General features: G+C 45.5%; 38 protein-coding genes. 15 read left to right on the top strand and 23 right to left on the bottom strand.

Features of this window, described 5'->3' with window-relative positions:
• The first annotated feature begins 216 nt into the window (after positions 1-216).
• The 4 genes from QUA56_RS27635 to QUA56_RS27650 all read left to right on the top strand — a co-directional run bounded on the left by QUA56_RS27635 (position 217) and on the right by QUA56_RS27650 (position 11087).
• A complete protein-coding gene (locus QUA56_RS27635; protein ID WP_333364466.1) occupies positions 217-360 on the top strand; it encodes a hypothetical protein in 144 nt (47 codons plus the stop codon).
• Between the two features lie 524 nt (positions 361-884).
• Positions 885-1091 carry a hypothetical protein gene (locus QUA56_RS27640; RefSeq protein WP_333364469.1) on the top strand — a complete coding sequence of 69 codons (207 nt, stop codon included), beginning with the start codon at positions 885-887 and terminating at the stop codon, positions 1089-1091.
• A gap of 233 nt (positions 1092-1324) precedes the next feature.
• A complete protein-coding gene (locus QUA56_RS27645; protein ID WP_333364472.1) occupies positions 1325-5545 on the top strand; it encodes a chemotaxis protein CheB in 4221 nt (1406 codons plus the stop codon).
• A gap of 1339 nt (positions 5546-6884) precedes the next feature.
• Positions 6885-11087 (top strand): chemotaxis protein CheB, encoded by a 4203-nt coding sequence (locus tag QUA56_RS27650; protein ID WP_333364475.1) that lies wholly within the window; start codon positions 6885-6887, stop codon positions 11085-11087.
• 48 nt (positions 11088-11135) lie between these two features.
• On the opposite strand, the gene QUA56_RS27655 is transcribed toward QUA56_RS27650, so the two are convergent.
• Together QUA56_RS27655 and QUA56_RS27660 are read right to left on the bottom strand one after the other, a co-directional pair.
• The gene (locus tag QUA56_RS27655) at positions 11136-11327 is read right to left on the bottom strand and encodes a hypothetical protein (protein ID WP_333364477.1); all 192 of its coding nucleotides are present in this window, start codon (positions 11325-11327) and stop codon (positions 11136-11138) included.
• A 552-nt stretch (positions 11328-11879) separates the two neighbouring features.
• A complete protein-coding gene (locus QUA56_RS27660) occupies positions 11880-12731 on the bottom strand; it encodes a M48 family metallopeptidase (RefSeq protein WP_333364480.1) in 852 nt (283 codons plus the stop codon).
• A 520-nt stretch (positions 12732-13251) separates the two neighbouring features.
• Here QUA56_RS27660 and QUA56_RS27665 point away from each other — a divergent pair.
• Positions 13252-13776, top strand: a complete 525-nt coding sequence (locus QUA56_RS27665; protein ID WP_333364484.1) for a DUF4330 domain-containing protein — start codon at positions 13252-13254, stop codon at positions 13774-13776.
• A 210-nt stretch (positions 13777-13986) separates the two neighbouring features.
• Here QUA56_RS27665 and QUA56_RS27670 read toward each other — a convergent pair whose 3' ends face one another.
• Positions 13987-14892 (bottom strand): alpha/beta hydrolase, encoded by a 906-nt coding sequence (locus QUA56_RS27670; protein WP_333364487.1) that lies wholly within the window; start codon positions 14890-14892, stop codon positions 13987-13989.
• A gap of 528 nt (positions 14893-15420) precedes the next feature.
• On the opposite strand from QUA56_RS27670, the gene QUA56_RS27675 reads away from it, so the two are divergent.
• Positions 15421-16035: a hypothetical protein gene (locus QUA56_RS27675; RefSeq protein WP_333364489.1), complete on the top strand. Its 615-nt coding sequence runs from the start codon at positions 15421-15423 to the stop codon at positions 16033-16035.
• Here QUA56_RS27675 and QUA56_RS27680 read toward each other — a convergent pair.
• Positions 16003-16932, bottom strand: coding sequence for a hypothetical protein (locus QUA56_RS27680; protein ID WP_333364492.1), 930 nt, complete (start codon positions 16930-16932; stop codon positions 16003-16005). The two genes, QUA56_RS27675 and QUA56_RS27680, sit on opposite strands and share 33 nt — an antisense overlap.
• A 1049-nt stretch (positions 16933-17981) precedes the next feature.
• Here QUA56_RS27680 and QUA56_RS27685 point away from each other — a divergent pair.
• From QUA56_RS27685 to QUA56_RS27695, 3 genes are all read left to right on the top strand, one after another.
• Positions 17982-18893, top strand: a complete 912-nt coding sequence (locus QUA56_RS27685) for an MBL fold metallo-hydrolase (RefSeq protein ID WP_333364494.1) — start codon at positions 17982-17984, stop codon at positions 18891-18893.
• 238 nt (positions 18894-19131) lie between these two features.
• The gene (locus tag QUA56_RS27690) at positions 19132-20346 is read left to right on the top strand and encodes a bifunctional riboflavin kinase/FAD synthetase (protein ID WP_333364497.1); all 1215 of its coding nucleotides are present in this window, start codon (positions 19132-19134) and stop codon (positions 20344-20346) included.
• Between the two features lie 335 nt (positions 20347-20681).
• Positions 20682-21590 carry a MoxR family ATPase gene (locus QUA56_RS27695; protein ID WP_333301243.1) on the top strand — a complete coding sequence of 303 codons (909 nt, stop codon included), beginning with the start codon at positions 20682-20684 and terminating at the stop codon, positions 21588-21590.
• 392 nt (positions 21591-21982) lie between these two features.
• On the opposite strand, the gene QUA56_RS27700 is transcribed toward QUA56_RS27695, so the two are convergent.
• Positions 21983-23182: a glycosyltransferase gene (locus tag QUA56_RS27700; RefSeq protein WP_333364500.1), complete on the bottom strand. Its 1200-nt coding sequence runs from the start codon at positions 23180-23182 to the stop codon at positions 21983-21985.
• A 103-nt stretch (positions 23183-23285) separates the two neighbouring features.
• Between QUA56_RS27700 and QUA56_RS27705 the strand changes: the two genes are divergently transcribed.
• Positions 23286-23735, top strand: coding sequence for a hypothetical protein (locus tag QUA56_RS27705; RefSeq protein WP_333364503.1), 450 nt, complete (start codon positions 23286-23288; stop codon positions 23733-23735).
• Positions 23736-23952: 217 nt separating this feature from the next.
• Here QUA56_RS27705 and QUA56_RS27710 read toward each other — a convergent pair whose 3' ends face one another.
• Positions 23953-25392, bottom strand: a complete 1440-nt coding sequence (locus QUA56_RS27710; RefSeq protein WP_333364506.1) for an MFS transporter — start codon at positions 25390-25392, stop codon at positions 23953-23955.
• 762 nt (positions 25393-26154) lie between these two features.
• The gene (locus tag QUA56_RS27715; RefSeq protein WP_333364509.1) at positions 26155-26583 is read right to left on the bottom strand and encodes a hypothetical protein; all 429 of its coding nucleotides are present in this window, start codon (positions 26581-26583) and stop codon (positions 26155-26157) included.
• Between the two features lie 442 nt (positions 26584-27025).
• Between QUA56_RS27715 and cbiD the strand changes: the two genes are divergently transcribed.
• The gene (cbiD, locus tag QUA56_RS27720) at positions 27026-28183 is read left to right on the top strand and encodes a cobalt-precorrin-5B (C(1))-methyltransferase CbiD (RefSeq protein ID WP_333364512.1); all 1158 of its coding nucleotides are present in this window, start codon (positions 27026-27028) and stop codon (positions 28181-28183) included.
• A 347-nt stretch (positions 28184-28530) separates the two neighbouring features.
• Entirely contained in the window at positions 28531-30132 is a 1602-nt protein-coding gene (gene guaA, locus QUA56_RS27725) for a glutamine-hydrolyzing GMP synthase (protein WP_445242955.1), read from the top strand.
• Positions 30133-30408: 276 nt separating this feature from the next.
• Here guaA and QUA56_RS27730 read toward each other — a convergent pair whose 3' ends face one another.
• Positions 30409-30618, bottom strand: a complete 210-nt coding sequence (locus QUA56_RS27730) for a hypothetical protein (protein ID WP_333364518.1) — start codon at positions 30616-30618, stop codon at positions 30409-30411.
• Between the two features lie 180 nt (positions 30619-30798).
• On the opposite strand from QUA56_RS27730, the gene QUA56_RS27735 reads away from it, so the two are divergent.
• Positions 30799-31032 (top strand): hypothetical protein, encoded by a 234-nt coding sequence (locus tag QUA56_RS27735; RefSeq protein WP_333364521.1) that lies wholly within the window; start codon positions 30799-30801, stop codon positions 31030-31032.
• A 127-nt stretch (positions 31033-31159) separates the two neighbouring features.
• Here QUA56_RS27735 and QUA56_RS27740 read toward each other — a convergent pair whose 3' ends face one another.
• The 14 genes from QUA56_RS27740 to QUA56_RS27805 all read right to left on the bottom strand — a co-directional run bounded on the left by QUA56_RS27740 (position 31160) and on the right by QUA56_RS27805 (position 44285).
• On the bottom strand, positions 31160-31786 hold the full coding sequence (locus QUA56_RS27740; protein WP_333364524.1) for a hypothetical protein: 627 nt from the start codon (positions 31784-31786) through the stop codon (positions 31160-31162).
• Between the two features lie 69 nt (positions 31787-31855).
• Positions 31856-32482, bottom strand: coding sequence for a hypothetical protein (locus tag QUA56_RS27745; protein ID WP_333364526.1), 627 nt, complete (start codon positions 32480-32482; stop codon positions 31856-31858).
• A 167-nt stretch (positions 32483-32649) separates the two neighbouring features.
• Positions 32650-33036: a helix-turn-helix transcriptional regulator gene (locus tag QUA56_RS27750; protein ID WP_333364529.1), complete on the bottom strand. Its 387-nt coding sequence runs from the start codon at positions 33034-33036 to the stop codon at positions 32650-32652.
• 20 nt (positions 33037-33056) lie between these two features.
• Positions 33057-33431, bottom strand: coding sequence for a hypothetical protein (locus QUA56_RS27755; RefSeq protein WP_333364531.1), 375 nt, complete (start codon positions 33429-33431; stop codon positions 33057-33059).
• 81 nt (positions 33432-33512) lie between these two features.
• The gene (locus tag QUA56_RS27760) at positions 33513-33641 is read right to left on the bottom strand and encodes a hypothetical protein (RefSeq protein ID WP_333364534.1); all 129 of its coding nucleotides are present in this window, start codon (positions 33639-33641) and stop codon (positions 33513-33515) included.
• A gap of 91 nt (positions 33642-33732) precedes the next feature.
• Positions 33733-34044, bottom strand: coding sequence for a helix-turn-helix domain-containing protein (locus QUA56_RS27765; RefSeq protein ID WP_333364537.1), 312 nt, complete (start codon positions 34042-34044; stop codon positions 33733-33735).
• 158 nt (positions 34045-34202) lie between these two features.
• Positions 34203-34700: a helix-turn-helix transcriptional regulator gene (locus tag QUA56_RS27770; protein ID WP_333364540.1), complete on the bottom strand. Its 498-nt coding sequence runs from the start codon at positions 34698-34700 to the stop codon at positions 34203-34205.
• Positions 34701-34917: 217 nt separating this feature from the next.
• Entirely contained in the window at positions 34918-37008 is a 2091-nt protein-coding gene (locus tag QUA56_RS27775) for a TIGR03986 family type III CRISPR-associated RAMP protein (RefSeq protein ID WP_333364543.1), read from the bottom strand.
• The gene (gene csx19, locus QUA56_RS27780; RefSeq protein WP_333364548.1) at positions 37005-37592 is read right to left on the bottom strand and encodes a type III-D CRISPR-associated protein Csx19; all 588 of its coding nucleotides are present in this window, start codon (positions 37590-37592) and stop codon (positions 37005-37007) included. The genes QUA56_RS27775 and csx19 overlap by 4 nt, the downstream gene beginning before the upstream one ends.
• Before the next feature lie 2 nt (positions 37593-37594).
• Positions 37595-39073, bottom strand: coding sequence for an RAMP superfamily CRISPR-associated protein (locus QUA56_RS27785; protein WP_333364550.1), 1479 nt, complete (start codon positions 39071-39073; stop codon positions 37595-37597).
• Positions 39070-40665: a CRISPR-associated protein Csx10 gene (locus QUA56_RS27790; protein ID WP_333364553.1), complete on the bottom strand. Its 1596-nt coding sequence runs from the start codon at positions 40663-40665 to the stop codon at positions 39070-39072. The genes QUA56_RS27785 and QUA56_RS27790 overlap by 4 nt, the downstream gene beginning before the upstream one ends.
• Complete coding sequence (locus tag QUA56_RS27795) at positions 40662-41330, bottom strand: RAMP superfamily CRISPR-associated protein (RefSeq protein ID WP_333364556.1); 669 nt, start codon at positions 41328-41330, stop codon at positions 40662-40664. The genes QUA56_RS27790 and QUA56_RS27795 overlap by 4 nt, the downstream gene beginning before the upstream one ends.
• Positions 41293-42987 carry a Cas10/Cmr2 second palm domain-containing protein gene (locus tag QUA56_RS27800; protein WP_333364558.1) on the bottom strand — a complete coding sequence of 565 codons (1695 nt, stop codon included), beginning with the start codon at positions 42985-42987 and terminating at the stop codon, positions 41293-41295. Before QUA56_RS27800 ends, QUA56_RS27795 begins: the two co-directional genes overlap by 38 nt.
• A complete protein-coding gene (locus QUA56_RS27805) occupies positions 42984-44285 on the bottom strand; it encodes a Card1-like endonuclease domain-containing protein (RefSeq protein ID WP_445242954.1) in 1302 nt (433 codons plus the stop codon). The genes QUA56_RS27800 and QUA56_RS27805 overlap by 4 nt, the downstream gene beginning before the upstream one ends.
• A gap of 115 nt (positions 44286-44400) precedes the next feature.
• Here QUA56_RS27805 and QUA56_RS27810 point away from each other — a divergent pair, with 115 nt between their 5' ends.
• Positions 44401-45822 (top strand): TIGR03985 family CRISPR-associated protein, encoded by a 1422-nt coding sequence (locus tag QUA56_RS27810; protein WP_333364564.1) that lies wholly within the window; start codon positions 44401-44403, stop codon positions 45820-45822.
• A 204-nt stretch (positions 45823-46026) separates the two neighbouring features.
• Here the strand turns inward: QUA56_RS27810 and QUA56_RS27815 are convergent, their stop codons facing one another.
• Complete coding sequence (locus QUA56_RS27815) at positions 46027-46986, bottom strand: cation diffusion facilitator family transporter (protein ID WP_333364567.1); 960 nt, start codon at positions 46984-46986, stop codon at positions 46027-46029.
• Between the two features lie 241 nt (positions 46987-47227).
• Between QUA56_RS27815 and QUA56_RS27820 the strand changes: the two genes are divergently transcribed.
• Complete coding sequence (locus QUA56_RS27820) at positions 47228-47575, top strand: hypothetical protein (RefSeq protein WP_015174783.1); 348 nt, start codon at positions 47228-47230, stop codon at positions 47573-47575.
• Positions 47576-47773: the final 198 nt, after the last annotated feature.

Genomic DNA, 47773 nt, shown 5'->3' on the forward strand with positions numbered 1-47773 from the left:
CTTTGAATTATGGGGTTGATTGGCATCTCCTTAAACTTGCCGGGTTTGCTAGATTTAAAAATTGTCTAAACTTTCTATAATACCACAAAATTATTTTGCAAGAGGTCTATTATATAACCACTTAAACGTATAGGGCTGAAGCCCAACTACGTACCTCATCTTTCTGAGAACGGCTATAATACAAGTTGCCGCTATGCCTAAATAAACATCGCCTTGATGCTGCTTGAAATTTTCTTTGAGTCGATCGAGAAATTTGGCGGTAAAGTCATTAAAACTATCGGCGATGCCGTCATGGCTGCCTCGATCGGCAACGAACAAGCAATTATGACCAAGAATTTCTTGATGGTACCCGCCACGTGATTTATCCGTGGAATCAATCTAAAATCGAAAATCTAAAATCCTCAAGCCCCCGCATTTATCCGTGGGGTCAATCTAAAATCTAAAATCGAAAATCTAAAATCGATTGACGGCCGCCGGTGCTGTGGCTAGTTTCAGGAAATACAACTCAACTCGCCAAAAAGTAGAGTGGATTCAAGTCAGAATTGGTATTCACCGAGGGACGGATTTATATCAAATCCGGTAGCATCGGAATTATATAGTGCGAGCGTCCATAGCGAACGACATAGATCGTTCGCTATGGACAACGTGAGCGCTGATACGCTCCAAATATATAGCCTTTCTCAAAAAGATGAGGTATGACTGACAGCTTACATAACCACTTAAACTAAGAGGGCTGAAGCCCAACTACGTACCTCATCTTTCTGAGAACCGCTATATGATTCCGATGCAACCGGAAACGATATTACTGATAAATCTGAATAGTTCGATCGACTATTTTGGTTCCTCAGTCAACAAAGCCGCCCAGATTCAAAATCTTGCTAAAAGTGACGAAGTTTCGTTTTCCGAAGATGTTTATTCATGACCAAGCATTTTTGACAGCATTAAAAGCTGCTGGAGTGTCCGAAATTCACAAACGAGTTGAAGATTTAAAGGGAATACCAGGCGCACAAGTCGCTTTTACTGCTAGAATTAATACTGAATCAGTAATCGTTGTCTGCTACACCGATCGCTCAAAGAAGCTAAGTAGGTAAGCGAATATACCTGGTTATTGGCAGCCTCTCCTGGCGATCGCCCCAACAGCAGATAGATATAGTATAGTTCTCAGAGCTTGCTCATCTAATAGCTTCAAAGCTAGACCTCATCCTTAAGCTACGGGTCTTCTGGTGGCAACTTAACCTTTAATAAAAATAGTCCGAATTACTTAGTCACAGGGGCTTACCAGATACTTTTGCTGCTAAGTAATTGCTATATAGGACTTTGTACCATGACTTCTAATCAATTCTCTCCAGAAAATACACCCGAATCGATCGCACCGGTCGCCCTCGACAGCCAACAATTAGCCGAAACTGAAGCCCCCTTTCCCATCGTTGGGATTGCCGCCTCAGCAGGAGGGTTGGAAGCCTTCACCGACTTACTCAGCCATTTACCGGTAGATACGGGTATGGCGTTTGTGCTGATTCAGCATTTAGCGCCCGATCACAAAAGTCTGCTAACCGATATTCTCGCCAGACAGACGCAAATGCCTGTTAGTGAGGTACAAAACGGCGTAGCTGTAAAGCCCAACCAAGTCTACATCATTCCGCCCAACACCAAAATGGTGCTGTGTAAAGGCGTGCTGCAACTATCACCCCGCGAGAAGATTTATGGCAAATATATGCCGGGAGATGCGTTTTTTACATCATTGGCGATCGATCGCGGACACAAAGCGATCGCCGTAGTATTATCCGGGGGAGACGGAGACGGTTCACTGGGGCTGATGGCAATCAAAGCAGCCGGAGGCATGACTTTTGCTCAATGTCAAGACACAGCAAAATTCGATAGTATGCCGAATACCGCTGTTGCTACAGGAAATGTCGATTTTGTTCTGCCACCGGAAAAAATTGCCGAGGAACTGGCAAAATACAGTCGCAGTCGCCTTCTAACTTCCACAATTTCCCTAGCAAAAGTTGAAGAATCGCCCGCACCGGGAGATGCCCTGGCAACTATTTTTGCGCTGCTGAAATCGACCGCAGGCGTTGATTTTAGCCACTACAAACCCACAACGATCGCTCGACGCATCCAGCGGCGGATGGTATTGTACAAGCTAGAGAGCTTGAATGATTACGCCGCATACCTTCGACACCATTCGGCTGAAGTCACAGCTTTGTATGAAGAAATCCTGATCCACGTTACCAGTTTCTTCCGCGATCCCGAAGCCTTTAAAAAGTTAAAAAAGCTGGTTTTTCCCACCATTACCCAAAATAAATCGGCAAATGCTCCCATTCGGATTTGGGTGGCGGGATGTTCCACAGGTGAAGAAGTTTATTCGATCGCCATTTGCTTGTTAGAGTTTTTGGGCGATCGAATTATCCCGCCGCCGATCCAGATTTTTGCCACGGATATCAGCGACGCGGCGATCGGCAAAGCAAGGTCTGGTTTCTACTTAGAAAACCAGATGGTAGACGTTTCACCAGAACGGCGTAATCGCTTCTTTATTCGCGCGGCAGAAGGAGGTAGTTATACAATCTGCAAGACAGTCCGCGAACTGTGTGTATTTGCCCGACAAGACTTAGGCAGCGACCCGCCTTTTTCCAATCTCGATTTAGTTAGCTGTCGCAATGTGCTGATCTACTTAGCAGAGTCATTGCAAAAAAAAGTGATGCCGATTTTTCATTACAGTCTTAACCCAACAGGCTTTCTCCTGTTAGGCACTTCTGAGAGTACCGGAAAATTTTCATCATTATTTACTTCAGTGGATAAAAAGTCTAAAATTTATGCCAAAAAGTTAACTGCGACTCGTCCCACTTTTTCATTTACGCCGAGTTCCTATCCCGTCGCTAAAGCTGCTCAACAACAGGGAATGAATGAAGAAAATTTGATAAATAACTTTGACTTACAGCGAGAAACTGACCAACTGATTTTGAATCGCTATGCCCCAGCCAGCCTGCTTGTCAACGAGGAGATGAAAATCCTGCAAGTGCGGGGAGACCTCGATCCTTACTTTAGAGTGACAGCCGGAACGCCGGACTTAAACTTGCTGACAATGGCAAGGGCAGGCTTGCTTGTTGAGCTTCGCACCGCGATGTCTCAGGCACAAACGCAGAACGTGACAGTTAGGAAAGAAAGGGTAGTGGTTGAATCGGGCGGACGATCGACTACCGTCAATATGGAAGTGATGCCGTTCCAGTCGCACACCGTCGCAGCACGCTATTTTTTGGTGCTATTTGAAGAAGTTTTACCCCAGGCGATCGACTTCTCCACCGTCACTGCTGAAAGCTGCGAGCCAGGTGATTTAGATCCTGAAAATCAGCGGCTGAGGCAGGCACTTGCCGCCGCTAACCAAGAAAAAATTGCGGCTCAAGCGCACCTGCAATCGCTAATCCAAGAGCAGGAAAATCTCAACCAAGACCTCAAAATTGCCAACGAAGAAATCCTATCGAGCAACGAAGAGTTGCAAAGCAGCAACGAGGAGCTAGAAACTGCCAAAGAAGAGATTCAAGCCACTAACGAGGAACTCACCACCACTAACGAGGAACTTCGCAGCCGATATTTTGAACAAAGCCAGCTCAATAACGATCTGACAAACTTGCTTGCTAGTATCAATATCCCAGTCTTAATGCTGGCAAACGATTTACAGATTCGACGCTTTACGCCAACCGCGCAGGAAATTTTTAATCTAATTCCCACAGATATTGGACGACCCTTTAGCGACATCCGATCGACTCTTGAGGTTCCTGACTTGGAACAGATGATTTTGGAGGTGATTGATACTCTCCAGACGCAAGAACGAGAAGTTCAAACTTTATCGGGATATTGGTACAACCTCCGCATTCGTCCTTACCGCACAACGGAAAACCAGATTGACGGTGTGGTGATGGTTTTGATCGATATTGATGCTCTTAAACGCAGTACCAGAACCTTGGAGGAAGCCCGAAACTACGCTGAAACCATCGTGGAAACTGTGCAAACACCTTTAGTCGCGCTAGATGCTGATTTCCGAGTGCACAAAGCAAATAGATCGTTCTATGAAACGTTTCAGGTTTCTGCCTCAGAAACAGCGCAATCTTCGCTGTTTGACCTAGGGAACGGGCAGTGGAATATCCCTCAATTGCGATGGATATTGGAAGATATTCTGGTTACTGATATTCAGCTTGAAAACTTTGAGTTGGATCGCGTATTTGAGCAGATCGGGCACAAAACTATGCTGCTGAATGCTTGTAAACTTGAACGAGAAGACCGAGCTGTAATGATTCTGCTGTCGATCGAAGATATCACCGAGCGCAAGCAGTTTGAGACGCTGCGATCGCTGTTATTGCAGCACGAACAGTTGGCCCGCCAACAAGCAGAAAGTGCTAACCGAGCTAAAGATGAATTTCTGGCGAATCTATCCCACGAGCTCCGCAATCCCCTGACTCCGATCCTGGCGTGGGCACAAATGCTGCGTACTGGCAAGCTGAAGGAAGCAGACGCTAATCGCGCTCTAGAGGTGATCGAGCGCAGCGCGAGGGCGCAATCTCAGTTAATCGAAGATATTCTCGATATTTCTCGGATTACGAGCGGCAAGCTTCAACTGGTAACCCGTTCGATCGATCTGCGGTTAGTGGTGCAAGCTGCGCTGGAGGGGGTTCAATTATCAGCCGAAGCAAAAAACATTCAAATTGTTTCGGATTTGAGTTGTGCAACTGTCTCAGGCGATATCAATCGCTTGCAGCAAGTTGTGTGGAATATCCTGTCTAATGCGATTAAGTTTACTCCGGCGGAGGGACGAGTCGAAATCATGTTATCGGCGATCGAGAATCATGCTGAATTTCGAGTCAGCGATACGGGAAAAGGCATTCGGGCAGAATTTTTGTCTCATATTTTCGATCGTTTCCATCAAGGCGATGCCAGCAGCACTAAAGCGAATCAAGGGCTGGGATTGGGTTTGTCGATCGTGCGTCACCTGGTAAAATTGCACGGGGGAACGGTGCAAGCCGAAAGCCCGGGTGAGGAACAAGGAACTACAATCGTTGTGAGATTGCCGCTACTAGCCTTGTCTGAAGAGTTGACACCGGCGATCGATTTAAACACAACTGCTTTGGCTGCGCTTTTGAATGCCTCTACCGATATTGTCCCCTCTCTCAAAGGCTTGCACATCTTAGCCGTAGACGATCGGATCGATACGCGCGATCTCTTAAAATTTGTGCTCGAAAGCTACGGCGCTGAGGTTTTGACGGTGGAATCTGCCAGAAGTGCGATCGCTGCTTTGACTGAGAATCCCGGCAGATATGACGTGCTAATCTCCGATATCGGAATGCCCGAGGAAGATGGGTATTTCTTAATTCGAGAAGTGCGAACTCTTGCTGCTGAAGCAGGAGGACAAATCCCAGCGGTTGCGCTGACTGCGTATGCGAGCGATCGAGAACGCGAAATGGCGATCGAAGCTGGTTTTCAAAGGCATATAGCTAAGCCTGTGAAGCCGATTGTACTAGGATTAATGGTTGCCAATTTAGTAGGACGATTTTAATTGTTTTTTTGTAGAAACACAAGAATGTTGTGTCCTTATATAGCCTTTCTCAGAAAGATGAGGTACGTAGTTGGGCTTCAGCCCTCTCAGTTTAAGTGGTTATATAATCTGTCAATCATACCTCATCTTTTTGAGAAAGGCTATAGCAAATTCGCGGGGAGCATCCCATTTTTGCTTTCAGATCGTGGACGGTTGCATCAGAATAATATATTTGGATCGTATTCAGTGCGAGCGTCTCGCTCGCGATTTAGCCGCTCGCGAGACGCTCGCACTCGTAAAAAACGCTTTTTACCAAATTGGGATGCTCCCAATTCGCGTTAAAAACCCCCGATATGCCGCTCGCGAGACGCTCGCACTCGTAAAAAACGCTTTTTACCAAATTGGGATGCTCCCAATTCGCGTTAAAAACCCCCGATCGGACTCGGCGTTTGAAACCGCTTCTTGTCACGCGAAGTCCGAGCCGAGGCGGACTGAAGAATCAAGTATTATGGAATGAGAATTAAATAACTTATAGCCTTTCTCAAAAAGATGAGGTATGACTGACAGCTTACATAACCAGCCAGACGCTTGAGGGCCCAAGCCCAACAACGTACCTCATCTTTCTGAGAACCGCTATACATAAGTTTGTGGGGTGGGCGTCCCGCCCGTCCAAAAAGGGCGGGCGAGACGCCCATCCCACCATAACAATTAAAATTGTAAGTTATTTAATTCGCGATCCTATTTTGTACGGAAACAACATTGTGGTGTCCTAATCTTGTAGGGAAACAACATTGTGCATTGGTATCAACTTAAGCCGATCGCCCCATGTCACAAAACGTCAGGCGATCGCCATCTTGGCGATTGCTTTGCCGATCCGAACAATGAGATAAAATTTAGCAATTACAGAAAAATTATTTTTTTTAAAAAAATAATTTTTCTGTCGCGAACCAGTTATGTAGGGTGCGTCGCTGCTGATGTTTAATGGAACTTGCAGATTGACTGGTGGCGACGCACCTTACTTACGACCCTTGTTGTGTGTACCGCATATATAGCCTTTCTCAAAAAGATGAGGTATGACTGACAGCTTACATAACCACCCAAACTAAGAGGGCTGAAGCCCAACTACGTACCTCATCTTTCGCTCGAACCGCTATACATGGAATATGCTGTAAAACCGATTTTTTTCATTATTTTTATTTTTTCCCCTTAAAGTTTTGAATCGCTACAATACTGTACTTAATCCTTCAGGCAGTTGCGTAAACTCAGCCAAATAAAGTCCTATTAGGATAGGGGATATTAGTAAATCCCAGGCTGACAACATTAGCTAGCTGCTAATCTGCCGTATTTAAAATTAATTTTTATGAACTTATCTGATGACAGTACATTCCCACCGATCGACCCTAGCGCGATCGATCTAGATTCCGAAGCCAAAACCGACGCCCCCTTTCCCGTCGTCGGGATTGCGGCTTCTGCAGGAGGGTTGGAAGCATTCATGCAGTTGCTGAGTCACTTACCCGCAGATACCGGCATGGCATTTGTGCTGATCCAGCACTTATCGCCCAATCGCAAAAGCCTGCTGACCGAGATTCTCGCCAGAACCACGCAAATGCCCGTGCTTGAGGTGGAAGACGGGATGACTGTAGAGCCGAACCGTGTCTACGTCATTCCGCCGAATACCAAGCTGCTGGTGGAAGGGGTGTTCAGACTGCTCCCCCGGGAGAAGATTGATGGCAAATATATGCCCGCCGATGCGTTTTTTACCTCATTGGCGCTCAATCGCGGCAACAAATCCATCGGCATAGTTTTATCGGGAGCCGATGGAGACGGCGCCGCGGGGCTGATGGCAATCAAAGCAGCCGGAGGCGTGACTTTTGCTCAATGCGAACAAACAGCAAAATTCGACAGTATGCCGAATACCGCCGTCGCTACAGGTAATGTAGACTTCGTTTTGCCGCCTCAAGAAATTGGGCGGCAACTGGGAAATCTCAGCAGCCATGCCTTCCTAGCTGGGCAGCCACCCGTCACAATCCCTGAAGAATTGCCCGCACCGGGATCGGCCCTGGCGACTATTTTTGCGCTGCTAAAATCGAGCACAGGCGTTGACTTCACCCACTACAAACCGGCCACCCTGAACCGGCGAATGCAGCGGCGGATGCTGCTGTACAAGATAGAAAAATTGGAAGATTACGCCCAACATCTGCTCCAAAATCCGGCGGAAGTCACAGCTTTGTATGAAGAAATTCTGATCCACGTCACGAGTTTTTTCCGTGACTTAGAAGCTTTTCAACGCTTAAAAGAGTACGTTTTCCCCGCCGTTACCCAAAACAAATCGGCAGAATTTCCGGTTCGGATTTGGGTGGCGGGATGTTCGACAGGGGAAGAGGTTTACTCGATCGCCATTTGCTTGTTAGAGTTTTTAGACGATCGAGACCTGAAGCTGCCGATTCAGATTTTTGCCACGGATATCAGCGAGACGGCGATCGCCAAAGCCCGGTCTGGTTTCTACTTAGAAAACCTGATGTTAGGCGTTTCCGAAGAGCGGCGCCACCGCTTCTTTGTCCGTACTGAAGAAGGCGGATATCGCATCTCCAAAACAGTCCGGGAACTGTGCGTATTCGCCAGACAAAACTTAGGCATCGACCCGCCTTTTTCTAATCTCGATCTGATTAGCTGCCGCAATGTACTGATTTACTTGGCCGAACCTTTGCAAAAACGAGTTTTATCGATTTTTCATTACAGTCTCAACCAAACTGGCTTCCTGATGCTCGGCACTTCCGAAAGTACGGGCAAATCCTTGGACTTATTTAGTTTAGTGGACGGGCTATCGAAAATTTATGCCAAAAAGTTAACAGCAAGTCGTCCCACATTTTCCTTTGCGACGAGTTTCCCTCTCCCAACCCAAGTAGATAATCCGCAGCGAATGAATGCAAATTTTGCGAATAACTTTGATTTACAGCGCCAAACAGACCAATTGATTTTAAATAGCTACAATCCTGTTGGTGCGGTGGTCAACGACCAGATGGAGATTTTGCAACTGCGGGGAGACACCAATCGGTACTTGAGACTAACACCGGGAACGCCGAGTTTAAATTTGTTCGCAATGGCGGTACCAGGATTGTCTGTCGAGCTTCGCACCGCAATTTATCAAGCGCAAACTCAGAATGCGACGGTGAGAAAAGAACGGGTGAGCTTGGCAGAGGGCGATCGCACAAATTTTGTGAATTTTGAGGTGATTCCGTTCCAACTTGCAAATGTGGAAACGCGCTATTTTTTGGTGCTGTTTAAAGAATTTTCACCCGCTGCGATCGACCCAGAAAACTTCACTTTTGACAGCTTAGAACCAAAAGATTTAGAGCGGGAAATATTGCGGTTGAGACAGGAACTTGCCAAGTCTGACGATGAGAAAATTATGGCTCAATCGCACCTGAAAGCGGTGGTAGAGGAGCAAGAAAATCTCAACCAAGACCTCAGAGTTGCCAACGAAGAAATTATTTCGAGCAACGAGGAGCTACAAAGCATCAACGAGGAACTAGAAACGGCTAAAGAAGAAATTCAAGCTGCCAATGAAGAACTGATTACCACTGTCGAGGAACTTAGCACTCGAAATCTCGATTTGCAGCACGTTAATAACGACGTAACAAATTTGCTAGCCAGTATCAATATTCCTATTTTAATGCTGGAAAACGATTTGCGGATTCGCAGCTTTACGCCAATGGCACAGCGGCTGTTCAATCTGATTTATACGGATATCGGACGCCCCTTTAGCGACATCCGCTCCAATTTGGAGCTTCCCAACTTGGAAGCGATGATTTGGGAGGTGATCGATTCTCTCAACACCAAAGAAGAAGAAGTGCAAACAGAATCGGGATATTGGTACGCCCTCCGCATTCGTCCTTACCGGACGAGCGAAAACCAGATTGAGGGTGTGGTAATAGTTTTGATCGATATTGATGCTCTCAAACGCAGTGTGGCCACCGTAGAAACAGCCCGCAACTATGCCGAAACAATTGTGGAAAGCGTGCCGACGCCTTTAATCGTGCTGGATGCAGATTTGCAAGTGAACACCGCCAATCGAGCGTTATACGAAACGTTTCAAGTTTCATCTTCAGAAACCGCCCCAACTTCCTGGTTTGATGTAGCTAGCGAGCAGGGGAATACCCCGGAATTGCGGTTGCTTTTGGAAGATATTCTGATTAATAATGTTGAGATTACCAACTTGGAGATCGAGCTGGTTTTTGCTCGGCTCGGCCAGAAAACTCTGCTGCTCAATGCTTGTAAAGTTGAACCAGAACACAATGTTTCAATGATTCTGCTGTCGATCGAAGATATCACCGATCGCAAGCAGTTTGAGACGGAGCGATCGCAGTTATTGGAGCAGGAAAAGTTGGCCCGCCAACAAGCAGAAAGTGCTAACCGAACTAAAGACGAATTTCTGGCGAATCTCTCCCACGAGCTCCGCAATCCCCTGACTCCAATTCTGGCGTGGTCACAAATGCTGCGTACTGGGAAATTGAAGGAAGAAGCCGCTATTCGCGCTCTAGAGGTGATCGAGCGGAGCGCGAGGGCGCAAGCTCAGCTAATTGAAGATCTGCTCGATGTTTCTCGGATTACCAGCGGCAAGCTTAAACTGGTCACCCGTTCGATCGATCTGCGGTTAGTGGTGCAAGCTGCGCGGGAGGGTATTCAATTATCAGCCGAAGCAAAAAACATTCAAATTGTTTTGGATTTGATTTCTGCAACTGTGTTAGGGGATATCGATCGCTTGCAGCAAGTTATGTGGAATATTCTATCTAATTCGATTAAGTTTACTCCGGCGGGGGGACGAGTGGAAATCGTGATGGAGGTGAGCGAGAATTATGCTAAAGTTCGAGTCACGGACACCGGAAAAGGAATTGCGCCTGAGTTGTTACCGTATATTTTCGATCGCTTCCGCCAAGGAGATTCCAGCACGACTAAGAAGAATCAAGGGCTGGGATTGGGCTTGTCGATCGTGTATCATCTTGTCCAACTGCACGGGGGAACGGTGCAAGCCGAAAGTCTCGGGGAGGGACAAGGAACTACAATCGTTGTGAGATTGCCGCTACTGGCCTCCCCTGGAGAGTTGACACCGCCAAACCCCGCAGATTCGGCTGCATTGCGAGATTTGACCGAAGAGTCGATCGAGCGCGTTCCTTCTTTGGAAAATTTGCAGGTTTTAGTTGTTGATGATGAGGTTGATACCCGCGATCTCTTAAAATTTGTGCTGGAAAACTACGGCGCTGAGGTTTTGACGGTGGAATCAGCCAGAAGTGCGATCGCTGCTTTGACTGAGAATCCCGGCAGATATGACGTGCTCATCTCCGATATCGGAATGCCCGAGGAAGATGGGTATTTCTTAATACGAGAAGTGCGAGCTCTTGCTGCAGATGCCGGAGGACAAATCCCAGCCGCCGCGCTGACTGCGTATGCGAGCGATCGAGAACGCGAAAGGGCGATCGAAGCTGGTTTTCAAACGCATATTGCCAAACCTGTCAAGCCCGTTCAACTAGCATTAATAGTTGCCAATTTAGTAGGACGATTTTAAGTGTTTTTTTGAAAATATAGCGTATCATACGACTTATATCAATTCCGGTTACACCGTCCGTGATGGTTGACTGTTGACTGTTGACTGTTGACTGTTGACTGTTGACTGTTGACTGTTAAAAATCTCAAATCTCAAATCGGTTGACTGTTGACTGTTGACTGTTGACTGTTGACTGTTAAAAATCTCAAATCTCAAATCGGTTGACTGTTGACCAAGAATTTCAAAGGTGGTACCCGCCACGCGATTTATCCGTGGAATCAATCCAAAATCTAAAATCTAAAATCCTCAAGCCCCCGAATTTAGGATCGTGGATTAAATAACTTCCGTAGGTTGGGTTGAGGAACGAAACCCAACAATCAAGCGTGGCGTTGGGTTTCGTTCCTCAACCCAACCTACAAAAAATGCAAGTTATTTAATTCTCATTCCTTATCCGTGGGGTCAATCCAAAATCCAAAATCTAAAATCTAAAATCGAATGACGGGCGGGTCGAAAAACTGAATAGTTGAGTGTTAACTGTTGACTCGATTTTATGATTCCGATGTAACCGGAAACGATATTATATCAATTCCGGCTGCGCCGGAATGACAAGCGAGGACACGGCAGTGCCGTTTCCCTACCACAATTAATTGTAGGGACACGGCACTGCCGTGTCCTGATTTCGGGTAATATTAATTCCGATGCAACCGGAAACGATATTACGCAAGGAATCATTTTTTACACTCACTATTTCTAGCGGTAAGGTGCGGTGTACATCGTCCTGCAGGTAGAGTCTGTGCGTAAGTCCTGACAATTTTACGAACCTAAAAGTCTGCGGATTTCTAGCCTGTAATCCTCATTATTCAAACCTTCACCGCTAGCAAGATCCGGATCTATAGCCTGCGAAATAGCAGCAATTCGATCGGCAGTAGCCGGGTGAGTGCTCAAAATGCTCGGCGGCGAAGGTTTGTTGAGCAACTTTTTCATAAAATCAACCATCCCTGATTGAGCGTAGCCCGATCGCCCCATAGTTTGCAATCCCAACCGATCGGCTTCATATTCAGCTTGGCGGCTGTGGGGACGGCGCAAAGCCAGTTCTACCCCAATCTGAACCGCCTGAGATCGATCGAGCCCTGTCGCCGAAGCCAAACCAGAGGCGATCGCCATTTGACGCATTTGTTGAATCGCGTGGCGAGCACTAATGTGACCGATTTCGTGGCCGATCACACTTGCCAATTCGGCCTCATTGTCCGCCGCCGCCATCAAACCTTTATTCACATAAACAAAACCGCCCATTGTCGCAAAAGCATTAATATTGTCGTCGTCAATCACTTGAAAAGTATAAGGAATATTCGGGCGAGTGCTTTCTTGAGCGAGTCGCTGACCGATGCGGTTGACATATAATGTAGTGGCGCGATCGCGGTCAATCTTCAACTCGCTGTTGGCCAACTGCTGATTAATTTGGCGGCCAATAGTCACCTCTTGGCTATCGGACATATTCGATAATTGAATAACTTGAATGCCCCGAAAAATCAGTTCAGGCAAAGAAAATGCTTGAGTCGGTTCCGGGGAAATTACCCAGATCCCGGCAACCACAATCAGCGACAGAAACAGGTAAATCCCCCGGCCGCAGGTACGCCGGCAAGTCAACCAAAAACTTTTTAACATGAGTGATACGTGCGAGAAGTTAGATAAACTTTTAGGAAAAGCGGGAAAAGTCACTAAATAGGCAGACGCAATTTGAGGCTGCTTAGTTGCTATTCTAGCTTTTTGCCAATTTTTGACCGAGAATTTCAAAGGTGGTACCCGCCACGCGATTTATCCGTGGAATCAATCGAAAATCTCAAATCGAAAATCCTCAAGCCCCCGCATTTATCTCGCGCAAGTCAATCTAAAATCTAAAATCTAAAATCTAAAATCGATTAACCCCGCCGCGAGTTACGGGCGATGGCCCTGCGGTCAACCAACCGCCCTCAACTGCCTTCTGCCTTCTGGTTTAAGTGCCCAAGTGATGCGGATTTTGGGCGATCGTTGTGGTAATATCTTTTAGCTTCAGGACTTACGCATCAATAAAGTATGTCATTGCCAGCGGTAGCTCAGCAATAGCAGCATCTGTTTTTCATCGATGTCTGCGTAAGTCCTGAGCTTGTAAACATACTCCTGTCGCTATCAGTATAATAGGCGATTTATGAAAATTTTGGATTCTCAAGGCCGGCTGTTCGGCAAACTCAGCATTCTAGACGTAGGTGCCGCTCTCATCGTACTGCTAGTTGCAGTCGGAATCTTCTTCTTTCCCGGCACTTCTGGCGGTTCCGTCGCCCAAGTCGGCAGCAGTGTCAAACCTGTAGAGATGGATGCAATTGCGATCGGTCTCAAAGGAACAAACGTTCAAGATTTGTTCAAACCAGGCGATAAAATCAATGTGGTGATCCGCAATCAACCCTCCGGTCAGATTACCATCAAATCTGTCAAAACTCTCACCAGAACCCTAGCAGTTCCTCAGCCCAACGGCACTCTGAAAGCTCTCCCCGATCCCAGAGAAGAAGAAGCCTTCAGCAAAAATATGATGTTTACCTTAGAGGGAAAAGGTCAACTTACTGAAAATGGCCCGGTTTTAGGTAATACGAAAGTCAAAATTGGCACTACGCTAGAGCTTGAAGGCAACAAGTACATTTTCAACGCCAGCGTCATCGACGTGCGAGTGAAAGAATAGTCAGTAGTCAGTAGTCAGTAGTCAGTAGTCAGTAGTCAGTAGTCAGTAGTCAGTAGTCAGTAGTCATTAGTCATTAGTCATTAGTCAGTAGTCAGTAGTCATTAGTCAGTAGTCATTAGTCATTGCTAATGGGGAAGGGGGAAGAGAGAATATAAATTCCTTCTTCCTTCTTCCTTCTTCCTTCTTCCTTCTTCCTTCCTTTTTCCTTCTTCACCCTTGGGAAAGCACTTTTAAATATTGCCGAATTAAGCCAATAGTGACAGCCGGAAGTTCTAACTGCGGAGTCAAACCTACGTTTTCCAGAGATTGAAAAACTTTGATAGCTTCGGGGTTGAGGTTGGCCAACCGCTGACCGATATCCGGGCCGGTAAACTGCGATTGTTCTCCCCAAATAATCGCTGTCGGCGTTGTTAGCTGAGTGATGTACAGCGACAAATCAAAGCACAAATCTCCCCGTACAAAAGACAGGGCAGCATATTCTGCATTTGGTTCCAAAGCAGATTTGAGGTAAGCATCAACAATTTCTTGGTATACGCGGCTCGGATCTGCAAATTGGCGCTGTTCTAGGAAGCTGCGGATGCCGCCTTCTGTGGCGATTCCGGTACTGTAGAGCAATTTGTCTAAAATCGGGGTGCCCACTAGCTTAGCGAAGAAACTGCTGCCGTAATCTTGTCCGAAGTCTGACAAACCGCTGGGTATCGTCAAAATTAGGGATTTGAAGAGATCCGGCCGCGCGATCGCAGCTCGAATCGCGATCGCCCCCGTTAGCGAAGAAGCGATCGCATCTGTCGGACTGTCGCAAGTTTTTTCGACAAATTCAATCAAAGTTGTGATATAATCTTCAACTTGATAATTTCTTGCCGGATGTTCCGATCGTCCCCAACCGATTAAATCAGGTGCTAAAATTCGATATTCGGCCGCAAAAGCCGGATAAACTTTCGACCATTCGTAGGCACTCGATCCGCCACCAAAACCGTGAAAAAATACTAAATTCGGTTTATTTTCCGCAGTAGAGGTCGGCAACCCGATCCAAGGCATTTTTTCAGCCGTGTAGTAAACCATTCTGCCGAGAGAAGTAACTATCGATCGCTGACCGAATCCGAGGGGCACAAGCATAAACTAACCTCAATCGCTGTGATATTTTAGATTTTTCTCCGCCGCCCCGTCTCTGTATAAAAAAATTGCGAAGCAGGGGCAGCTTTTGTAAAGATTGAGTAATGATTTAAATCTATTTTAGTACAGGTGAAGCGTGAAGCTACGGACAGCAAGTAAGTTTTGCGATTTGGGCCGATCGGCTGTGTAGTTATCCTCACCCTTGCAAACTACCCCCGATCGGAGATAATAACAAAATGATGGGTAAGACCCCTCAACAGAAAAGAGTCTGTTCGCCGACCCGGTATGTAGGCGCTCGGAAAGCAGGAGTATTTAAATCTGGCTTTCAAACAGACGGCAGATTTGCAGCCGCGAGCCAATCGCGAATAATTAAATCACCATATTTTGCGGAGCAGTGGCTTTTGAGGTCGAAAGTCTTTGTTGGAGGGCGGGCGATCGGTTGTCGATAATTGCAGGTTTGGCAATCACGGGCACCGCCGTTATAAATTCCCAAACACAAGAAACAACTAATCTCAGGGAGGTCTACTAAAAATGCAACTGCTCAGGAAACGGGATCGCGAGGGTTTTATGGTTGACGCAAAAAGTCTTCAATCGGACGGGTTTGCAGAATTTGATACTGCCTGTCGAAGCATGGATTTAAACGGCAAAAAGTCTTTAGTCGCCACTCCAGAACGATCGGGCGCAGGGTCAGAGGTGCGATCGCGCGCCACCGTACCGGCGATCGTCCGCCTAGCTTTAGAAGACTTGAAATGCTTTGAAGTAGTAGAAAACCAGTTTGCACATTGGGGGGTGACTTTTATCAATGCCGTCGCCATCCAACCTTCAAACCCTGCATTTTTCACGGGTTCTGGGTCAAAAGTGTTAATGGGAGCCCCAAAAAGCGGACTGATAGAAGTAACTTTCAAGTATCCTGTTCGTTGCGTGTCAGGACTTGTCACCAGTTCGCGGCGAACTGTTTTATCTGCTTGCGACATCGACGGCCACGCAATTGTTCAGGATGAAATGCCGGCGCCCAATCTGGCAGGGTCTAACTCTCCGATCGCCCCTAGCGCTCCCCTGCGCGTAAAAGCTCCGAATATTCATCGAATTACTTTTTACGCTTTTGACGGTCAGCTAGTAGTCGAGGACTTGGTTTTTGGATTTTAAAGCCATGCCATAAGTAGCGTCCCAAGTCTGCAAACCTTCGAGCAGGGCATTGCGAACTAAAGCTTCGGGTTCCCGACTCAGCATCAGGCGAAAGCACTCGGCGGCGCGGGAACGGGCGGTCGAACTTTTGACTGAACTCACAGAACCAAAACCACCCTGATTCACCAAATCGGTCATTTGCCGTACTGCAATCAAACGCTTCACGGGGTCAGCATCAGTCAAATCCGCCAGGATGCGATCGAGCGCCACTTCATCTTTTGAGGCTCCCAGACTCAACGCTTGCCGCAGCAACAGTCCTGCAATCGCGATCGTGCCCACATTCTGCAAAATCAGGCTCAAAGCCATCCAGTGGCTCTCGGAGTCCGCCCAAATCGCCAAACTCATGTAAGCGCCCAAGGTAGCAATGCCGCCGGTGCCTACCGCTAAAACAAACCGGCGGTTCGGGCCTTCCCAAAATTGCTCGCCTTTCGATCGGAGCAATTGCCAGTCCCACGACTGCCCTCGGTAAACCAGCATCATCGCTGCTATCCCCAAGCCTGTCGAAAACAGTAACTGACTGTTCCACCACCCCCAAACTGCTGTCAGGGTGACAACTGCCAGCCAACCTTTCGATCGAGTCAAATGCTCTAGCAACCACTTGAGAAAGGCGGTAGAAACCGCAGGGGATCGATCCCAGGAAGTCTTGCCATCTACCCTCCGGCGCTTTGTTGTGGCAGTCCGACCTGTCGCTGCTGGGTTTCCCGGCGGGCGATCGCGACTAAATTCTTTCAAAGCTCGGGGATCGGTCATTTCTAAAGACAGGTCGCTCAAGGGGAGATTACCGAGTTCCAATGTGCGATCGGACACTTTCACTGGCGATCGATTCAGATTGGTTGTAGTTTTTTTAACTTGATTCATACTGACTTTTTTGAAAAATAACTTAAAGTTATCCAGGCTTTTTTAGCACTGATTTAGATTTTCGGCAAACAAGACTCTAAGCTTCTATGATACCGGAAATTCAACTCCGTGGCGAGTACAGCAACTGCGATCAATTCCGAGAAATCCTTACCAAAAATAGAGCAATTGAAGATTGTCGAGAAAATCACGATAGGTTAACAGCGAATATTTCTGCATCGCTCTTGAGACAGAATGGCGATCGGAGTTAGTATCGCGCCAAAAACCAGAAAAATTTAAAATTTCAGAAATTTGGGGAATTTTGAGTGCTGGGAGAAGTCCGCCGAGAAATGTGCGACAAAAATTTAGCTTTTTGCCCGCAGGTGGATCTCGCTGCTACCCCCAGTGTCAGATGAGGCTGGGTTCAGCTTGACAAGCGAATTTCAAAGGTGGTACCCGCCACGCGATCCGTGGAATCAATCGAAAGCATCTCAAATCTAAAATCCTCAAGCCCCCGAATTTATCTCGCGCAAGTCAATCCAAAATCCAAAATCTAAAATCTAAAATCGAATGACCGCTAGCTGGACAAAGCGCAGCCTCCGGGCGGGCCGAGAATCCAGACACTACTGTTGGATAATTAGCAGGAGCATTCCTAAACTGCTAAGATTTTTGAATTAATGGGAGTTGAGGAAGCCCATCATCCGGGTTCAAACCGGTAAAGCAGCAAGCACAACAACCCACCGCGCGATCGTGTTTGGCAAGTGCGGAGGCTGGAGAAACAGCGGCTTGTGACCAAACTCAGACAGAACTGATGCCCCAAAGTGTGTCTGCGGAGGTTAGGCTAGTGAAGAGAGGAAAACAATAGTTACGATCGAGACTTGATTAGTCTACCTTGTAATTTATGGCTCAGTTGTCAAGCCCAAAAGTTTTGCATTGTCTGGCAAGCGAGACTCTTGGCACTTCCAACAAGTGGGGAACTCGACCGTCAAAGAGCTTGGGTTTGATGGTAAAGCCCTTACTACTATGTAAACACCTTACCGATGGCTCGCCGGAACAATCTTGCAGGAAAACCCATGTCTAGTATGCAAAACCAATTCACGGTTCACTTCTGGGGCGTTAGAGGTAGCATAGCGTCTCCCGGGGCAGAAACAGTACGTTACGGGGGCAACACGCCCTGTATAGAAATGAGAGTGGGTGAGAGCCGCCTAATTTTCGATGGCGGTACTGGATTGCGGGTTTTAGGACAAACTCTCCTGTCCCAGATGCCCGTAGAAGCTCATATGTTTTTTACTCACTCTCACTGGGATCACATTCAAGGATTCCCATTTTTTGTCCCAGCTTTTATTAAGGGCAATTGTTTTCACATCTATGGGGCAGTTGCTCCTTCTCCTAATAATGCTACTATCCAGCAGCGGCTCAACGACCAGATGCTCCACCCGAATTTTCCGGTGCCCCTACAAATTATGGGGGCAGACCTGAAATTTAACGATATAGAAGTGGGCAAACCGCTGGAAATCGGAGATATTAAGGTCGAAACTGCTTTGTTGAACCATCCCGGGGAAGCTATAGGCTACCGCGTGAACTGGCGGGGGTATTCGGCTGCTTACGTGACTGATACCGAACATTTGCCCGATCGTTTGGACGAAAATGTGCTGTATTTGGCTCGGGATGCTGAGGTGCTGATCTACGATGCTACTTATACCGATGAGGAGTATTATGCGGAGAAAACCAGCAAGGTCGGCTGGGGACATTCGACTTGGCAGGAGGCGGTGAAGGTGGCAAAGGCTGCTAATGTCAAAAAGTTGGTGATTTTTCACCACGATCCGCTGCACAATGACGACTTTTTAGACAAGGTGGGAGAGCAAGTGGCTCAAAGGTTCCCGAACAGTTTGATGGCGCGGGAAGGTTTGTCCTTACAGTTGCTGCCTCCTACTAATAACAATTTATCTGAAGCGTCGGTGCAAGGGCCTAAAGTGCCTGTCTGATGGATTTGAGGTTGCCAGATGGTTCTGAACTCTTGAGTTCTGAAATCGGAAATTTAATTTAGGGCTGACCTCACTCAAACACGGATACAAGCCCCGGGCTTAAGTCGTGGAAAACCAAAAAGTTTAGACCAAAGTTCAATCTCCCAGATTTATCTGTGGAGTCAATCTAAAATCTAAAATCTAAAATCTAAAATCGACTGGCGATCGCAATCTGGCTAAGTATGTCAAAATCTTAAGCGTGTGGGTAACTTCTTCTTGTACCGCTGCTCTGACTCCAACTTCTGTTGCCTTGGGAAACTTTGACGGTTTGCACCTAGGGCATCGACAAGTCGTGCAGCCAATTTTAAATCGATCGCCCGGGCCAAATTCTGGGACGGTTTTTGCGTCGGGGCAAAATTTGCGCTCCAACGCTGGCAGAGATCAAAATTTGGAAAGCGAACATCCGGCGACCTGCGACAATGACTCAGCAGCACTGCCCGATCGAGCCGACAGCCGCCATAATTTCGATGGTTCGATCGGGCAAAAGGCAGAGGGCAACAGCCTCTCCGATCGCGATGCTGATGGGGTCGATCGACTTTACAGCACCGTGGTGACATTCGATCCCCACCCGCAAGAATTCTTTACGGGTCAACCGAAAAAACTGCTGACGCCCCTGGCAGAAAAGGTAGAATTGCTCGCAGCAATGGGCGTCGAGCAACTTGTGCTGCTGCCGTTCGATCGAGAATTGGCGGCTTTGACTGCTTCTGAGTTTGTCGAGGAAATTCTGGTGCGCCAACTAAAAGCGAGTCGAATTAGTGTGGGGGTTGATTTTCGGTTTGGACGGGGACGCGCTGGGACGGCTGCGGATTTGCAGTCGATCGCCTCGGGTTACGGTATTGATGTTGGTCTTGTACCCCTGCACAATTGCGGTGAGGGCGATCGGATCAGCAGTTCTGCAATCCGCGAAGGTCTGACATCGGGCGACCTCACAAGAGCGAATCAGTTGCTGGGGCGACCTTACAGTTTAGTCGGGACTGTGGTTGGGGGACAGCGGCTGGGCAGGACGATCGGATTTCCTACTGCTAATATCGAACTGCCGCCGGAAAAATTTTTGCCGCGTTTTGGCGTGTACGCGGTGCGAGTTTCGGTGAAGCATGGATGGGAAAATCTCAAAGATCGAAGTTCTTCCGATCGGCGGGAAAATCCCAAATCTGTAATCCCCGACAAAGCATCAAATTTATCTTTTGTCAATGGCGTGATGAATGTTGGTTGCCGCCCGACGGTAGACGGCCTGCAACCCACTGTGGAAGTTCACCTGTTAGATTGGTCTGGGGATTTGTACGGTCAAACCTTGAGCGCGAGTTTGGTAGAGTTTTTGCGACCCGAACAAAAATTCGCTTCTCTGGATGCTCTCAAAACTCAAATTCAGGCAGATTGCGATATTGCTAGAAGCCTCTTAACTGCTAAAGTCTAATAATTACAGCATATTCCATATATATGCGGTACACACAATAAGAGTCGTAAGTAAGGTGCGTCGCCACGCATCAATCTGCAAGTTCCATTGAACCTGCTCCGCAGCGACGCACCCTACATAACACGTACCGCACAATATAGCTTTATAGTGTACTTCACGAACCACCGAATATGCTGTATGTGATCTAGAACGGGCGATCGGTTTTAAAAATAGTGCAAGATGAGTCAGACTAAATTCTAGTTGTACAAATCCGCAGTCCCCAAGACAAAGACTCAAGATTTGAGCAATTTGATGTTCGATCCACAATTAGCAATTAGCAATTAGCAATCAGGGATATGAGACAACATATTGAGCGGCTCAAACAAAATCTAGGCAAGACTATTGTTGGCAAAGCCGATGCTATTCGCTTGGTGCTGGTAGCCGTGCTTTCGGGCGGACACGCGCTGCTGGAAGACGTGCCGGGTGTGGGGAAAACGCTGCTGGCGAAGTCTTTGGCGCGATCGATCGATGGGAAGTTTCAGCGGATTCAGTGCACTCCCGATTTGTTACCGACGGATATCACCGGTACTAATATTTGGAATCCGCGCAGCGGAGAGTTTGAGTTTTTGCCCGGGCCAGTTTTTGCTAATGTTTTGCTTGCCGATGAAATCAATCGGGCGACGCCGCGAACTCAGTCAGCTTTGCTGGAAGTGATGGAAGAAAAGCAGGTGACAGTAGATGGAGTTTCTCGGAATGTTCCCGCGCCGTTTTTTGTGATTGCGACTCAGAACCCGATCGAATATCAAGGCACTTTTCCGCTACCGGAAGCGCAGATGGATCGGTTTACTTTGTCTTTGACTTTGGGCTATCCCGCTGCGTTGGAAGAGTTGCAAATGTTGGAACGGCTTTCTGATACTTTTACAGTTGAAGATTTGCAGCCCTGTATTTCTTTGGAAGAAGTGCAGGAATTGCGCCGTTTGTGCGCTGCTGTGAAGGTGGAAGGCTCTTTGAAACAGTATATTGTAGATTTGGTGCGATCGACGCGGGAGGATGAGGAGATTACTCTGGGGGTGAGTCCCCGGGGTGCGGTGGCTTTGCACCGGGCGTCGCAGGCTTTGGCATTTATTTCTGGGCGGGATTTTGCTACCCCGGATGATGTGAAGGATTTGGCGCCGCACGTACTTTCTCACCGGTTGATTCCGGCGGGGGGAAGGAGGGCTAAGACGATTGTCGATCGATTGTTGCGGTCTGTTCCTATTCCTTAAAAAGTTTGTAAGGAATGAGAATTAAATAACTTGCATTTTTTGTAGGTTGGGTTGAGGAACGAACCCTCCGTTTCACTCCACCCAACCCCCACGCTTGATTGTTGGGTTTCGTGCCTCAACCCAACCTACGGAAGTTATTTAATCCACGCTCCTAAGTAAGTTGTTTTATTTAAAGGGAACAGGCAAGATGCCTGTTCCACAAACACTTAATTTTCCTGTGGGGTGGGCAGGATATCCGTTCTACAAACAATTACAGCTTATTTAAAGGAACAGGCAAGATGCCTGTTCCACAAACAATTAATTTTCCTGTGGGTTGGGCATCCTGCCCGCCCTTGAAAGACTTATTAATAATGGTGCAAGATGTCAGTTAATCAATAGGTTTTGCACCATTCTCAAGCACTCTCAAACAGCGCGACTAATTTTTTTGCCTCTAAATCGACATTGTGTTGTTGAGCAACCCGTTCTGCTCCTGTTTTCCCCATTTGTTCTAGTTTTTCTACAGGTGCTTCCAATACCGCGCGCATCGCTACGGCTAATGCTTCTGCGGAACCGGGAGGAACTAACCAACCGCAAACACCGGGTTCTACAAGTTCCGGGATGCCAGCAACATAAGTGCTAATTACGGGCCGATTGAGAGCGAGGGCTTCCATAATTACGACGGGCAAACCTTCAGCAAAACTAGGCAATACCATTGCGCGCGAAGCTAAAATCTCTTGCTGAACTCGATCGCCGCTGGCCCAGCCGGTAATTTCTATATGATTTTGCAGGCCGAGTTGCAAAATCTGCTGTTCAATATCCGATCGCAGCGGCCCGTCTCCTACGAGTACCAACTTAAACTCTAAGCCTTGAACTGCTAGCAAGTTAGCAGATTCTAGCAATAACAAATGACCTTTTTGTTCGCTGAGCCTCCCAATGCAAGCTAAGCGGGGCGCTGCGGGTACGGGGACGTATGGTGCAGCTAAAAATGCAGCATCTACGCCGCAGTGTATGACGTGAATTTTTGACCAAAAAGTGCGATCGCACCACCGAAAAAGCTGACTTTTACCGAAGGAACTAACCGCTGCTACAAAGGTCGATCGTTTAATTTTTTCGTCTAAGGAAAGAAGTGTGGCTTTATCAAATTCTTCAGGGCCGTGAACGGTGAAACTGTAAGTCGGGCCGCCAAGCACGCGGCACAACATTGCAACTGTTGTGGAATTTGTGCCGAAGTGAGCGTGAACGTGTGCGATACCCGATTCTGCAAACCAATTTAAAAGAATGCAAGCTTCTGCTAAATAAGCTAGATGCAGCAAAATCCCCCGTTCCGAGTGCCAGCCAACTTTGAACATTAACCGCACAGCTTCGATGAATCGAATTGGTCTAGTTGCGGCAACGCGGAGCAAACCCCACGCTAACCCCTGTACGCCAACTCCTAAGATTACTTTAGTCAATTCTTGCTCTATTTTGTCTGCCGCGTCAACGAGTTCTGACTCGCAGGATCGGATCGAAAAACGTGCGACTTTCATGCCGCATTTTTCGACTGCTAGCACTTCTCTGCGGACAAAGCTGTGGCTGACTTTGGGATATTGGTTAACTAAATAAGCGATGTTCATGAACGGGGAGAAAATTTTATGGTAAAACTTAGATTAGTTTAGCCTTTAGCTGCATTCCCTAGCCAACAAATTTAGCTGATTTGTTGAGCTTATTTGAGCATGGGTGGAGGGCGATCGCTTTTGGCGGAACCGGGATGTGACAGCGGGGCGATCGCCTCAATGTTTTAAACTTCTCCAAAAAAGAAACTTGGTGCGATCGCTCGCAAGCTATAACATGATTTTACCCGAAATTTACCAGAGTCAAATCCGAGCGCATATCGAAAAAAATCCTGAAGACGCAACTAGATTAGTCGGGGTTAACGAACGACAACTAATGTCGCTAATTGCTCGCGTATCCAATCTGCACAACTGCCATCTTGAAATTCAAGAAATCAACACAACCCGCATCATTAAAGGTGGCGGTTGTCAGTCGTGTAAATTAGCAATTGCCGACCAAATTCTGCTAACATTAGTATACTTGCATCACCTAAGCTGTTCGGCATTTAAACCATTAACGATCCAGGTAAGGTGCGTCATTCGCGAACACTTACTATACATGGGAAACGCTTATTGACTGACGCACCCTACTATCCTCCTTTAAATGCCGAACAGCTTACCCATATTTCCGATGTTGGGAGTTCAATTTAAAGTGAGCGAGTCAACAGCTAAGTAGGTGCTGTAAAATGCAACTATGTAAACGATTGTAAAATATCTAAAGTCCCTAAGAGGATATTTGAAAAGTTAGAAGGCCTTTTCTGGTTTGTCGATCGGTAAATTTGAACGAACAGCTACTACCCCCGATTAAATGGGACAAGTAGAAAGGTCGGCAGGAACTCGCGCAGCGACTGGCTGCGGGGTTCTCGCACCAAAACCAAAGGCAGAAGGGCAATCAATCGCACACCAGCCGAGAGGGCAAACAGCGATCCCAAACTCATGCCGGGAAGTTCGGCTAGAAAGCCGCCGGCGGTAGTTCCCAAAGCCCCAGCTAATCCCGAAACTGCTGCGGCGATCGCAAAATAACTCGAAGGTTGCTCGATCGACGCTATCTCCATTTGAATATTGTTAGTACACAAGCCGATCGCCCCTAAAGTCGTTCCCCCCAACAAGTGCAGCAGGGGCAGCCACACCCACACCGCAAACGGATAATTGCCCGTACCCAACCACAGCAAAGGCGTTACCGCCACCACCAGCCCAACAGCAATTAGCAGGGGGCGATTTCCGCAGCGATCGGCCAACTTGCCCCAAAACAGCAGCAGCAGCAGATTTGCCCCGGAACTCAAGCTGGTGTAAATCGTTACCAAACTCACATCCAAGCTTAAATCTTTCAGCAGGTAGATATTAAAAAAAGGCGCGCAGAGATTAAGTGCAAATGTCCACACGCTGAAGTAAAGCATAAACATTAAAAAATTAGAATCTTTCAGCACAGAAGGGACAAAATCTGTTATTTGCTTGGCTTTTTTCTCTGTAAGTCGATCGCTCTGTGCATCTTTTTTGTATGCCTGCGGATTCACATCTACCATGAAGAATTGACACCCCAAACTAATCATTCCCGCAAAAACACCCACCAATAAAACAACACCGTAGCCCAAAATTGGATCTGCGCCCCAAGTTGACACGGACAATCCCATGAGCGGCACTCCCAGCAAACTAATCAAGCTCGTAGCACTGTTGCGAAAGCCAAAATAGCGTCCCCGCAAACGGTGAGGAACCACGGCGGCGAGCCAACTAAACCAGTTAGCACTGGCAAAAGCTCCTAGCACGCTAGCTGCTAGGACGGTTGCCAGCGTCCACAGCAGCAGTTGGTGGGGGTCTGCGTGCTGGGAACCCCAAACAATTGCCACCGCGAGCACCAGCCACAGCAGCCGCGACACTCCGAATATCCCTATGTTGTAGGAGTAGCGACTGGTTGTGCGGTCTGCCATGTAGGCTCCTAATGGTTGCAGGAGATTTACCACCATCGGAATAGCCGAGAATATACCTATTTCCACGCTGCTGGCGCCGAGTTGCAGCAAGAAGTTGCTCAGCAGGACGCCGGCGGTCGCCGACTCGAAGACATTTGCAAAAATGCCGTCTAGAATTGAGGCTTTGAGAGTCGATCGAATGTCTTGTTTAGAAATTTTGAGAGCTGTTTTTGGAGGTAGAACGAGCTGAGATATTTTATTATCTAGTATTTCTGGAGTCTGGAAAGATAGAGGTTGATTTAACTCTGCAACTGGTTCAACCATAGTCATAAGATTTTAGATTGCGAAAGACTTACTTAACTTAGGACTTACCTAGACTTCGATTGGAAACCTGGTTTCTTCGTGTAAGTAGATAGACACAAATAAATTTGACCGTGTAACAGCATCTAAAGCTATCACAACAAGAGCGATTGCTTAGTTTTGTTCGCAATGACATACTTACAGCAGATTCCACATTTATGAAGGACTAGATCGATCCCCACCGTAGGGACACGGCATTGCCGTGTCCCTACTTCATAAACCTGGAATACGCTGTATGTATTTTCCCGTTCATCTACTTATTTATGGTTGCTCTACTCAGTATTTTTCCTATAAATCGGATTTCTAACCTTCATGGAAAAGACTTACTTTACTGATATAGCAACTGCGCCGGACGCTTAGGACTTTCTTAATGTCCCAAACCCCTGCGGTCGATTGCTTATTCCTTCTCTCCTCGATCGCTAAAGCCTTCTTCCTTCTACTATAAATCAGGAGGCTTTAAATCCAGGCAACAAGTTTGTTTTTCTCCACGATGATTAAAATCAGGAGCTTGTATTCGGAGACAGGTTTTGACCGATAAAATTTAATATTTCTAGGGTGAATTGCTGAGCTAGCATGGTAAGATAAAGCCAGCCGCGCCTTCAAGATGTTAGGTTGAAAGCGAGACTGGCATTTCCGGGTAATTCATATCAATATAGACGCCAAGCGATCGCTAGGACATCAACCGCTTGGGAGATATAAATTTGCTAATTGTAAAAAAGTAGGTTTTAGGGCTTAACAAGGAAGCGATCGCAGCATTTCGCCTGCCAAAAATTGCTCGAATTCCCCGTCAAATAAGTCGCCCCAAGGGCCAAAACAAATTTCGCGCGAGATCCTCCACTCCGCTCTCAAACGTTTACGGCTAGCTAAATCTATAGAATGAAGGACGATCGACTTGCCGAGTATAGCTGCTAACTCCAGCCCTCGGGCGAGCGCGGCAATTCCCTCTGGGGCGACAGCATCCACTTGCAGCAGATCCACGACAACTCCAAGGGCTGCCCTTTCCAAAGCTTGCTCCAAATTAATTTGGAAATCTAAGACAGCGATGCCGTCGAGACAGCCCTTGGGTTGCAAAACAACGGTGTTGGATGCGGTGGTTTCTGCATCGAGTTGAGCAGTTGAACCCGAAACAACTGACTGGATGAGGGTAGTGGGGGTCTTCATATTTCTTCCCCCAGGAAGGCCCTTACCATAGCTGTACTCAGCACGGGATAGATGCGAGGAAAAAGGGTGCAAGGTATGTGGAAGATAGCTATAACCATCTTTTTTTTGAACTTGTTTACAGTATTTGTACTTAATTTCTGGAATCAGTTTGTTACTTCAAGCGCTGGCGATCGAGATTCCACGTTTTTTATGAAAATCTCCCGCAGGTGCCCGTAAGACTTCGGAGTCGGTTGTTGCCGATCCTCTACGAGGGCTCCGCTAACGCACCTCAAAAAAAGTGTGGCTGCGATCGGCAACTGGCAGGACAAAATTATTACTTGACAAAAATCACGCTAACTGCTGATAATAGCAAACCTTAGAATGAAACTTAAATGTTTGAGGGGTATCACTGCTACTGCGTGATATCGATCGCCGGCAAATTTACGGATTTCTGCATTAGATTGTGACAAAAACTCAACCTTTATCCGGGTATACACTGCCAGTATTTGCCTGTGCGGCAGCACTTGCAGCTTTGCGGTGCTTGCGTGAGGGTATTCAGTCTCTAGAGAGCGTATCAGTAAATTTACTGGAACCGCAAATAACGGCAGAAATTCCGATCGAGCAGGCATCTGTACTCAAAACTGGTACGGCTTTAGCCATCACTCGCTCCGATCCGGGGGACAATCTCGATCTGACTCGCAATACCCCCGTTTGGGCAATGGTGGAATTGGGGGGAGTGGGAGAGGGGGAAAGCGGGAGAGAGGGAGAGAATCGGGGAGTAGGAGAGCAGATTGTCATTGTTGGGGGCGAGGGAATTGGACATCACAAAGCAGGTGGAGGAGCGGCAATCTATGATTACGCAATGCGGCTGCTGCGATCGAATCTGAGCCGAGAACTCGCACCGTCTGAAAAAATTACTGTCACCCTAATTCTGCCGTCAGGGCGTCAACTAGCCACTCGCACTTCTAACGAAGCTTTCGGCGTGGTAGAAGGACTTTCGCTGCTGGGAACAACTGGCATTTCTCAACCGCTGAGCGCCCCGGGACAGTTGGAAGTTTACCGCGAACAACTGCAACAAAAAGCCGAACTGTTTGACACTTTAGTGTTCTGCATCGGCGAAAACGGCTTGGATTTGGCGCGACAACTGGGGATTAATCCCGATCGGCTCGTCAAAACCGCTAACTGGCTGGGCCCGCTGCTTGTAGAAGCAGGATGTCAGGGCGTGCGATCGATTTTGCTGTTTGGCTATCACGGGAAACTGATGAAATTGGCGGCGGGGATTTTTCACACTCACCACCACCTCGCTGACGGGCGCAGGGAAATTCTCACAGCTTACTGTGCTAAAGCTGGAATGCCCGCTGATGCGTGTTCCGCAATTTTTGCCGCAGCGACAGCCGAAGACGCTCTCGGGCAACTGCGGGCTTTGGACGCTCAAACTGGCAGCAATTGGGTCGATCGAATTTACGGCGACATCGCCCGACAAATAGACTTGCGCTCATCGGATTGCATTTTTACTCACACCAACCTGAGAATCCCGGTGGGATCGGTGATGTTCGGGCGCGATCGCAAAATTATTGTTAAAAGTGACATAGGAGATACATTTTTGACCCAAATTTGTTAATGTAGTGTGAATATCCCTGAATTATGTTTAAAACATCGGTCAGGGATAATATTTAACAAGTAATAATTCTCTGTCCCTAGACCTTAATTATACTAGGTTGCTTCGGGACGCAATTTTTGACGCAATAGTTCAATTAATTAGGGTAAGGATCGAAGTAAATCTATGCTTGCCCTCGACTCTATTAATCGACTAAGATCGCTGACAGCAATCTAGTATAAATAAGATTTATTCCTAGCGACTAATGCTTGCTCGCCTTCCTCAGTCTTGTACTGAAGCCGCGACAAATACCTCCGCTACGTTATGCCCAATCAGCAATTAGCAATTACGCAATAACCGTGACTACTCAAATAGAAACTGAATCAGTCCTAACAAACTCTTCTCTGGGGAAAATAGATCGCCAGACGATCGTGATTCTCGACTTCGGTTCGCAATATTCCGAACTGATTGCTCGCCGCATTCGCGAAACTCAAGTATATTCAGAAGTTATTTCTTACCGCACTACGGCAGAACAGTTAAAAGCTATCAATCCTAAAGGAATTATTCTGTCAGGAGGCCCGAGTTCTGTATACGATGAAAGAGCTCCCCAATGCGACCCAGAAATTTGGAATTTGGGAATACCGGTGTTGGGAGTGTGTTATGGGATGCAGTTGATGGTAAAGCAGCTCGGAGGAACGGTTGAGCGGGCTAAGTTAGCCGAATACGGCAAGGCATCGCTATTTATTGACGATCCTACGGATTTGCTGACAAATGTCGAAGAAGGCAGCACGATGTGGATGAGCCACGGAGACTCCTGTTCCGAGTTGCCGTCGGGTTTTGAGATCCTCGCTCACACGGACAATACTCCGTCTGCTGCTGTTGCTCACCACGAAAAAAATTTGTACGGCGTTCAGTTCCATCCAGAAGTAGTTCACTCGATCGGGGGAATAGCTTTAATTCGCAATTTTGTTTACCACATTTGCGAGTGCGAACCGACTTGGACGACTGCTACTTTTGTGGAGGAATCGATTCGCGAAATTCGCGCGCAAGTGGGGGATAAACGAGTTTTGCTGGCTCTCTCCGGCGGCGTAGATTCTTCTACTTTGGCTTTCTTGCTGCACAAGGCGATCGGCGACAAACTGACCTGTATGTTTATCGACCAAGGGTTTATGCGGAAGTATGAACCGGAACGGTTGGTGAAATTATTTAAAGAGCAATTCCACATTGATGTTGAGTATGTTAATGCTCGCGAACGCTTTTTAGCTCAACTTGAAGGGATTACCGATCCGGAAGTAAAACGCAAGCGGATCGGTCACGAATTTATCAACGTATTTGAAGAAGAATCGAAGCGTCTCGGCCCCTTCGACTACCTGGCACAAGGTACTCTTTATCCTGATGTGATTGAGTCGGCTGACACTAATGCAGACCCGAAAAGCGGCGAGCGAGTTGCTGTTAAAATTAAAAGCCACCACAACGTCGGCGGTTTGCCGAAAGATTTGCGATTTAAGCTGATCGAACCGCTGCGAAAACTGTTTAAGGATGAAGTGCGAAAAGTGGGCCGGTCGATCGGGCTTCCCGAAGAAATCGTGAACCGACAACCTTTCCCCGGCCCGGGATTGGCGATTCGGATTATAGGAGAAGTTACCGCAGAGAGACTAAATATTTTGCGAGATGCTGACTTCATTGTTCGTCAAGAAATTAACCGCCACGGATTGTACGGCGAACTTTGGCAAGCTTTTGCAGTTTTGCTACCGATTCGCAGTGTAGGCGTGATGGGGGACAAGCGCACTTATGCTTACCCGATCGTTCTGCGATTTATTAAGAGTGAAGACGGGATGACGGCTGATTGGGCGCGGGTTCCTTACGATTTGTTGGAACTGATATCGAACCGGATTGTGAATGAGGTTAAGGGGGTGAATCGGGTGGTTTACGATATTACTTCTAAGCCGCCGGGAACGATCGAGTGGGAGTAATAGGCAAAATGTTTTTTGGCGTTGCTGATTAACGGTATGAACCAACTTTTCTCAGAAGTTACAAAACTCACCATACTTGGCTGATGGCAATTGAGAACTCTTCAATTCATACCTGTATTAAGCAACGCCGTTTTGTTAACCGCAGATGTAGGCGATCGAGCCTTCCGGAAGGGTACGCAGATAAACACAGATAAAATCCCATCGGCGTTCATCTGTGTTCATCGGCTGATATCTGCGGTTAACAAATCTAAATCTAACTAATAAAGAAAGAAGGAATTAATCATTGCTTGATTCCTCTGTTTGCGGTGAAATTTGCTGCTGGGTACTTTGGGCTAACTTTTCTTCATAAGATTCCAGCCCTTTGGTAACTAGGATTCGCAACACCGACGACAGGGCGCGATCGGCTAACTCTGGCAAAGCCGAAACAGCCGTAATTCTTTCGCGCAATCCTTTTATGTCTACTGTTGTTCTGTCGGGTTTAGTCATCTTTTCAGTGTATCGCATTACATCAGCCCGAACAATAATGATTAAGATTGATGGGTTTTGATGCAACTTGATGCAAGACTGTTATAGTAGCCTCAGACAACAAAAACCAAACCCCCACCGCTTCTGACTCCAATCTAGATACGGCAGGGGTTTGGACTCCCAAATTCAGGAGGAGACTCTATGATATCAACTTCCAAGTCAGTCCCGGAACTGCTGCGAGAAAAGATTCCCGATGTCCCTGTTAACAAGCAACCCGTCCGCTTGCTTGCCTGCGGCCTTCCCAAAGGCGTAGACAGCATGATTCACCAGTTGCACGTCAAAGGTGTTGCAGAAATTTGGGAGTGGAGCCCGCCGATACCCTCACCTGTGCGCGGTGAAGTAATTCGGATTTTGATTCGCTATTTTGCCGAGTGATAGTTTGGGGGCGATCGCATTTTTTCTGTTGCGTGCGATCGCCCCTTAACCGATCGGTTAATCTAAAGTTAATGCGAACAAAAGTTAGATTTATCGATCGAACGTGGATGGGGTGCGATCGCAATGTTTAATTGCGATCGGCAATTTCAGCATCCAGCAGCAATTCGCACTGTTGAAACACGTAATTGATCGCAGCAAAGAGTTTGTCTAATTCTTGAATCGTATAAAACGTTTGATTGCGAGTAAAAACATTCCCTTTAATTTTACCAAATTCCCATAATTTTCCATTAGAAGCAATTCCAAGTACCTCTTGTTCGGGTTTTTCATTCAGCTTTTGCGCTGCAATCATCTCCACCATACACTGCGCCCATCCCGCCTCAAAATTATCCAATTTTGCTTCAACCAACAAAAAGTAAGGTTTGTCAAACACAACATTTCCCAACGGAGACTTTTGAGCAAGTATATACTCTGGAAATCCTGAAAGCTTTTCGTCATAAGTTAAGGATTTGTGACTCCACAATATAAATTTTTGCCTATATTGCTTCCAAACTTCTTTTAAAACAGGATAAATCAGATTTTCACAAATGGCATATTCCGAACAGTCGGCTGCACCATCTTGCATGACGATTTCCAAGTCTTCTCGAAAGTAATCGGGGATATTGAATTCAGTTTCAATAATAAAGTTAGATTGGGTGTAGGTAATCTGAAATTCTTTGACAACGGCATCGACAGTTTTGTAAGCGCTGAATGGCATAACAAACTCCTAAATTTAGGTTGCGTATTTTATTGAGCTAATTTTAGCATGGGTAAAGGGCGAGCGTGTTTAATTGCGATCGCCAGTTTCAGCATCCAGCAGCAATTCGCACTGTTGAAACACGTAATTGATTGCGGCAAATAGTCGATTTAATTCTTGAATTGTATAAAACATTTGATTGCGAGTAAAAACATTAGATTTGAGTTTGCCTAACTGCCAGACTCCCCCATTTGATACAATCCCAAAAACATCTTGCTCTGAGTTTTCATTCAGTCGCTGTGCGGCAATCATTTCAGCCAAACACTGCGCCCATCCATTTTCAAAGTTATCTTGTTTCGCTTCAACTAACAAAAAGTAAGGTTGTTCAAAGACGACTTTTCCTAATGAAGAACGTTTAGCTAAAATATATTCAGGAAATCCAGAAAGATATTGATCGTAAGTGAGAGATTGATGGCTCCACAAAACAAACCCGCTGTAATAGCGCTTCCAAACTTCTTTGAGCACTGGATAAATCAAATTTTCGCAAATTGCAAATTCAGAATTGTCAACTACTCCCTCTCGCATTGTAAATTCTAAATCTTCTCGAAAGTAGTCAGAGACATGAAACTCTGTTTCTACTATGAAATTAGATTCGGTGTAGGTAATCTGAAATTCTTTGAGGACTGAACTGACGGTTTTATAAGCGCTGAATGGCATAATCGCTTACCAGATTTAGGTTGCGTATTTTATTGAGCTGATTTTAGAATGGGGAAAGGGCGATCGCTTCTTTAGGAGACGCTACGCGAACCGTAAGCTGCGCGAGATATTGTAGGGAAAAAAGCGATCGCCTCTAATTCAACTTAGGAGTTAAGCATTGTTATTGTTTACGACAGTGGAATGGGAGCAAAAAGAGCTGGTTCGCGATCGTTTCGCGGAACGAGAGCAATTTGGACATCATAGCCTAACTCATTTGCATATTGCGCCAGAGTTTTCAATTCTATGCGATCGCGTGTTCCCTCAATTTGAGATATTCTGCCAGGACTTTTTTGCACTTCGCGCGCCATTTCTCTAACAGTTAATCCGCGATCGCTGCGAATTTTCTGAAGGAGTTCTCCCAAACTATCTAAAATGAGAAAATATTCCAATTTTTGTTGTAATTCCTCTGCCGTAGTCGGATTGAGAGTTTCAGGAGGATCGATCTCTACCATTGCTTCAGGTTCGCCTAGGATTGCCGCCAATAAACCGCTGACTTTGCCGTCAATTTTCTTCATATTTTTTTGCCTCGATTAAATTATACTAGCACTTGTAGTCCATTCCGTGCTGCTTGGATGACTTCGGCTGTCCAATTTAGTAATGCAGCACTAGCCGCATCTTCTGTTTTGCACTCAGCGCGACATAGGGCAAATTCTGTTTGATAAATTTGGAAAAAATAAACTCGTGCACCACCTTCTTCTGCTCTAGATTTTAGTTCGTAAATAGGTCCACCTAAATGCTTTTTGTATCTGGAATTCATGCCGTTAGCTTGTAAATCTGCAATCATTTCGATCGCTTTTTTCAAACAGCTATGCTTGCTGAGTTTCGCTAACTCCAGCAAGTCTGTCAGAATTTGGGGTCGTATTCCTGGTGGATCGTTGGGATGGATGGTGTTGTAAGTTTTACAGGACATTTGTTTAGTTTAAGCTAAACAGTGCGTTTAGTCAAGGCTAAACAAAATTAATTTTAGGGTAGATGATGAACAGTATGGGATTCATCTAACCTGACTGCGATCGCCCTTGATGAAATGGGGGAGTGGGAAGGGCGATCGCTTTTCGCTTCTTAGTTTCAATTCTGACTTCACTACGTCAGCATCTAGCAGCAATTCGCACTGTTGAAACACGTATTTTTGTAATGGATTGTTTCAGCTTAATTATAGCGGGGCTAAATTAAAGCCACCTGACAAAGTAGGTGGCTGACAAGAAAACGCAATATTACGAATTGGGTAAGCAAAGTTGCTGCCAAAGTTCTGGGGGAATGGCTTCAAAATGCTCTAACAGAAAATTCATCAAGGCGAGGTGACGCAAGTCGTGGGGTTGAGGATGGCGGTGCTTGCCTCCTCTGGCAAACCAGCGACGCACAGTAGAAACCGATCGACAGCAAATGAGAGCTAGAGCTTCTTGCGGGACATCCCATTTGGCGTAGAACTGCTGCGGAGTCATCGCCAGTTCGCAATCAGCGTAAAGCAGAATGATTCGTTTTTCTCGCTCGGTAATCGGGCGAGGTGTCAAGGAATGGTGTATCATAGAGGTAATGTTTTTATTTTGAACCAGCCAGTGCCTTCTTTGTGGCGCTGGCTTTTGTTTTTGGGCGCTTTGTTTTTTTGGCGCGATCGCGCTTGACAATCGCCCAACTAAGCCTTACTCTAACACTATACAACTTAAAGTTGTAAAATGTCAATAACTTAATCTGTGTTTTTAGATTCTTCCCTGAAGCTGAAACCAGCTACTTCGGCGACTAAATTCAGATGTTTTAGCGTGGAACGAGCAGGTGACTGTCCGTTCTCCCACTTACTGACAGTCCTCTGGTCAACGCCCAACCGTTCTGCAAATTCTGCTTGTGTCAACCCCATATGGAGACGTAATGCCTCGATCAGTTCGCCATTCCACTGCACCCGATCGCCCGCGTGCCGAACCTGAATTTTCTGGATTAACTTGCGAAATGTTACCCGTTGCGCGTCAATATCGACAGTTTCCACCCGATATCCTGCCTCCATCCAAGCGGTAGCTTGCAGAGCGCCCTTTTTGCGGTTGCTCCACCAAGCTTGCTGACTGCGTGCTGAAGCGGGGAGTGGGCCGTTTAGCAATGCCTCAATTTCGGCGAAGTTGAGGGTTACTTCGTCGAGATGGCGATTTTCGCGCAGATAATCTAGGAGCGGCTGGTACTTGCTGCCCTCCTTCATGTGCTGTTTTGTTAGATTTTAGGTTTTCAGATATAGAATGCCACAAATCGGGGGATGACGGGGAGCGGATGGGGGTGCGATCGCACTTTATGAGATGGATGGGGGAGTGGGAGGGTGCGATCGCTATTATGGGGAAAGCGAATCAATGCACACATTTTACACTTTTAATACTCCCATCTTCTTTGAGGGCAGTAATCTTTATGTACCATATTTTTATTCATTTTGGTCGTTGCCAAGCCGCAGAATTACCACCTGCTGAAGATTGTGGAGAACCTGGATATTTCTTTTTTTGAGCATCTTTCATCACTTGAGAGGGAGTTGGTAAAACTGGGCGAGTTTTATATTCGTTAGCCTTACCATTTTTTCCTAAATTGCCAATACAAGGTTGTTGCTTACGCTCAATTTCCATATATCTGCTTGAATTTTCTACAACACCAGTCCAACACAGCATTGTCAAAAGGCTTTTGATGCGTGGCACATCCTTTAAATACTTAGATTGTGCCTCAGTATGTTTTAGAACATAATCCTCAAACTTCTGTAAACAATTTTTTTTGATTTCATTAGTATCAACTTTAAAATTATCACCTGTTTCCCAGCCACACTCTTGGAACAAATGAATATAACGATGGTGACGGATACTTAATGAAAGTTCGGATATAATCTGGATTGCTCCCATTCCCAGAGGTTTGCCCATGCCTAGGGATAAGCGATAATTTTTGTCGGCAGCTATATCTAACACCCACAAAAAAGCACCTAACTCAACTTCGCTTAAATTCTCAAAGCCGATAGTAAATTCAAAAGATACATCTTTTTTGATTGGTTTTATATCTGTGTACTGAGAGCGTTTTTCTTCAATTTTATTGCTGCTACTTTCTTCAATCTGACTTTGCTCAACACTTCCCTTATGCCAATAAAGCTTGTGACCTCGAATGACTGTTTCGTTATTAGGCTGATTTTCATAGTGCTTTAGTTCACTTTCAACAGCACTATTCTGCACCAAATAGTGCTGAAATGTAGTAGGGTTTGGACTAGCTAATATCTTAGGTGTTATTGAGTTGGTAATATCACCTTTAAGCCAGATGTCCCCAGCACTAGAACTTTGACACTTAGCATCACTGATAAATACTCGTCCAGCTTGCGTTTGGTTTTCTTTTTGTTTGGTATCCCTAACAAACCCAAAGATAGCCTCTGTTATATCGAGAGTTGGAGCATTGTATGGATAATCTGGAAGAAACTTATAGTTAGGTTCGGGAATAAACTTTTTAATTGATTCCTTGTACGGCAAGCGAAACATCATTGTGTGTCCGAAGAATACAAGCTTGCCTTCCTCTATTAGATAGAAAACAGGGTGCATATGTTTTAAAACACCATCTTTACCTAGTAACTTTTTTTGCTCTTTTGTTAGCTGCTCTTGATAATCCTGAATCATTGAGTCTGGATTATCTGGAATTGAGATTAGTGTGGCTTGATCATCGGGTAAACCAATTACACACTCCATTTTTTTCTTTCCTGGCATTCCGCCTGTTTCTACCAAGACTCCTTGACATCGAGAGTTAGATCCAGATGGTGGAATGGCTTTAGCATAGTACAGTTCAATAAATCCTCCTTTATGAGGATGCCAAGTCATTAACTCAACATGAATATTTACTTTACTAGCGTGTTTGATGTCGTACCAACGAGATTTCACTAAATTCTTAATTTGCGATATATCTATTTTGGCAAAAGATGCTCCTTCAACAAGATTCTTTGCTGGTTGAATTGCCCAGCCAGAACCTTGTTGAGTTTTAATCAAATAACCAGCTTGCATGAGAAACGAATACTGACGTTCTCCCTCTTGTTGAAGTAACCGATCGCGGTAAAATTCACCTAAAGATGTAGTGTCAGCAAAAGCTCGATAAATTAACTGCTTATCAGCAACTTTGTCAATTTTGCTATAGCTGATAATTTCTACTAGCGTTCGTAACATACCGCGCAGACTGCTACCTGGTATGGTGGGATATTGATTGGCAGGATTCTCGAAAAAAGGAGCAAAAGTTTTACGCTTTTGATTTTTTTCCTCATCAGTTAAATCTTCATCTAATTTACCGTCAAACTTAGCAAAGTCAGTTGAGGACATACCACAGCGAATGTACAACGGTGATGAAGTAGTCAACGTACACTTGATTTTGCCAGTGTGACGGTTGTCATGGTAGCAGTTATGTGTTGGTATTGGCTCTGCTGGAACTATTTTTTCAGGGAGTTCGACAAAGTTATAAGGTGCAACAGCACGGCGATTATCTGGTACATTCTCTAAATGTTTTAGATTCATGACTTAATCTCCTGTTTAGTAGTTAGATCGACAAGACGGCTGAGATAGATACGAGCTAAACCCGTTCCTTCTTCATATCTGATGTAGTGATGTACGAGCAAACGTACTGGTTTAACTAAGCGATCGCCATTCAACTCGATATCACCAAATGGTACAGCGTGTTTAAGTCCCTGAGATCCATCCCAAAGTAGGGTAAAATTATCTCGCTTGATGCCATTTGTTCCCCAAAGAATCTGACTTTCTGGAATTTTATCTTCATTTGGATTCCCGATGAAACGCCATTTAAACTTTGTCTCGCTAAGCCGCCAAAGTAGAATTTCGCCATTTCGACCAAATATGCGACATTGTTGCAGTGTGAGTAACCGCAATTTAGGTAAATCAACTTTAAAATCAGGCTTGTGAAATATCTTTTCAGCAGTTGTTAACTTTTGATTATCAAACCTTCCCCAAATTATCCCATCTTCACCATGAGCCAATAGGTAAGGTGTTTGTGCGGATACAGATGGTGCTTGAGATTTTAACCAACTGCGTAAGTCATCATCATCTTTAAAACTTATTATTGGCGGCTCTCTATCTTCACTCATATTTACACCTCCTTACCTAATTCTTTTAACAAAGCCTTGACAAATTGTTCTAAGTCATATTTAACTAAAGTTTCTGACTTGCTTGAATCCGATATATCCTCAATTTGCAAATTTCCATTAATTTGTCTAATTTGCCATTGTTTCGGATTTTGGGGATGAAGTCGGATTAAGTCTGCGTTGATTCCTTTCAAACGTCCTCGTCCAATGCTGCTTTCACCCCCCACAGGTAAATCGCTCGTCCACAAATCTTTCAGCAAGAGCAACAGCAATCCAATTTCATAATCTTTTGGATTCCGTAACTCTAGCTCGATACAGACACGGGTTTCATCACCACCAAATATAGGTTGTTCGTCGAATAATGCGCCGTGATAAGCACCTCCTGTAAAACGGTCGATCGCAATTCGATTTTGTACTAAATCTTTAGCCGCTTCGATCTCTGTCTCGCGAACAACTAAACGACTAGCTTGAGATTGCTTACCGTCAACAAAACCAAATAACTCATTGACCACAGCTAAATTACCTTGCAATGTATTGACAATTCGTTCGGCTCGATGTCGCAATACTCCTGCTAAACTTGTACCAGATAATACGGATTTCAGTTCACCCTGACGGTGAGATTTTAAATGCACAACATCAGGTGCGCGTTCGGTTGAATCTTGACCGGAACGAATTAGGAGGGAACCTACTAATTGAAATGTGGCGTGGATGAGGAAGCGATCGCGCTCATCCTTCTCATTCTCTAATGATACTCCCAGAGCAGTAGCAATTGATGAATAAGTTTCGCGATCGGGCAATAAATCCCTAGACCAATGCTCAAATTTTAACCATACCATTCGCTCATCAGGATCTTCCAGGTAAAAGTTCCAAACCTGCCACTCTTTGACATAACAGCGACCAAACCCGCGCCGTTTCTTCATGCCAATACTGATGTCGCCCTGCTCTAAACCTCGTAAAGCCAATGCTAACAAATTAATTAATGCTTGCTTTTGAGTCTGACTAAGATTTTTTTCTATCAACAACTCAAAGCTAAGCTGAAACTCGGTTCCTGCTGCTAACAGTTCTAAATCGTATTTTTGACCTTTCTTTGCGGTACCTGTTGTGGATTCAATTGCGACACCATCTCTTAATTCCACAGTCGGGATAGTGCTGCTGATAGCATCATTGATAATTAATGGACTTTGTTCGCCTTCAGGATCGCGACGAGTACCACCAAATAAGTTAGTAGCCCGATCGCCCTTTTGTTCCTCTACACCGTATCCGTGTTGGTACTCCCGCAAGTAGTTTCGCAAAGCACCTGCAATGGATGAACCCGTGAGTAAAGCGCGATCGCTCACGCTATCTCTCAGCAATGCGATATCCGTTGGACTATCTGCGTCACCGCTTCCCAAGCAAGTCGGCGTATCTAAGATTAACGTACCCCGTACAATGATGCGTTGGGCGATCGGGCGGTGACAGCGCTTTAGACGTTCTTGAGTCATCATTTTTTCTCCTTAGTTGCCTTCTTCGCTACCGCCATAATCAGCCGCAGCGTATATTTTTCAGCTAACTTATCTTCTCTGGCGCGATCGTCATCAAACTTGCGCTCAATACCAGCAATTTTCACTGGATCTATACCCTGAATCCAGTCAGTCGGATTCTCAAGCCACTCATCTAGCTGTTGTCTGAATGATTTATCGCCAATTTTTGTGCGTTCAAATTGATTCTTGGCCTTCGACGGTAAATTGTTGAGCAGCGAGACAACTAAACTACAATCGCCATTGGGAAGTCCTTGTCGTGCAACAGACTGTAGTCGTGACAGTTGGCTGTTACTGATACCTTCTTGCAAAGTTAAACATTCTACTTTCTTTTGCAAAGTTAAATATCCTACTTTCTTTTGCAGTGCTTCCTCTAGTTTTTGCTCTAATAATCTTTGTGCCATCTGTTCAGCTAAAAGACGCGAACCTTCTTTTTTCAAGGAAGTAGAGCTACTAGATGGCTTAGCTAATCTGGCTAAAAACTCTTTTTCTTTTAACAAATTTACAGCAATTCGTCCAAAACCATCTTCTCTTCTCTCTCCAATTCCCTGAGCTTCAAGTTGTTGAATTTGTGATTCATCAATCTCAACACCTTCAAAAACGATCGCAGTTCCTGCTGCTAGTGCTGGCACTTGAGGTAAAGGCAATCCCCATTTACGGTTAAATCCACCAATTAAAGTGCTATCAGCAAAAATATTGCTAGGTTTAGGCAATGAGATGTTTAATACTTCCTCGACAGCTTGTTTAATTAACATTGGATCTGCTACAGGTTGACCCCATTCATTCCTTAAAAGTGTGCCGCTCAAAAGTGTAATGCTTAAATTTTCATCATTTTCACGATCTTCTGCTGGAATTCCAATTTCATCCCAATGATTAAGAATTTTTAAGTCGTCGATGATAATCTTGGTATGTCCGTAGCCGGCACTTTGACAACCGCCTAACCAGATGTTTGGTTCGGTGACTAATAACATCTGAATTGTAATTACGTCTCCATCTTCGCAGAGGATGACTGATTGAAAGGTTTGTCCCGCATCTAGGGCCTCGTAGCGGAAGAGTTCACCTTGATTGTCTGTAGAGCGTCCTTTTTTGCGATCGCGAAAATTATGAATATTAATCCGCCGCTTTTCCTTGTATAATTTGACAACTCCCCGTTCCTTAGTCCAGAAGTATTCACCCACAGATTTAGGAGTTTCTGGATCGTCTCCTCTATCAATACTGAAATCATAAACAGTTATAGGTGAATCCTCCTTCAGTTCTGCATCCTTATCCTTGAACCAAGATAAAGGCAGAGGAAGAGTGCGTTGCGATTGCTTTTCGTAACTCAAAAGGTAAGCATTTAAGTAGCGCGTACTGTTGGCATCGAAGAACAATCTCTTCACTTCTTCATTGGTTAAATCAAGTTCTGACAAGTGATGCTGCCTCATGTAACGCCCAATAATTGCACCGCGAATCATACTGCCCGGAATGTAAGAGTACGATACATCGCTGTTGGGATCGCCTTGAAATGAAGTAGCGAGAATTGGTTGCTGAGTTTGTAATGTTAAAGTAATTGCTTTCATGCAACTTTCTCCTTAATTTGTTTTCCAAAATAGTAGGCGTAGTGATGCGTGATGTCATTACCGTCTGCATCATGTAAGGTACATTGAACGTGACCGCGACCTCGATTTCTGCCACTCCCTAAGCGCCGAAGTGCTAGCGAACCCACTGCTAAAAGCGATAGCATTTCATCACTTGGCATCTTCTCAAAAATTAAGTCGGCCGTGAAACAAAGGTCGCGCAAAACTACGCGAAATGAACGCAAACTCCCCTCATCTGGTGTACCGGATTGTGGGTCTATAGAAGTTTGACGACGGATACTTGTTAGCGAATCAAGTACCTCTGTTTTTGTTAAAGTTTTATCTTGAATCTGGAAAGCAACAGCTTGACGTAAATCCTCCGGCAAACAAGCATCGCCTACATGAACTGCACCCATTGTTCCGATGGTACTGCCCAATCTACCGAATAAATCGCAAGCAACCCTTTCCCAAGATGGGCGATGATTAGTCAACATTGCAATTAAGTTATCGCCTTCTTCGCTCAGCAATCCTTTAAGAGTACGTCCCCGCAAGTAGGGAAAGCCAAAAGGATCGTGTTCGACTTCTTGGTCAATTAAACCTGCGACTCCATCTCCCCGCCCAAAAGTTGTATCACTCAGCAGTTTTATTTTCAGTTGATAAATCGGCATCTGATTCTTCCCTCAGTGAGATATAAAAGTCCATTGCTTCAATGGCATCAAAGTAACCACAGACTCCATCGAGCCAACCATCTTTAGCTAAATTATCACTACGACCACTAGATTCTGGGAAAGTTGGCAGTTGCTCATCCTTTATTCTGTAGTTTTTGAGAAAATTCTGAGTTGCTTTAATTCCTTGACGCAGTACATCTCGTAAAGCAATCACCTTATTTCGACGACCTTTCCAATCTTCATCTTCATTTAAGTGTTTGACTACTTTGGTGAAGCCCTCCCAAGTACGCCAATCGCTATCTCTTTCTTTTTTCAAACTTATAGGACGCATTTCTAATGAGGCAACTTCCTTGAAATCAGGAATTTTTACCCGATACTCGCGATCGCGAATTTCTGCGATCGACCCGCTTAAGCCACTAGCGGCTAAATGCCAATCTAAAGCCGAAAACTCTCCTTTTTTTTCATCTTTAACAAACTTTTTCGCTTTTCGACACAAGTCTTCGCTGAGTTCGTAAGCGCGCGCAAAGGGATAGTGAGTCTTGACAACACAAATTCCAGCACAAGCTGTCAGAGGGTTTTTCCCATCTTCATTACCTACGAGCGGCTGTTTTTCAAATTCTTGCAGGAAAATTGCAGCCAGTTCTAATCCCAATCTTCCATCACAAACGAACGTAACATCATCACCGCCATAGACTAGAGGACGAAAAGGTAAATTATTATCTTTGATTTCAAACTTACCCTTGACTTTTTTCTTGCCATCTGGCTGTACTTCGATCGATTTAACCAGTATCTCTATTACTGTTTTCAGTGCATGGATACCAGCCAGAGCGACGCTGTGGGACAGTTTACGCATAGCGATAATGTAGTCTCGGTTAGACAGATTTTCGCCAAACTTTTGAAAGCGTTTACCCATGCCATTACCGTCAGCATGAATTACAGCATAATAGCTGGAATCTGCTTCAGAACGTCCCATTTTATCTGTTCTTAGAGGGAATTCATAGGAACCTAAAGCAGAGGCAAACATTTCTTGCAGGTTGTCGTTAGCTGCACTAACAACTTTGTGTTTGGCTTTAATTTCTGTCGAAATAAGATAGGGTTCGTCATCCTCAAATGGATCGCTCATCTTTACGGCAACTAACTGAGTCGATCGACAAGTTGCAGTCACACCCAAACCTAGCAATGGTGCAGAAGGTATTCTGCTGCGTTTTTTTGCATCCAAGCCATTTTTCATCAAATTCTGAACGACATCATATAAAGATTGACTATCCCAATCAAATTCTTGATGAACAGCTAGAAGATTAATTCCTGGTGCATCTTCTAGGATTCGCTTGCTCAAAATTTGAGTGAATTGCACGGCATATTTCTTATCTGAAAACAGCAAGATTGTATTGCCACCACCTGCATAAACTAATTCAGCAGCTAGTCCATCATCTTCGATGCGCGGTTTTGCATCTGGTTGATGTTGTTTAGGAGCGAATGCGTAAACTTTTCGATTTATATCTTTGCGCGCGAAGGTATCTAAAGCTTCTCTAGCCCAGTCATCTGTTGCCTGAGAAACTAGGTAAGATGCACCAATATTTTCGCGCAGGCGGTTGCTACCGAAAATGTATGGTTGAATTCCTGTTGTATCTAGTACAGTGAGAGTAAAATTTTTCATCTTGCATCCTTATCATTTTGCTTAATCCATTCTGCAATCCTGCTCGCTAAATCCATTAGGTCATCACGTCCAAATACGGCTATTTTGTGGTTTCTTTGCCCACTTTCGGGAGCCGGATTAAAAACATTTACAATTTCTGTTTCAAGGGCGTTAACATCTTTCTCGCTAGCACAACATACTAGAGCCACTCGCGCTTCATCCCCACCGAGTTGTCGCGCTCTGATGTAAGCTTCAAATAGCTTGGATTTACAATCAGATTTACGAGCGATAGTTGTACAAGAGATCGCAAAGAGCTGATATCCTCGCATGAAGGCAACATCAAACTGAAATTTAGTATTTTTCGGATCGATTGGATTCCGAATCCAAAATGAAGTAGCGCTATCGTAAATAAATAACTCTTCAGGAATTTCTTGGACTTGTTGTAAAACATAATGCTCTAACCATTCGCCGTCTAACCATTTACAGGCAGATTCTAAGCTTTTGATTCCTTTCTCCTTGATAGCATGAAGTGATAAATCTTCACCCACAACTCCTAAATGACTCAAGGTACTCATGATGTTTTCCTTAGATTTCAGTTTCTCAAGGCTCAAAGTAGAAATCTCTGTTAGCTTAGTTTCCTTTTTCCATTTATTTTTATCTTTTTCATCTCTTGCTGCTTTCCGCAAAACTTCATTACACCAATCACGCCATAGTTGCACTAAATCACCATTCTTATGAAATTCAGCAAAGGCTTTTGCAGCTTCAGGTAATTCCGGCTTGTCAATAGGATCTGATTTCTCTTGCCACGTCCATCCGTGTATTTGGAAAACTTTGGCAAGTTCGACGGGAATCACTTCTGGTTTCACTTTGATGCGGATACGATCGCCATTTTCTCGATCGATACACATCTCCAATCTACGGGGGTCAAGATAGCTAAACACAGTCTGGGGACGCTCTTTGCTAAAAACGGCTCTGTAAGCGTGTACAGCCATCGCCTTCGTACCGCCCGTATAATTTAACCCAATCTTTCCATCCTTGATAGTTTCTAGCTTAGAGCGTATTGCCTTTTGAATCTGATAGGCATCGGCTTCGCCATCGTTGAGTGGCACAAGTTGAGCTGTCTTTAAACCAATTGGTTCGCTACTCAATATTGTTTGCAGACGCTTGGCTGGCTTCTCTGTACCAGTCGTATACACAAGGTAAGGCGTACCTCCTGGATTTAACAAAAGTCTCGCTGCTACATAATTCGGCAAAGGGTTCTCACCAATCAACAGAAACAAGTGGTCAACTTTGTACTTGTCGAACTCCGATGTACTCATAAAGCCTGTTTCTCCGTCTTGCTCAACTTGTACGCCAATTATCGCATACTATCGGAAACACCCCCTTCCGATCGCCCTTACGCTAAAAAACACAACAAAAATCTCTAAACCCACCATGAACCCAACCTTTAGCAATCCCCCGAAACCCAGACTCCTAGAGGATTTTGCCAACGGAACTCTCGACCAAATGCAAAATCTCACCCGCGCCATCAGGTTGTGGGTTTTGGTAAGTTGGCTGTACAGCGACGAGGGATATATTGCCCTTGACAATCCCTTTACCTATGCTGATTGGCGCGAAGCTTTCTTCGGCAAAAATTACAAGGATGAAAAGCAGGAAGATATTCTTAACTATTCAGACCCGAATTGTGCTTGCAACAAAACAACACAACAGTGGTTCATAAAATACAATGTATCTGTAACAGAATGGCGGCATTGTTTGCAAAAACACCTACCTATTACCGATGCTGATTTAGACAAGCTCTTGGCAGAAAAGTTATTCGCTCAGGTACGCAAATCGCTGCAAAATGACTTCGATTTCTTGGTAAGTCGCAATTTGCTGCAACGGTTAACCAGCGTGACGGGTAGAAGTAAAAACTACCGCCGAGTTGAACAAATACCGCCCATTTTTAGTCAAACAGAAAACCCCAATACAGACAGCAATTTGACTCCAAAAGCACAGGCTTATCTCGCTGCTACTTTGGGGATGGTTAGTTTTCTAGACCCTAGTTTACCCGTATTAGCAGAACATTTTTCAGAAGAGGTAGTTGATGAAGATAATCACCGCGTTTTTTTGTACGTTGATTATCTCGTACCCGAATCTAGTCCCATGCAAGATGCTGTAGATCAATTTCAGAGCGAATTGCAGGAACTGTGGGATTCTCAAAATATCGCTCCTTTGCTATTAACTTATCGCAGCGCTCATCAAAATCAGATTAAAGAGTGCGTTGTTTATCCTGTTTGTATTTACTTTATGGATCGAGCTAAATATTTGTGTGCCTACGGCAGCACCCCCAGAGGTGAAATTAATTGGTACAAATATCGGCTCGATCGCATAATTTCAAAACGTCTAGAATCCTTGGATTGGCAAGATGCTCGGGTTCCGCAATTACTCAAAGAAAAATATCAGGAAAATAACCTGCCAACTCCCAAAACAGTTAACGATATGTTAAAGGAAGCTTGGGGCTGCGATTTTTATAAAGAAACTGCGCTGATGGTATTGCGGTTCGATCGCACTTTCGCTCAATCCTACCTTCAAGGAATCAGCATTCACCATACCTGTACCGCCATAGAGTACGATCGCGCCGCCACATTAATCACACAATATACCCCCAACCCAGAACACCGATCGGCACTTTTACAAATCCTCCAGTCTCGCCCAACCGACGATGCTTACTACCAAGTCACTTACCGAGTGACAGACTACTACCCGCTGAGGTGGTTGCGCGCTTTAGGTTCAGAAGTCGAGATTCTGCTACCTTGGGACTTGCGACAGAAAATGGCCGTAGAAATCCAAAAAACTCGGAACTTGTACCAATAGTCTTTTGCTCGATAATTATCAAAGCTATTGTGGAAAACTTGCCGATTTCTGTGGAAAACCCCCCTTTTCCTGTGGAAAACTGCCACTAAATCAAGTGCGATCGCTTTAATTCCCTTGAGAGCATTTAAAAAATTAGAGGAATTGCGATCGCAAAAACCGCCTTCCTCCTTCATCGCTCAACCTGCTGTTTGCTGGGGATACAGCCTACATTTTTCCTCCTTCCTGCTTCCTCTTTCCTTCTTCCTTTTCTTCAGAATCGTAGGTAATTTGGTCGGATTGGTAAGCCGGGGGCTCAACGTGAATTAAGATGCGTACAGGGCTGAAACGTTCTTCCAACCGGGCTTCTACTTCTTCTGTAATCCGGTGAGCCGTTTCTACATCAACAGCATCGACGATCGCGTGCATTTCAATAAACACTTGACGCCCGATCAGGCCGCGGGAGGCGATCGAGTGACAATTAACAACGCCGGGCACATCCATTGCGATCGCCAGAATAACTTCAGGTGCGATCGCCATTTCATCCACCAACCAAGGCAGATTTTCCCTTAAAACTTTCCAACCGCTGCTAAATACCAAAACAGCCACAGGAAAAGACAAAAACACGTCTAAGGATTGCAATTGAGGTATATTCCAAACCTGCCCTTGCCAAACACCGATCAACCCAGCAATTACCATAATTGTCACCCAAACATCGCTCATCGTGTGCTGGGCGTCAGCCACTAAAATCGCGCTACCGAGACGTTTCCCAACCCTGCGCTCGTAAAAAGTGACAAAAATATTAATCCCCAGTACAATCAGCAATATCCACAGTTCATTTGGGGATATTTTGACAACTGTGCCACCTTTGAGCAACCTTTCAACAGCGCCGCTGAGAATTTCAAAACAGGCAATTCCCAGAAAAACAGCTATTCCCAGAGCTCCGAGAGCGTCAAATTTCTGGTGTCCGTAGGGATGATCGCGATCGGGCTGCGGGTTGGCATAATGATTAGTTACCAATCCTAAAATATTATTAGCGCTGTCCGTGACGCTGTGCAAAGCATCTGCCAGCAAACTGAGCGAACCAGTCAGCCATCCCACCGCTGCTTTAATTGCCATCACCAGCAAATTTAGCAATAAGGTAATGATTAAGACCTTGCGGATTTCGGAACGGTTATCGGCTACCATAAAATCTCCTCGATCTGCCGTCAAATTTTCTGACTTCTAGCTTAAAGCTTATCAAGTCATAACAGGTTAAAAGTATTGCAGAATCTAGCTTGCGACTAGATTTATATTCATTAATATAGCCTAGCTTCTTGAGATTAATTTTAATTAATAGCATTCTCGCAGTCCAATTGAGCGGGAATGTACTTCTTTTGGGTTACTATATCTTTTATCATTAACAATTGTATGTTAAATTTCATTGCCCATGTCTCTTTCTCCGCTGACACTGAATTTAGTCGAAGGTTCTGTCTCGTTTAGCTTTTCCCCGCAAGCCGCGCGGGATTTGCAAAGCGAAATTGCAGCTTTGATGGAAAGCTTGAAAGCTGTAGCAGCCAAAACCGCTGGCGCTAAAGCTTCTCCCCAAAAACCGATGGAATATCGGTATGCAGGGGATGTATTTTTGGAAGTTTTCTGCAACCCGAATATCTGGCCAACTCCTTTTGCTGCAAAAGTGCTGATTACGGTTAGGGACGATCGCGTGCGCGTCACCACCGAAGCCGAACTCAGCCGCCTGCGCGACGATCTCGCTCAGTATATCGAACAAGTCGGTTGAGATTCTCAACCTGAAGCCCGCCCGTTTGTCAAGGTTAAATTCCCATTAGAATCATTGGGTTTTGGCTTCAGTAGGGTGCGTCAGATAGGGTTCTTTTATCGATAATTCAGAGACTCTCTTCTGACGCACCCTACGACTAATTGGCTTAGTAAGGTGCGTCAGCGAGGTTTCTTTTATCGGTAATTGAGAGACTCTCTG

The sequence above is a fragment of the Microcoleus sp. N3A4 genome, from assembly GCF_036701805.1.
GTDB lineage: Bacteria > Cyanobacteriota > Cyanobacteriia > Cyanobacteriales > Microcoleaceae > Microcoleus.

Excerpts from the sequence above, each read along its gene's own strand:
- QUA56_RS27755 (WP_333364531.1), bottom strand. The coding sequence starts at position 33,431 with ATGTCCTGTAAAACTTACAACACCATCCATCCCAACGATCCACCAGGA.
- QUA56_RS27815 (WP_333364567.1), bottom strand. The coding sequence starts at position 46,986 with ATGGTAGCCGATAACCGTTCCGAAATCCGCAAGGTCTTAATCATTACC.
- QUA56_RS27710 (WP_333364506.1), bottom strand. The coding sequence starts at position 25,392 with ATGACTATGGTTGAACCAGTTGCAGAGTTAAATCAACCTCTATCTTTC.
- QUA56_RS27670 (WP_333364487.1), bottom strand. The coding sequence starts at position 14,892 with ATGCTTGTGCCCCTCGGATTCGGTCAGCGATCGATAGTTACTTCTCTC.
- QUA56_RS27765 (WP_333364537.1), bottom strand. The coding sequence starts at position 34,044 with ATGATACACCATTCCTTGACACCTCGCCCGATTACCGAGCGAGAAAAA.
- QUA56_RS27805 (WP_445242954.1), bottom strand. The coding sequence starts at position 44,285 with ATGAGTACATCGGAGTTCGACAAGTACAAAGTTGACCACTTGTTTCTG.
- QUA56_RS27745 (WP_333364526.1), bottom strand. The coding sequence starts at position 32,482 with ATGCCATTCAGCGCTTATAAAACCGTCAGTTCAGTCCTCAAAGAATTT.
- csx19 (WP_333364548.1), bottom strand. The coding sequence starts at position 37,592 with ATGAGTGAAGATAGAGAGCCGCCAATAATAAGTTTTAAAGATGATGAT.
- QUA56_RS27785 (WP_333364550.1), bottom strand. The coding sequence starts at position 39,073 with ATGATGACTCAAGAACGTCTAAAGCGCTGTCACCGCCCGATCGCCCAA.
- QUA56_RS27730 (WP_333364518.1), bottom strand. The coding sequence starts at position 30,618 with ATGACTAAACCCGACAGAACAACAGTAGACATAAAAGGATTGCGCGAA.
- QUA56_RS27660 (WP_333364480.1), bottom strand. The coding sequence starts at position 12,731 with ATGTTAAAAAGTTTTTGGTTGACTTGCCGGCGTACCTGCGGCCGGGGG.
- QUA56_RS27665 (WP_333364484.1), top strand. The coding sequence starts at position 13,252 with ATGAAAATTTTGGATTCTCAAGGCCGGCTGTTCGGCAAACTCAGCATT.
- QUA56_RS27635 (WP_333364466.1), top strand. The coding sequence starts at position 217 with ATGCTGCTTGAAATTTTCTTTGAGTCGATCGAGAAATTTGGCGGTAAA.
- QUA56_RS27740 (WP_333364524.1), bottom strand. The coding sequence starts at position 31,786 with ATGCCATTCAGCGCTTACAAAACTGTCGATGCCGTTGTCAAAGAATTT.
- QUA56_RS27820 (WP_015174783.1), top strand. The coding sequence starts at position 47,228 with ATGTCTCTTTCTCCGCTGACACTGAATTTAGTCGAAGGTTCTGTCTCG.
- QUA56_RS27795 (WP_333364556.1), bottom strand. The coding sequence starts at position 41,330 with ATGCCGATTTATCAACTGAAAATAAAACTGCTGAGTGATACAACTTTT.
- QUA56_RS27810 (WP_333364564.1), top strand. The coding sequence starts at position 44,401 with ATGAACCCAACCTTTAGCAATCCCCCGAAACCCAGACTCCTAGAGGAT.
- QUA56_RS27790 (WP_333364553.1), bottom strand. The coding sequence starts at position 40,665 with ATGAAAGCAATTACTTTAACATTACAAACTCAGCAACCAATTCTCGCT.
- QUA56_RS27715 (WP_333364509.1), bottom strand. The coding sequence starts at position 26,583 with ATGAAGACCCCCACTACCCTCATCCAGTCAGTTGTTTCGGGTTCAACT.
- QUA56_RS27700 (WP_333364500.1), bottom strand. The coding sequence starts at position 23,182 with ATGAACATCGCTTATTTAGTTAACCAATATCCCAAAGTCAGCCACAGC.
- QUA56_RS27680 (WP_333364492.1), bottom strand. The coding sequence starts at position 16,932 with ATGAATCAAGTTAAAAAAACTACAACCAATCTGAATCGATCGCCAGTG.
- QUA56_RS27685 (WP_333364494.1), top strand. The coding sequence starts at position 17,982 with ATGTCTAGTATGCAAAACCAATTCACGGTTCACTTCTGGGGCGTTAGA.
- QUA56_RS27675 (WP_333364489.1), top strand. The coding sequence starts at position 15,421 with ATGCAACTGCTCAGGAAACGGGATCGCGAGGGTTTTATGGTTGACGCA.
- QUA56_RS27735 (WP_333364521.1), top strand. The coding sequence starts at position 30,799 with ATGATATCAACTTCCAAGTCAGTCCCGGAACTGCTGCGAGAAAAGATT.
- QUA56_RS27695 (WP_333301243.1), top strand. The coding sequence starts at position 20,682 with ATGAGACAACATATTGAGCGGCTCAAACAAAATCTAGGCAAGACTATT.
- QUA56_RS27645 (WP_333364472.1), top strand. The coding sequence starts at position 1,325 with ATGACTTCTAATCAATTCTCTCCAGAAAATACACCCGAATCGATCGCA.
- QUA56_RS27800 (WP_333364558.1), bottom strand. The coding sequence starts at position 42,987 with ATGAAAAATTTTACTCTCACTGTACTAGATACAACAGGAATTCAACCA.
- QUA56_RS27775 (WP_333364543.1), bottom strand. The coding sequence starts at position 37,008 with ATGAATCTAAAACATTTAGAGAATGTACCAGATAATCGCCGTGCTGTT.
- QUA56_RS27750 (WP_333364529.1), bottom strand. The coding sequence starts at position 33,036 with ATGAAGAAAATTGACGGCAAAGTCAGCGGTTTATTGGCGGCAATCCTA.
- QUA56_RS27770 (WP_333364540.1), bottom strand. The coding sequence starts at position 34,700 with ATGAAGGAGGGCAGCAAGTACCAGCCGCTCCTAGATTATCTGCGCGAA.
- QUA56_RS27650 (WP_333364475.1), top strand. The coding sequence starts at position 6,885 with ATGAACTTATCTGATGACAGTACATTCCCACCGATCGACCCTAGCGCG.